Annotated in this window: 53 protein-coding genes and 2 pseudogenes (1 of these 55 running past the window's edge); 29 read left to right on the top strand and 26 right to left on the bottom strand. The window is 51.4% G+C overall.

Features of this window, described 5'->3' with window-relative positions; all coding sequences use genetic code 11:
- Positions 1 to 21: 21 nt before the first annotated feature.
- A complete protein-coding gene (locus ACLBVC_RS21860; RefSeq protein WP_410151372.1) occupies positions 22 to 843 on the bottom strand; it encodes a lipid II-degrading bacteriocin in 822 nt (273 codons plus the stop codon).
- A 222-nt stretch (positions 844 to 1,065) separates the two neighbouring features.
- Positions 1,066 to 1,531: pseudogene (locus ACLBVC_RS21865) on the bottom strand (NlpC/P60 family protein); the annotation flags it as partial.
- On the opposite strand from ACLBVC_RS21865, the pseudogene ACLBVC_RS21870 reads away from it, so the two are divergent.
- The 5 genes and pseudogenes from ACLBVC_RS21870 to ACLBVC_RS21890 all read left to right on the top strand — a co-directional run.
- Positions 1,530 to 1,814 (top strand): annotated as a pseudogene (locus tag ACLBVC_RS21870) (HD family hydrolase); the annotation flags it as partial. The pseudogenes ACLBVC_RS21865 and ACLBVC_RS21870 overlap by 2 nt on opposite strands.
- A 19-nt stretch (positions 1,815 to 1,833) precedes the next feature.
- Complete coding sequence (locus tag ACLBVC_RS21875) at positions 1,834 to 2,229, top strand: hypothetical protein (RefSeq protein WP_410151373.1); 396 nt, start codon at positions 1,834 to 1,836, stop codon at positions 2,227 to 2,229.
- Between the two features lie 196 nt (positions 2,230 to 2,425).
- A complete protein-coding gene (locus ACLBVC_RS21880) occupies positions 2,426 to 2,689 on the top strand; it encodes an excisionase (RefSeq protein WP_410151374.1) in 264 nt (87 codons plus the stop codon).
- Positions 2,664 to 3,803: a phage integrase Arm DNA-binding domain-containing protein gene (locus tag ACLBVC_RS21885; RefSeq protein ID WP_410151375.1), complete on the top strand. Its 1,140-nt coding sequence runs from the start codon at positions 2,664 to 2,666 to the stop codon at positions 3,801 to 3,803. Before ACLBVC_RS21880 ends, ACLBVC_RS21885 begins: the two co-directional genes overlap by 26 nt.
- A 383-nt stretch (positions 3,804 to 4,186) precedes the next feature.
- Complete coding sequence (locus ACLBVC_RS21890; protein WP_410151376.1) at positions 4,187 to 4,378, top strand: hypothetical protein; 192 nt, start codon at positions 4,187 to 4,189, stop codon at positions 4,376 to 4,378.
- 112 nt (positions 4,379 to 4,490) lie between these two features.
- Here the strand turns inward: ACLBVC_RS21890 and ACLBVC_RS21895 are convergent, their stop codons facing one another.
- Entirely contained in the window at positions 4,491 to 5,255 is a 765-nt protein-coding gene (locus tag ACLBVC_RS21895; protein ID WP_410151377.1) for a DUF481 domain-containing protein, read from the bottom strand.
- Positions 5,256 to 5,722: 467 nt separating this feature from the next.
- Between ACLBVC_RS21895 and nadE the strand changes: the two genes are divergently transcribed.
- Both nadE and ACLBVC_RS21905 read left to right on the top strand, forming a co-directional pair.
- Positions 5,723 to 6,553, top strand: coding sequence for an ammonia-dependent NAD(+) synthetase (gene nadE / locus ACLBVC_RS21900; protein WP_410151378.1), 831 nt, complete (start codon positions 5,723 to 5,725; stop codon positions 6,551 to 6,553).
- 153 nt (positions 6,554 to 6,706) lie between these two features.
- Complete coding sequence (locus ACLBVC_RS21905; RefSeq protein WP_410151379.1) at positions 6,707 to 7,903, top strand: multidrug effflux MFS transporter; 1,197 nt, start codon at positions 6,707 to 6,709, stop codon at positions 7,901 to 7,903.
- Positions 7,904 to 7,910: 7 nt separating this feature from the next.
- Here ACLBVC_RS21905 and dadX read toward each other — a convergent pair whose 3' ends face one another.
- Positions 7,911 to 8,984, bottom strand: coding sequence for a catabolic alanine racemase DadX (gene dadX, locus ACLBVC_RS21910; protein ID WP_410151380.1), 1,074 nt, complete (start codon positions 8,982 to 8,984; stop codon positions 7,911 to 7,913).
- A gap of 72 nt (positions 8,985 to 9,056) precedes the next feature.
- Positions 9,057 to 10,358, bottom strand: coding sequence for a D-amino acid dehydrogenase (locus tag ACLBVC_RS21915; protein WP_410151381.1), 1,302 nt, complete (start codon positions 10,356 to 10,358; stop codon positions 9,057 to 9,059).
- Between the two features lie 570 nt (positions 10,359 to 10,928).
- Between ACLBVC_RS21915 and ACLBVC_RS21920 the strand changes: the two genes are divergently transcribed.
- Together ACLBVC_RS21920 and ACLBVC_RS21925 are read left to right on the top strand one after the other, a co-directional pair.
- Complete coding sequence (locus ACLBVC_RS21920; RefSeq protein ID WP_410151382.1) at positions 10,929 to 11,759, top strand: alpha/beta fold hydrolase; 831 nt, start codon at positions 10,929 to 10,931, stop codon at positions 11,757 to 11,759.
- A 252-nt stretch (positions 11,760 to 12,011) separates the two neighbouring features.
- Entirely contained in the window at positions 12,012 to 13,547 is a 1,536-nt protein-coding gene (locus ACLBVC_RS21925; RefSeq protein WP_410151383.1) for a SpoVR family protein, read from the top strand.
- Positions 13,548 to 13,632: 85 nt separating this feature from the next.
- Here the strand turns inward: ACLBVC_RS21925 and fadR are convergent, their stop codons facing one another.
- Complete coding sequence (gene fadR / locus ACLBVC_RS21930; protein WP_410151384.1) at positions 13,633 to 14,352, bottom strand: fatty acid metabolism transcriptional regulator FadR; 720 nt, start codon at positions 14,350 to 14,352, stop codon at positions 13,633 to 13,635.
- Positions 14,353 to 14,596: 244 nt separating this feature from the next.
- On the opposite strand from fadR, the gene nhaB reads away from it, so the two are divergent.
- The 4 genes from nhaB (at position 14,597) to iraP (ending at position 18,592) form a co-directional block, all read left to right on the top strand.
- Positions 14,597 to 16,120 (top strand): sodium/proton antiporter NhaB, encoded by a 1,524-nt coding sequence (nhaB, locus tag ACLBVC_RS21935; RefSeq protein WP_410151385.1) that lies wholly within the window; start codon positions 14,597 to 14,599, stop codon positions 16,118 to 16,120.
- Positions 16,121 to 16,302: 182 nt separating this feature from the next.
- Positions 16,303 to 16,833 (top strand): disulfide bond formation protein DsbB, encoded by a 531-nt coding sequence (gene dsbB / locus ACLBVC_RS21940; RefSeq protein WP_410151386.1) that lies wholly within the window; start codon positions 16,303 to 16,305, stop codon positions 16,831 to 16,833.
- 159 nt (positions 16,834 to 16,992) lie between these two features.
- Positions 16,993 to 18,117, top strand: a complete 1,125-nt coding sequence (locus ACLBVC_RS21945) for an AI-2E family transporter (protein ID WP_410151387.1) — start codon at positions 16,993 to 16,995, stop codon at positions 18,115 to 18,117.
- Between the two features lie 133 nt (positions 18,118 to 18,250).
- A complete protein-coding gene (gene iraP / locus ACLBVC_RS21950; protein ID WP_152327073.1) occupies positions 18,251 to 18,592 on the top strand; it encodes an anti-adapter protein IraP in 342 nt (113 codons plus the stop codon).
- 323 nt (positions 18,593 to 18,915) lie between these two features.
- Here iraP and ACLBVC_RS21955 read toward each other — a convergent pair whose 3' ends face one another.
- The 4 genes from ACLBVC_RS21955 to ACLBVC_RS21970 form a co-directional block, all read right to left on the bottom strand.
- Entirely contained in the window at positions 18,916 to 19,365 is a 450-nt protein-coding gene (locus ACLBVC_RS21955) for a YcgN family cysteine cluster protein (RefSeq protein WP_101080018.1), read from the bottom strand.
- Between the two features lie 106 nt (positions 19,366 to 19,471).
- Positions 19,472 to 20,128: a fumarylacetoacetate hydrolase family protein gene (locus ACLBVC_RS21960; RefSeq protein WP_410151388.1), complete on the bottom strand. Its 657-nt coding sequence runs from the start codon at positions 20,126 to 20,128 to the stop codon at positions 19,472 to 19,474.
- A 22-nt stretch (positions 20,129 to 20,150) separates the two neighbouring features.
- Positions 20,151 to 21,326, bottom strand: coding sequence for a lytic murein transglycosylase (locus ACLBVC_RS21965; protein ID WP_410151389.1), 1,176 nt, complete (start codon positions 21,324 to 21,326; stop codon positions 20,151 to 20,153).
- 122 nt (positions 21,327 to 21,448) lie between these two features.
- Positions 21,449 to 21,721: a YcgL domain-containing protein gene (locus tag ACLBVC_RS21970; protein WP_410151390.1), complete on the bottom strand. Its 273-nt coding sequence runs from the start codon at positions 21,719 to 21,721 to the stop codon at positions 21,449 to 21,451.
- A 136-nt stretch (positions 21,722 to 21,857) separates the two neighbouring features.
- Here ACLBVC_RS21970 and minC point away from each other — a divergent pair, with 136 nt between their 5' ends.
- Genes minC through minE form a run of 3 tightly spaced genes read left to right on the top strand, consistent with a single transcriptional unit; the run spans position 21,858 to position 23,663 of the window.
- On the top strand, positions 21,858 to 22,547 hold the full coding sequence (gene minC / locus ACLBVC_RS21975) for a septum site-determining protein MinC (protein WP_410151391.1): 690 nt from the start codon (positions 21,858 to 21,860) through the stop codon (positions 22,545 to 22,547).
- Positions 22,548 to 22,571: 24 nt separating this feature from the next.
- On the top strand, positions 22,572 to 23,384 hold the full coding sequence (minD, locus tag ACLBVC_RS21980; RefSeq protein WP_410151392.1) for a septum site-determining protein MinD: 813 nt from the start codon (positions 22,572 to 22,574) through the stop codon (positions 23,382 to 23,384).
- A gap of 3 nt (positions 23,385 to 23,387) precedes the next feature.
- Positions 23,388 to 23,663 (top strand): cell division topological specificity factor MinE, encoded by a 276-nt coding sequence (minE, locus tag ACLBVC_RS21985; protein WP_104921763.1) that lies wholly within the window; start codon positions 23,388 to 23,390, stop codon positions 23,661 to 23,663.
- Positions 23,664 to 24,014: 351 nt separating this feature from the next.
- Here the strand turns inward: minE and rnd are convergent, their stop codons facing one another.
- The 5 genes from rnd to ACLBVC_RS22010 all read right to left on the bottom strand — a co-directional run bounded on the left by rnd (position 24,015) and on the right by ACLBVC_RS22010 (position 30,644).
- Positions 24,015 to 25,136, bottom strand: coding sequence for a ribonuclease D (gene rnd / locus ACLBVC_RS21990; RefSeq protein WP_410151393.1), 1,122 nt, complete (start codon positions 25,134 to 25,136; stop codon positions 24,015 to 24,017).
- A gap of 92 nt (positions 25,137 to 25,228) precedes the next feature.
- Positions 25,229 to 26,926 carry a long-chain-fatty-acid--CoA ligase FadD gene (gene fadD / locus ACLBVC_RS21995; protein ID WP_410151394.1) on the bottom strand — a complete coding sequence of 566 codons (1,698 nt, stop codon included), beginning with the start codon at positions 26,924 to 26,926 and terminating at the stop codon, positions 25,229 to 25,231.
- 335 nt (positions 26,927 to 27,261) lie between these two features.
- Positions 27,262 to 27,894: a Slp family lipoprotein gene (locus tag ACLBVC_RS22000; protein ID WP_410151395.1), complete on the bottom strand. Its 633-nt coding sequence runs from the start codon at positions 27,892 to 27,894 to the stop codon at positions 27,262 to 27,264.
- 62 nt (positions 27,895 to 27,956) lie between these two features.
- Positions 27,957 to 28,658 (bottom strand): tRNA (adenosine(37)-N6)-threonylcarbamoyltransferase complex dimerization subunit type 1 TsaB, encoded by a 702-nt coding sequence (gene tsaB / locus ACLBVC_RS22005; RefSeq protein ID WP_410151396.1) that lies wholly within the window; start codon positions 28,656 to 28,658, stop codon positions 27,957 to 27,959.
- Positions 28,659 to 28,730: 72 nt separating this feature from the next.
- Complete coding sequence (locus ACLBVC_RS22010) at positions 28,731 to 30,644, bottom strand: ATP-dependent DNA helicase (protein WP_195815242.1); 1,914 nt, start codon at positions 30,642 to 30,644, stop codon at positions 28,731 to 28,733.
- A gap of 144 nt (positions 30,645 to 30,788) precedes the next feature.
- On the opposite strand from ACLBVC_RS22010, the gene ACLBVC_RS22015 reads away from it, so the two are divergent.
- Entirely contained in the window at positions 30,789 to 31,133 is a 345-nt protein-coding gene (locus ACLBVC_RS22015; protein ID WP_410151397.1) for a RidA family protein, read from the top strand.
- A 179-nt stretch (positions 31,134 to 31,312) separates the two neighbouring features.
- Here ACLBVC_RS22015 and ACLBVC_RS22020 read toward each other — a convergent pair whose 3' ends face one another.
- Together ACLBVC_RS22020 and zwf are read right to left on the bottom strand one after the other, a co-directional pair.
- The gene (locus ACLBVC_RS22020) at positions 31,313 to 31,954 is read right to left on the bottom strand and encodes a bifunctional 4-hydroxy-2-oxoglutarate aldolase/2-dehydro-3-deoxy-phosphogluconate aldolase (RefSeq protein WP_410151398.1); all 642 of its coding nucleotides are present in this window, start codon (positions 31,952 to 31,954) and stop codon (positions 31,313 to 31,315) included.
- Between the two features lie 204 nt (positions 31,955 to 32,158).
- On the bottom strand, positions 32,159 to 33,634 hold the full coding sequence (gene zwf, locus ACLBVC_RS22025) for a glucose-6-phosphate dehydrogenase (RefSeq protein ID WP_152327060.1): 1,476 nt from the start codon (positions 33,632 to 33,634) through the stop codon (positions 32,159 to 32,161).
- Between the two features lie 410 nt (positions 33,635 to 34,044).
- Here zwf and ACLBVC_RS22030 point away from each other — a divergent pair, with 410 nt between their 5' ends.
- The 6 genes from ACLBVC_RS22030 to ACLBVC_RS22055 all read left to right on the top strand — a co-directional run bounded on the left by ACLBVC_RS22030 (position 34,045) and on the right by ACLBVC_RS22055 (position 43,832).
- Entirely contained in the window at positions 34,045 to 34,914 is an 870-nt protein-coding gene (locus ACLBVC_RS22030) for a MurR/RpiR family transcriptional regulator (protein ID WP_104924695.1), read from the top strand.
- Between the two features lie 234 nt (positions 34,915 to 35,148).
- Complete coding sequence (gene pyk / locus ACLBVC_RS22035; RefSeq protein WP_410151399.1) at positions 35,149 to 36,591, top strand: pyruvate kinase; 1,443 nt, start codon at positions 35,149 to 35,151, stop codon at positions 36,589 to 36,591.
- 633 nt (positions 36,592 to 37,224) lie between these two features.
- Entirely contained in the window at positions 37,225 to 38,793 is a 1,569-nt protein-coding gene (locus tag ACLBVC_RS22040) for a pyridoxal phosphate-dependent decarboxylase family protein (RefSeq protein ID WP_410151400.1), read from the top strand.
- 13 nt (positions 38,794 to 38,806) lie between these two features.
- The gene (locus ACLBVC_RS22045) at positions 38,807 to 40,132 is read left to right on the top strand and encodes a lysine N(6)-hydroxylase/L-ornithine N(5)-oxygenase family protein (RefSeq protein WP_410151401.1); all 1,326 of its coding nucleotides are present in this window, start codon (positions 38,807 to 38,809) and stop codon (positions 40,130 to 40,132) included.
- Between the two features lie 14 nt (positions 40,133 to 40,146).
- On the top strand, positions 40,147 to 42,531 hold the full coding sequence (locus tag ACLBVC_RS22050; RefSeq protein ID WP_410151402.1) for a GNAT family N-acetyltransferase: 2,385 nt from the start codon (positions 40,147 to 40,149) through the stop codon (positions 42,529 to 42,531).
- Between the two features lie 80 nt (positions 42,532 to 42,611).
- On the top strand, positions 42,612 to 43,832 hold the full coding sequence (locus ACLBVC_RS22055; RefSeq protein ID WP_410151403.1) for an MFS transporter: 1,221 nt from the start codon (positions 42,612 to 42,614) through the stop codon (positions 43,830 to 43,832).
- Between the two features lie 60 nt (positions 43,833 to 43,892).
- Here the strand turns inward: ACLBVC_RS22055 and lpxM are convergent, their stop codons facing one another.
- From lpxM to znuA, 3 genes are all read right to left on the bottom strand, one after another.
- Positions 43,893 to 44,873 carry a lauroyl-Kdo(2)-lipid IV(A) myristoyltransferase gene (lpxM, locus tag ACLBVC_RS22060; protein WP_410151404.1) on the bottom strand — a complete coding sequence of 327 codons (981 nt, stop codon included), beginning with the start codon at positions 44,871 to 44,873 and terminating at the stop codon, positions 43,893 to 43,895.
- 92 nt (positions 44,874 to 44,965) lie between these two features.
- On the bottom strand, positions 44,966 to 46,300 hold the full coding sequence (mepM, locus tag ACLBVC_RS22065) for a murein DD-endopeptidase MepM (protein WP_165057806.1): 1,335 nt from the start codon (positions 46,298 to 46,300) through the stop codon (positions 44,966 to 44,968).
- 20 nt (positions 46,301 to 46,320) lie between these two features.
- Entirely contained in the window at positions 46,321 to 47,241 is a 921-nt protein-coding gene (gene znuA / locus ACLBVC_RS22070; RefSeq protein WP_410151405.1) for a zinc ABC transporter substrate-binding protein ZnuA, read from the bottom strand.
- A gap of 95 nt (positions 47,242 to 47,336) precedes the next feature.
- Between znuA and znuC the strand changes: the two genes are divergently transcribed.
- Both znuC and znuB read left to right on the top strand, forming a co-directional pair.
- Positions 47,337 to 48,095, top strand: a complete 759-nt coding sequence (gene znuC / locus ACLBVC_RS22075) for a zinc ABC transporter ATP-binding protein ZnuC (protein WP_410151406.1) — start codon at positions 47,337 to 47,339, stop codon at positions 48,093 to 48,095.
- Complete coding sequence (gene znuB / locus ACLBVC_RS22080) at positions 48,092 to 48,877, top strand: zinc ABC transporter permease subunit ZnuB (RefSeq protein ID WP_218522360.1); 786 nt, start codon at positions 48,092 to 48,094, stop codon at positions 48,875 to 48,877. Before znuC ends, znuB begins: the two co-directional genes overlap by 4 nt.
- Positions 48,878 to 48,949: 72 nt before the next feature.
- Here znuB and ACLBVC_RS22085 read toward each other — a convergent pair whose 3' ends face one another.
- The gene (locus ACLBVC_RS22085) at positions 48,950 to 50,296 is read right to left on the bottom strand and encodes a cation:proton antiporter (protein WP_410151407.1); all 1,347 of its coding nucleotides are present in this window, start codon (positions 50,294 to 50,296) and stop codon (positions 48,950 to 48,952) included.
- 174 nt (positions 50,297 to 50,470) lie between these two features.
- Between ACLBVC_RS22085 and ACLBVC_RS22090 the strand changes: the two genes are divergently transcribed.
- Positions 50,471 to 50,776 carry an EthD family reductase gene (locus tag ACLBVC_RS22090; RefSeq protein WP_410151408.1) on the top strand — a complete coding sequence of 102 codons (306 nt, stop codon included), beginning with the start codon at positions 50,471 to 50,473 and terminating at the stop codon, positions 50,774 to 50,776.
- 112 nt (positions 50,777 to 50,888) lie between these two features.
- Here the strand turns inward: ACLBVC_RS22090 and ACLBVC_RS22095 are convergent, their stop codons facing one another.
- Positions 50,889 to 51,215, bottom strand: a complete 327-nt coding sequence (locus tag ACLBVC_RS22095) for a hypothetical protein (protein ID WP_410151409.1) — start codon at positions 51,213 to 51,215, stop codon at positions 50,889 to 50,891.
- A gap of 328 nt (positions 51,216 to 51,543) precedes the next feature.
- Here ACLBVC_RS22095 and ACLBVC_RS22100 point away from each other — a divergent pair, with 328 nt between their 5' ends.
- The 3 genes from ACLBVC_RS22100 (at position 51,544) to ACLBVC_RS22110 (ending at position 53,522) form a co-directional block, all read left to right on the top strand.
- Entirely contained in the window at positions 51,544 to 52,815 is a 1,272-nt protein-coding gene (locus ACLBVC_RS22100; RefSeq protein WP_410151410.1) for a YadA C-terminal domain-containing protein, read from the top strand.
- 69 nt (positions 52,816 to 52,884) lie between these two features.
- On the top strand, positions 52,885 to 53,301 hold the full coding sequence (locus tag ACLBVC_RS22105; protein ID WP_410151411.1) for a hypothetical protein: 417 nt from the start codon (positions 52,885 to 52,887) through the stop codon (positions 53,299 to 53,301).
- Positions 53,298 to 53,522, top strand: a complete 225-nt coding sequence (locus ACLBVC_RS22110) for a hypothetical protein (protein ID WP_410151412.1) — start codon at positions 53,298 to 53,300, stop codon at positions 53,520 to 53,522. The genes ACLBVC_RS22105 and ACLBVC_RS22110 overlap by 4 nt, the downstream gene beginning before the upstream one ends.
- A gap of 338 nt (positions 53,523 to 53,860) precedes the next feature.
- On the opposite strand, the gene ACLBVC_RS22115 is transcribed toward ACLBVC_RS22110, so the two are convergent.
- From ACLBVC_RS22115 to ACLBVC_RS22130, 4 genes are all read right to left on the bottom strand, one after another.
- Positions 53,861 to 54,085: a hypothetical protein gene (locus ACLBVC_RS22115; protein ID WP_410151413.1), complete on the bottom strand. Its 225-nt coding sequence runs from the start codon at positions 54,083 to 54,085 to the stop codon at positions 53,861 to 53,863.
- 525 nt (positions 54,086 to 54,610) lie between these two features.
- Complete coding sequence (locus ACLBVC_RS22120; protein ID WP_410151414.1) at positions 54,611 to 56,293, bottom strand: PglL family O-oligosaccharyltransferase; 1,683 nt, start codon at positions 56,291 to 56,293, stop codon at positions 54,611 to 54,613.
- Positions 56,294 to 56,339: 46 nt separating this feature from the next.
- Positions 56,340 to 57,005 carry a fimbrial protein gene (locus tag ACLBVC_RS22125; RefSeq protein ID WP_410151415.1) on the bottom strand — a complete coding sequence of 222 codons (666 nt, stop codon included), beginning with the start codon at positions 57,003 to 57,005 and terminating at the stop codon, positions 56,340 to 56,342.
- Positions 57,006 to 57,299: 294 nt separating this feature from the next.
- Positions 57,300 to 57,671, bottom strand: partial view of a fimbrial protein gene (locus tag ACLBVC_RS22130; protein ID WP_410151416.1) — the 3' portion only. Its footprint extends 162 nt past the window's final position; the window shows 372 of its 534 coding nt (coding positions 163-534); its start codon lies off the right edge, out of view; it ends in the stop codon at positions 57,300 to 57,302.

The following is a 57,671-nucleotide window of genomic DNA, read 5'->3' on the forward strand; positions in this document are numbered from 1 at the left end:
ACCTTACGGTGGCTCTATTTTTTAACGGAAACCAGTACCTTTAACCGCAATTTGACCGGGCATAGAAATCTGGTAAGGCTTTCCTTTCGTGTAATCAAGCACTTTTGTTGAAAACTCACCGATTGGCCCCCGGAAGGTACTAGGGTTTGCATCATAGATATCATTATACCCGCGGACAACACCGTTATAGGTCCATGCACCACTTGATTGAATCGTCAGTTTACCTTCCGTTTTCAAAGTAACATTTCCCAGATAGGAGGCAGGTATAATGCCATCTAACATGGTATTGCGACTGAAGTTTTCTGCAATCTGGAAAGTACCTACACGTCCGCTATTTACGATGTTCATCACAGGCGCGATCTGATTAGGTTGAATGCGGAGACCGATGTTTTCAAGTTTTACAAAACGTTCCTTACCATCACCCCACATATAATGCGCCCATGCCGCAATAGAAGACATCGCAGTGCCGCTCAATTCATTTACGCTCTGAGTATTGTAGTTGAAATTACCAGCACCAGGGCCTGTATGAATAGCATCATAATTACTCATTTTTGGCTGTTTCACTAAACGAGTATCTGCATAACAAAACGTCGCAACGTTTGATGCAACGACTTGCATTGTTTTGGGATCCTTCAAATCATGAGTATCCATATACTTAGATATCCATACTGCGCAACCCTGAGCCACTTTAGGTGATTGATAATAGGGAAGTGTTACTTGTAAGAATAATTGCCCTTCATTAGGACCTTGAGCCGCGAACCCCGAAGATAGAGCCGAATAACCACCACCTAAAAATGTACTTGGTGTTGGTGGAGTGCCAGTGCTGGTAATAGTATCAGTCATAATAAATTTTCTCGTTGAAATAGTGAGTCATATTTATAACCAACGAAATATTTTTGATGTAGTCAATTATGTTGTGCAGTACCTGGAACATACAATATGTCATAAAAAATATGGTAGAAACTTCTGTAAGACAAGGTAAAAATCTATTTTTAAGCTCTTACAAAAAGAGATAAAAATTTATTAAGTACATTCAATCTCAATTATATCCATTTTAAGCATGCTTCAAGAAATAGATTGATATCGAACTATTTTCACAGTCCTGTCTCTCCAATATCCGCCGTATGGAACACGTTTACTGAGCATGCCGTACATATGGTGCATTAGCATATTGCCTTCGAGCAGGATCCCTGCGTGATTCCACTTTTTGGACTGAACCTGCATGATCACCATGTCGCCTGGCATAGCTGGTCCGCTGAATTCACGGAACCCGCATTCATACCAGCAGTCCTGATAAAAATTATCTGGGTGCTCGTCTTCCCACCACGGATAGTCAACCCGGTAATCAGTCAGCTCAATTCCGTGCATCTGCCGGTAATAGCTCATCACCAGCCCCCAGCAATCGGTGTGCCCGAGAACGAAAGGTCGCTCGAGTAACGGCAATTCGCCCCGCGGCTGGATGGTTCCCAAAGTCCCCCTCCGGCCAGCTCACAATGTGCCAGGGTAATTCTGTTGCGTCGCACTGCGCCTTACCCGCCCCACTGAAACGCATACTGCCGGACTATGCCCGCATCGAGCGCCAGATTGATGGCCTGATCCGCGAGAAGTACGAGCTGCCTCGAGAGATGAGCGCCTTAGTCAAAACGGCTGACCTGATCATGCTGGCTACCGAGCGTCGGGATCTGGAAGTCGATGCCGATAACTTTTGGCCGATTCTGGAAGGCATCAAACCGACCGACATTCTTATCACACCTCTCAACCCAGTTCAGGCCAGAGCTTTGTTTATGCGCCGCTGGGAAGAGCTGATGTTCTGAACTGGGACGGAGGTAAATCATGACACTGAGCACCGAAGAACTTAAACGGGAAAGTAAATTTTTACGTGAATGCAGGCAACCGGTCGCAGCTTGTGCAATAGATGAGTTGATCTTAATCCGAGAGCAGAAATGCAACCCGGTGCCTTGGATTGTTAGGCCGAATATGGTTTCTGATTTTTCTTATGTCGAGACTGATGCTCGGTGTATTGACGTAGTAGGTAAAACTAACGTCGAGTTAACACCGTTGTTCACCGTCCCGCAGCCACCGGTATTGCCGGAATCGCTAGTTGATGAGGTTTGCCACACCGCAGCAGGCATTTACCAGGCGAGTGATGAAGACGCAGCGCAGGTCATTATTGACGATATCCGCGTTAGATTATCCGCCGTACCAAAGCTAGGCACCGACAATGTCTGAATACTCTCACTTAGTCAGACAATTTCCTGTGAAAAGAATGCTGAATCTGTGGTTTGTTCCAGTTGAGTTTGCACCAGCAATGCCACCAGGTGAAAAAATACCATGGTGGCGAGTTGGGAAATATTACGGGCGATTTCGGATCAGCCAGTAAGCCGGTGTGCAGCCGGCTATAACTAAACGTGTGGAGAAAAACCGTATGGGCCAACTCGTACCTTTGATGGAATGGGCATCCAGTCCGAAAGGGTTTAAATATCCACCAGCACCAGCAACACTTCACCGGTATGCGAAAACCGGACAGATCATCCCTGCCCCGATCAAACAAGGCAGTAAATGGATAGTCGATGAAGACGCGAAGTATGTTGGTGTCATTGCAAAAGCGGAGATCCCGAGTCACCTTCCCGCTTCTGTCAGAGCTTTATTGGAGAAAACGATTAATGGCAGCCAGACCCCGCACACATAAAGTCAACATCCCAAACCTGTACTGCAAGTTAGACCGTAGGACGAGCAAGGTTTACTGGCAATACCGGCATCCAATTACCGGTAAATTTATTGGCTTCGGCACTGATGGGGATACTGCGCGAGAAGCGGCAATCGCTGCAAATAATATGATTGCGGAACAGCAGTCGAAACAGATCAACTATCTGATTGATATGACATTTAAAAACACCACGTCTAAAAATGCAGGCATGAGAGTGTCAGAATGGGCTGATAAATATTTATCAATTCAAGAGGAAAGGGTTTTACACGGGGAAATTAAACCAACAACACTGAAAAATAGAAAATCATGTGTTTTAGTCCTTGCACGAAGATTACCCAATGTTCACCTAAATAATTTGGATACAAAATCACTGGCCGCGATCATGGATGAATATAAGGCTTCAGGTAAACCTCGAATGGCCCAAATACTTAGGGCTGTATGGGGTGATATGTTTAAAGAGGCGCAGCATGCCGGGGAAGTGGAGCCAGGTTTCAACCCAGCAATGGCGACCAGAATACCTCGAGCTAAAGTTGTTCGTGCACGACTCAGCTTTGATGAATGGAAGGCTGCATTTGAAGCAGCAGAAAAACTACAGCCATATGTTCAAAACTCAATGCTGCTCGCCCTGGTCAGTGGCCAGCGTAAGACAGACATTTCGAACATGAAATTTTCTGACGTCTGGGACGGTCACCTGCACATCACTCAATCAAAAACAGGTACCAGACTCGCGCTGCCGATCAGCCTATATTTACCCGAACTAAACATGACTCTTGGGGATGTTATCAAACGATGTAGGGACCGGGTCGTCAGCAAATACATTATTCATCACACACGGTCGCATGGTTCTGCTGCACCTGGTGATCCTGTTGGCGGTAACGGATTGAGCCGCGTTTTTATGGAAGCTCGAAATATGTCCGGACTGAAATTCCCCCGAGGAACAACGCCTCCGTCATTCCATGAACAAAGGTCTATTGCTGAGCGGCTATACAGCGCGCACGGAATCGACACACAAACGTTACTTGGTCACAAATCAGCATCGATGACTGAAAAATACCACGATGACCGGGGTGCTAATTGGATCACTTTGGCTATATGACCGCATATCACGCTCGTTGAAAACTGGGCAAGATTCCCCCCGCCGGAGGGAATTTTTTAAAATTCATTTTGGAGAAGAGTTTTGGAGGGATTTTGGGGTGGATTTTTTACTTCATAAAATCAGTTGGTTGCAGCTTCGCAAGCTGCTCCATAAGCAAACTGAGAACAGTTAATGTTCGACGTTAATTTAAAAGCCGGCGGATATTGCCGGCTTTTTTGTCGATATTATCCCAACAATAATTTGCAACTTATAACATTATTCGCCCCGGATCACAGTTTGCGTCCCCGCACAGCGGCACACTATCTTCCATAAATTTAAGACCCAATCACCTGTGATGTTGCCTTCTTTTTCGGTTGTTTAAACAAAGGGTTGGGGAATGCATTATGGAAAAAATTCACATTGAAGATAAGCCCGTTGAGATCGGGTTCGAAGACGGACTTTATGTCTCGTATTCAGAGAGTTACCATGAGGGAAAGTTAGAGCATATTGACCGCGATGCATTTATTGCCTTATTAGCAAAAGAATTCAAAACAACAGCGGCAAGGATCGAGACTCAGGTGAGTAACTATATTTAGAGCCAGAACAGAACCGGCCGGGATATTTTGAGACAAACCACGCCGCATAACTGCGCATAAAAAAAGCCAGAGGATCTCTCCCCTGGCTTTTTCGACAATTCCGCGAAGGAAATTACATGCCGTAAACCAGATTCACAGAAGTGACGGTGTCGGTTTTATCCGGCGCACTCGCTGGTGGTTTGGTGTTGTAAGTCACGTCATACGCAACTTTCAGCGAGAAGTGGCTATTGATAGCAACAGTCAGCGCCGTTTCTGAGTTCAGCGTGGTTTCATCGTTGGCCAATACTGAGAAGCCCTGAGTGAAACGTGCGGTATCGCTGATCTGATAACCGTAAGTCCCTGAACCGTAGGCCAGAGCACGGGTCTGGTGGCCGCCCTGCTCGAATTCATCGTGACGAACACCAGGACCGGCTTCCAGATTCAAGGTATGAACCGGGCCGCTCCAGATCTGACGACCGTAACCGAGGGTGGCGACATCGCGCGCGCGATAGCCGTTATAGCGGTCGCTCAGCCAGCTCGCCTGACCAAAGACGTAGTTCGCGTTATCCAGATTATAACGGGTACGACCGCCTGCCTGATACTTCTCGGATGAACGGACACCGGAAGAAGAAGTGTTACGCGCAGAACCCCACAGGCTGTAAGCCGTGTTGGTATCAAACCAGGTCATGGTGGTATCAGCATTCAGCGTGGAGTTGCTGGTGTTACCGGTTTGTGCACTGTAACCCGCCTGCACATTGCCTACGAAAGGCTTCTTCGCCTGAGCAGGGTCATCGAGCGCAGTGAAAATTGTGGTGTCTGCAAGGCTTGAAATACTAAACAGCGCTGCACCGCAAATTACGGCACAAGCTGGTAAACGACGTACAACCCGAAAAAACATTTTGTTTCCCCAATAAGACTTAAGGCAAATAACGAGAGTAAACCACACGATTTATGCCATTAATTAGGATCCGTTAATCAAGCCTGACAACTCCGTTTCGATGGCACATACATACAAATATTCTTACCGCAACAAATATAACGCACTCAGCACGGGATATCTTAATAAAGCGGCTTTTTTAGATAGTTCCGAATGACATATATTTCCGGCAATAGAAACATACAAAATCATTACGTTCTCTTGCATTGAATTTTTATTTCAATGCAGTTCTGTAATCATTCCTGGTACGCCAAACTGACTTCTTGCCCTGCCGCTCCCGTCAGAGAGCTTGCGAACCGGCGACGTACAGATTTCCGCCGAACTCTTCGCTGAATCTTGTCCTTTTGAGCGATGCGGGGTAGTTTTATCCCAATAACATCTTATTTTTGCCTCGGGTTCCTCGAAGGCAGCCTTCAGGAGGAGTGGTCATGGCTTTACAAAAAGAGATTATTCAGGCTCTGCACGTTAAACCGCATATCGATACCACACAGGAAATCCGTGTCAGCGTCGATTTTCTCAAAAGTTATCTGCTGGCCCATCCGTTCATCAGGACACTGGTTCTGGGTATCAGCGGCGGGCAGGATTCTACTCTTACCGGCAAACTTTGCCAAACAGCAATTAGCGAATTACGCACGGAAACGAAAGAAGATGACTATCAGTTCATCGCCGTGCGTTTGCCGTACGGCGTGCAGGCTGACGAGTCCGATTGTCAGGACGCCATCACTTTTATTCAGCCCGATCAGGTTCTGACCGTAAATATTAAAAATGCCGTGCTGGCCAGCGAGGCGACATTACGTGAAATTGGCATTGAGCTGAGTGACTTCATTAAGGGTAATGAGAAAGCCCGTGAACGTATGAAAGCCCAGTACAGCATCGCCGGGATGAAAAAAGGCGTTGTCGTCGGGACGGATCATGCAGCCGAAGCCGTTACCGGTTTCTTCACAAAATACGGCGACGGCGGCACGGATATCAACCCGATTTTCCGCCTGAACAAACGTCAGGGTAAAGCACTGCTCAAAACGCTGGGCTGCCCGGAGCATCTGTACACCAAAGCGCCGACCGCGGATCTGGAAGAAAACCGCCCTTCTCTGCCGGATGAAGTCGCGCTGGGCGTGACCTACGAGCTGATCGACGATTATCTTGAGGGCAAAAAAGTGGACGATAGCGTCGCAGCGATTATCGAAGGCTGGTATCTGCGCACTGAACATAAACGTCAGCCGCCGGTCACAGTGTTCGATGATTTCTGGAAGAAAAAGTAAATCCTGATGTTCATCTCTGACGGACACGTATTGCGTGTCCGTTTTTTCTCCCGGCTTCTCCCTTTCGCCTTTGATATCACAAGTTACTTTCCATTCATTAACGAAATCATTACCCTTACCCCCCTTCCGGACTGAATGACAGTGATGTTTCCAATGCAAAAATTCCTTTTTCTGCTGCTGAGCCTGGTGTTGCTCGGCCCTCTGGGTATCGATTTGTACCTGCCCGCCATCCCGGCGATTGCCCTCGGTTTACAAAGTTCCGAAGCGGTAATTCAGTCTTCGATTTCGCTATTCATTCTGGTGATGGGATTAGGGCAACTGGTCGCTGGTCCGCTGGTGGATAAATTTGGACGTCGCCCGATCGCGATTATTGGCATCGTGGTTTATCTGGCGGGCGCAATTATCGCGGCAACGTCGGTTGCGCCGTGGATGTTCCTGATATCCCGCGTGGTTCAGGGGCTGGCCGTGTGCTGTACGTCGGTGGTGATTTTCAGCGGTGTGCGTGACCGCATGAGCGGCAACGACGCCGCCCGCGCCTACGGTTTCCTCAACGGAACGCTCAATATTATCCCCGCGCTTGCGCCGCTTATTGGCGGCCTGATTGCGCAATATTATGGCTGGCGTGCGCCCTTCTGGGCGCTGGCCGGTTACACCGTGGCGGTCATGCTGCTGGTCATTTTCAAACTCCCGGAAACCCGCCCGGCAGATACCCAAACCAACTCCGGCCTGCCGTTCCGCCAGTACACACGGATCCTGTCGGATTCACGCTTCATCACTTTTGCCGCAGTTAACGCCGGTGCGATGGGCATGGCGCTGACCTATGTCTCGCTGGCGCCGACCGTGCTGATGAACGTCGCAGGCCTCAATCCGCTGGAGTTTTCTATTGTATTCGGCGCAAATGGCTTCTGGATTATGGCGGTAAGTTTTATTGCCAACCGTATTATCCGTAAAGTGGGTCGCCCGGCGTGCCTGAAAACCGGCGGTATTCTGATGTTTACCGGTTGTCTGGGGCTGATCGCCGGGATCACACTGGTTCCTGCCGCTGAACAAACAGCGACCTGGCTGTATATGCTGCCGGTCGCCAGTGCCTGCGCAGGCCTGGCGTTCCTGATGGGGCCAGCCACCAGCTACGCGCTGGAGCCGTTCTCAAGTGAAGCCGGTGTGGCGTCTGCGCTGGTCGGTTCGGTACAGATGGCGGGAGGTGCACTGCTGGGCTTTATTGCGATGGCGTTGCCGTTACAACCTAAGCTAAGCCTTGCGCTGGTAATGCTGGCGGGAGGCTGTCTGGCGATGCTGGCGCGTCGTGCCAGTAAGAAATCGACGGGCCAGCTGACCCGTCTGGAAAACTAAAAAAACCTTACCCGATGGCGTTTACCGGTACGCGTGGCGCGAGCGCACTCAGCAGCTCGTAGCCCAGCGTACCGGCAGCCGTAGCCACATCATCTACCGGCAGATTACTGCCCCACAGTTCGACCGGCGCACCGATTTGTGCCTGCGGACACGGCGTTAAATCCACCGCCAGCATATCCATCGAAACCGTTCCTACCGTTTTTGTTCTCACGCCATCCACCCAAACCGGCGTGCCTGAAGGCGCATGCCGCGGATAGCCATCAGCATAACCACAGGCCACCACGCCCACGCGCTGCGATTGTCCGGCACGATAACGCCCGCCATACCCGACACGGTCACCGGCATTTAGCAACTGTACGGCAATCAACTCACTTTTCAGTGTCATCACCGGTTGCAACCCGGTTTGGGCGATGTCCTGCCACTGCCCGCTCGGCGAGGCGCCATAAAGAATAATCCCCGGACGGATCCAGTCATAATGCGTTGACGGATGCCACAGCGTCGCCGCCGAATTGGCAAGACAGCGCGGGCCGGAAATATTTTGCCCGGCCAGATTTACGGCCGCCATCTGCGTATCTACTCCTTCGACGCTGTCCGCCGTGGCGAAGTGACTCATCAGCGTGATTTCCCCGACTTGCTTCAGTTCACGTAACTCATGCCAGACATCGCTGACGCGCGCCGGTGCAAATCCCAGACGGTTCATACCGCTGTTCACTTTCAGATATACATTCACCGGCTGGCTGAGATTTGCCTGCGCCAGCGCCTGAATTTGCCAGTCACTGTGTACTGACGTCGTCAGGCGATAGTGATCAATCATGATTAAATCAGCGGGAGAAAAGAAGCCTTCCAGCAGCAGGATAGACCCCTGCCAGCCGGATTCACGCAGTAATATCGCTTCGTTGAAATCGAGTAATGCAAAACCCTCCGTGGCTGACAGGCTTTTCCAGATACGGGAGATTCCGTGGCCGTATCCGTTGGCTTTCACCACCGACCAGACTTTGCTGTTGGGGGCGAAACCGCGGATAACATTGAGATTTTGGGATAACGCAGACAGAGATAAAGTGGCTGAAATCGGGCGAGGCATACCAGCTCCGGCAAAGTGCAAAGTAACGCCCGTGCGGCGTCAGTCACCGCGCGGGGGGAGGAAAATCGGGGTTTAAGCCACCGGATGCATTTTATGCGGGCCAGCCGGACGCGCGATAAAACCGGGGCTGTAACGTTCAGCAGATAAATCATCAGACGGAATAGCCGGTGTCACGCCGGACATAATATCCGATAACAGCTGACCGGAACCGCAGGCCATTGTCCAGCCGAGCGTGCCGTGGCCGGTATTCAGATACAGATTTTTGATGCGCGTACGGCCCACAATCGGCGTGCCGTCTGGCGTCATCGGGCGCAAGCCTGTCCAGAAAGTCGCCGCCTCCACGTTGCCGCCGTTCGGATAGAGATCTTTAACCACCATCTCCAGCGTTTCGCGACGCGCCTGCGCCAGCTTCAGGTTGAATCCGACAATTTCCGCCATCCCGCCGACACGGATGCGCTTATCAAAACGCGTAATCGCAATTTTATAGGTCTCATCCAGCACGGTAGAAACCGGTGCAGAAGCCGGGTCAGTGATCGGAATCGTTAGCGAATAGCCTTTCAGCGGATACACCGGAATGGAAACGAGATCTGCCAGCAGCGCGGTGGAATAAGAACCGAATGCCACCACATAAGCCTCCGCTTTCACCAGCTCGTCACCACACTGCACGCCGGTAATCTCGCCGTTTTCAACATGCAGCTTATCGACGGTCCGGTTGAATTCGAATTTCACGCCAGCTTGCCGCGCCATGTCCGCCAGCGTACGGGTGAACAACTGGCAGTCGCCGGTTTCATCATTAGGCAAACGCAGGCCGCCGGTCAGCTTGTGCGCGACCTGCGCCAGAGCCGGTTCTGCCGTCGCCAGTTGGCTAGACTCCAGCAACTGATACGGAACACCGGCGTCTTCGAGCACCGCGATATCTTTCGCAGCGCTCTCAAACTGTTGCGCTGTACGGAATAGCTGCAACGTCCCGCCCTGACGGCCTTCGTACTGAATACCGGTTTCTTCACGCAACGCCTTCATGCAATCGCGGCTGTATTCCGCCAGACGGACCATACGGCTTTTGTTGGTCTGATAGTGGTTCATGTCGCAGTTACGCAGCATTTGCCACATCCATTTAAGCTGGAACTGGGTTCCGTCCAGACGAATTGCCAGCGGCGCATGCTTCTGGAACATCCATTTAATCGCTTTAACAGGAACACCCGGAGCCGCCCATGGCGCGGCATAGCCCGGTGAGATCTGCCCCGCATTTCCCGCGCTGGTTTCTTCCGCTGGCCCGGACTGACGGTCAATAACCGTCACATCATGTCCCGCCTTAGCCAGATACCATGCACTGGCGACACCGACCACACCACTGCCTAAAATCACCACACGCATATCGACTCCACTCCACGACAAAACAAAGCATAATATTCTGATGACAGGAAATTAACCTGACTGCGAAAAATCGCCAACACAGGCGTTCATAACCGTGAGTTGTTTCACATTTATTTATCGTTCATGACAGCATTATTTTCAATAGCTGCAAATAAATAACGATATCTCGCAACATTTCTGCTTTGCAGAGAGAAAGTTATGGTTTTTTGACAGCAATGACTGCATTGATGTCATTAACCTTCTCCACTTTCCCGCCGGGTATTACCCTGGTCTTTTATTCTTTTATAAAAGCATAATTTCAGCATAAATCACTGCCATTAATGCAGAGTTTGACATTACCTGATATCTCGCACATCAAACGGGGTTGATGCTTGCAGGGAGTTTATAAAACAGGTTTTTCAGCTAAACGCGACTACGTAAGAAGTTGGCTCTCCGAAAGCTGTCCATCTGAATGGCCAGCCCAAAATGTGAGCAACATCGCAATCGTTCAATTAGTGACCTACACTTCGAGGGTTTCATAACCCGCACCGTTCATTTCAGCGACTTTCATTCAGTGATAAGGAGTCACCCGTGAATAACTCAAACTTTCTGAAGCTCAAAGATGGCACGCAACTGTTCTATAAAGATTGGGGAAACGGTCAGCCGGTGGTTTTCAGTCATGGCTGGCCGTTGTCCGGCGATGCATTCGAAGATCAGATGCTGTTTCTGGCGGAGAAAGGTTACCGTGTGATCGCGCACGACCGCCGCGGACACGGGCGCTCCTCGCAGCCGTGGGATGGCCACAATATGGAACAATACGGTGATGATCTGGCTGAACTCACCGCTCACTTAGACCTCAAAGATGCAGTGCATATCGGGCATTCAACCGGCGGCGGCGAAGTCGCGCGTTATATTGGCCGCCACGGTACGGCGCGCGTTGCCAAAGCCGTGCTGATTGGTGCAGTGCCGCCGATAATGGTCAAAACAGATTTCAACCCGGCCGGTCTGCCACTTTCCGTATTTGACGGGATCCGTGGCGGCGTACAAAAAGACCGCTCGCAGTTTTTCCTGGATTTGCCAGACGCCTTTTTCGGCTTTAACCGCGCAGGGGCAAAAGTTTCAGAAGGTTTGCGTCAGAGTTTCTGGCGTCAGGGCATGCAGGCTTCAGTCAAAGCACTTTATGATTGTGTGCAAGCTTTCTCTGAAACAGACCAGCGTGAAGACCTGAAAAAAATGACGATCCCGACGCTGGTCATTTACGGTGACGATGACCAGATTGTGCCCCCGGCCTCTTCCAGCGAAGCCGCGCTGAAGCTTCTTCCACACGGAAAAGGCAAAGTCTATCCGGGCGCATCGCACGGTTTATGCAACACACATAAAGATCAGATTAATGAAGATTTATTAGAATTTATCCGCAGTTAATACCGCGTCCCCCCCGCTTTCAACTGTCTGAAACTGACCCAAAACCCGATTTTTTGCGGCTTTGGGTCTTCATCGCGCAACGATTGACAGCCCTTTCCATCAGGATATAGTTTTGATGAGGAATGGAATCATGGTGTTTATCCTGCAGCACACTCAGATTGAGCTACGATTATCAAAGGACGTGCGAAATCTTAAGAAAAGGTTGTGAATCAAACACTCTGTAGCGTCCATAACTAAATGAGGGTGCGGCTTATGACGACAGTGACCCAAAAGAAAAAAACTGAGGACAAACGTCTTAGCGATGGACCGGACTGGACGTTTGAGTTATTGCAAACCTATCTCGAAGAAATTGACCGGGTCGCCAAATCGTACCGGCTGGAGACCTATCCGCATCAAATCGAGATCATCACTTCTGAACAAATGATGGATGCCTATTCCAGTATTGGCATGCCCATCAATTACACACACTGGTCGTTTGGCAAAAAATTTATTGAAACCGAGCAACTGTATAAACACGGCCAGCAAGGCCTGGCGTACGAAATCGTCATCAACTCTAACCCGTGTATCGCCTATCTGATGGAAGAAAATACCATCACGATGCAGGCGCTGGTCATCGCGCATGCCTGCTACGGCCACAATTCATTCTTCAAAAATAACTATCTGTTTAAAAGCTGGACCGACGCCAGTTCGATTGTCGATTACCTGCTGTTTGCCAAACGTTATATCAGTGAATGCGAAGAGCGCTACGGCGTCGATGAAGTGGAACGGTTGCTCGATTCCTGCCATGCGCTGATGAATTATGGTGTTGACCGCTATAAACGCCCGCAGAAGATTTCATTGCAGGAAGAACTGGCGCGGCAGAAAAGTCGTGAAGAGTATCTGCAAAGTCAGGTGAATTCGCTATGGAAAACGCTGCCGCGCAAAGACAGCGTGGATGCCCCGGAACAGGCGCGCCGCTTCCCTTCTGAGCCGCAGGAAAATCTGCTGTATTTCATGGAGAAAAACGCCCCCCTGCTGGAATCCTGGCAACGGGAGATTTTGCGCATTGTGCGTAAAATCAGCCAGTATTTTTATCCTCAGAAACAGACTCAGGTCATGAACGAAGGCTGGGCGACATTCTGGCACTACACTATTTTGAATCATCTGTATGACGAAGGAAAAGTCTCGGATCGCTTCATTCTGGAGTTCCTGCACAGCCATACCAATGTGGTGTATCAGCCGCCGTATAACAGCCCGTATTACAGCGGGATCAACCCGTATGCGCTGGGGTTCGCGATGTTTCAGGATATCAAACGTATCTGTCAGGAACCGACCGAAGAAGATCGCTACTGGTTCCCGGATATCGCCGGTTCAGACTGGCTGACGACGCTGCATTTCGCGATGCGGGACTTCAAAGATGAAAGCTTTATCAGCCAGTTCCTGTCGCCAAAAGTGATGCGTGATTTCCGCCTGTTTACGGTGCTCGATGACGATCACAATAATTATCTGGAAATCGCGGCGATTCATAACGAGGAAGGTTATCGCGCGATACGACAGGAATTGTCGGCGCAATATAATCTGAGTAACCACGAACCGAATATTCAGGTCTGGAATGTCGACTTGCGCGGTGACCGTTCGCTGACACTGCGTTATATCCCGCAAGACCGCGCGCCGCTGGACAAGAGCCGTCGTGAAGTGATGAAACACGTTCACCGTTTGTGGGGCTTCGATGTATTTATCGAGCAGCTCAACGAAGACGGCAGCGTGGAACTGCTGGAACGTTGCCCGCCAAGGCCAACCCCGCTCTGACCGGCACACACTTCGGACTTTAAAAGTTGATGCATTAAAAAAGGGCGCTAAGCGCCCTTTCTCATTTCCGCAGAATCCGCGAAACTCAGCGTTTCTGTTCGGTCAGATCACCCGGCATGGTGCCCTGCATGCTGTGCCAGATTTCACCACTCTGACGACCATAATTACGCACGCAATCCACAATCTGCTCGTAGCTTTTTTCGTGGCAAATGTCGGACAGCTTTTTGTAGAAGTTGATCGCCAGTTTGCGCGCTTCCGGATTGGAGAAGTAATAACGGCCAACGCGCGTATACAGACCGCGTAACCCGTTAATGATCAGACCATAAATCGGGTTGCCGGATGCAAACGCCAGACCGCGGAAAATACCGTAATCCAGCGCAGTAAAGGCTTCAGCCTGATCTTCCACTTCGGCGGCTTTCGCCAGTACCTGCTGCGTTTCTTCCGGATTCGTCCGCATTGCCTTACGGATGAAAATGGTCGCGATATTGGTACGCACGGACAGAAGATTATCGATGAGCTGCGGAACGCTGTCGTGATCAAGACGCGCCAGCGTTTCCAGAATATTCAGACCCGAAGTTTCCCAGAAGTTGTTCACCTTCGTCGGTTTACCGTGCTGAATGGTCAGCCAGCCATCACGGGCAAGACGTTGTAAAACCTCACGTAATGTGGTTCGGGTTACGCCAATGAGTTCTGAAAGTTCGCGCTCCGCAGGTAAGATTGAGCCCGGCGGAAACCGGCTGTTCCAAATACTTTCAATGATGTACTCTTCGGCAAAACCGGCAGGACTTTGTGCCTTAATAACCATGTGTTTGTCGTTCCGTGTGAGGCATTTATCAGGGATATAGTTGAGCTCATCATACCAGATGAAAATCAGCGGTTATAGCGCTCAGGCAGAACTAATGTTGAAACTGTGCAGGGGTTGGCAGAATTTCCCTTTTTTTAAGGACTTATTATTTCCCCACCGCAGGAGAAAATCTTTCCCCGGAGGATTACACTAGTCTATCTTTTTGATACCGCGATAAAATAACCATACAGGACCTTTGGGGAATATGGACACAACTTTCCGCCACGCATTTATTAAAAACTTTCTCGGGCAATCCCCTGGCTGGTACAAAATAGCCATTCTGGCCTTTCTGATTATTAACCCGCTGGTGTTCTTTCTGATCAGCCCTTTCTTAGCGGGCTGGTTACTGATGATCGAATTTATTTTTACGCTCGGTATGGCGCTCAAATGCTATCCGCTGCAACCGGGCGGCTTGCTGGCCATTGAAGCCGTGATGATAGGTATGACCAGTGCTGAAAGGGTTCGCGAAGAAGTGGCGGGCAATCTGGAAGTGATTTTGCTGCTGATTTTCATGGTCGCCGGTATCTACTTTATGAAACAGCTGCTTTTGACGGTTTTCACCAAACTTCTGCTAAACCTGCGCAATAAAATCGCCCTCTCGCTGGCGTTTTGTTTCGCCGCCGCTTTCCTTTCCGCCTTCCTGGATGCGCTGACGGTCATTGCCGTGGTCATCAGCGTTTCCGTAGGGTTTTATTCGATTTATCACAACGTCGCGTCCGCTCAGGGCGGAAATGCAGAAACCAGCGGCGTACTGGAACAGTTTCGCGCATTTTTACGCAGCCTGATGATGCACGCCGGTGTCGGCACCGCGCTGGGTGGTGTTATGACGATGGTCGGCGAACCACAGAACCTGATCATCGCAAAAGCCGCCGGATGGCAATTCACCGACTTTTTGATCCGCATGTCTCCCGTCAGCGTGCCGGTGTTTATCTGCGGTTTTATTGTCTGTGCGCTGCTCGAACGTTTCCGCCTGTTTGGTTATGGCGCACGGTTGCCACAACCGGTCTTCGAGGTTCTCAAAAAGTACGACCAGAAAAACACTGAAAACAGCACCCGCCAGGAACGTATCAAACTGACCGTTCAGGCGCTGATTGGCGTCTGGCTGATTTTCGCGCTGGCGTTTCATCTGGCCGAAGTCGGGCTGATCGGGCTGTCCGTAATTATCTTCGCAACGGCATTTTGCGGCGTGACGGACGAACATGCGATCGGCAAAGCGTTTCAGGATTCCCTGCCGTTTACCGCGCTGCTGGTGGTATTTTTTGCGGTAGTCGCCGTGATTGTCGATCAGCACTTATTCAGCCCGATTGTGAATTTCGTGCTGCAATCTGCGCCAGCCAATCAGCTTTCGCTATTCTATCTGTTCAACGGACTGCTTTCTTCCGTTTCCGATAATGTGTTTGTCGGCACTGTTTATATCAATGAAGCGAAATCCGCGCTCGAAAACGGTGCCATTAATCTGAAACAGTTTGAGATGCTGGCGGTCGCCATTAATACCGGCACAAACCTGCCTTCCGTCGCGACACCGAATGGTCAGGCGGCATTTCTGTTCCTGCTGACGTCAGCCCTTGCCCCGCTGATCCGCCTTTCGTATGGCCGGATGGTGTGGATGGCTCTGCCTTACACGATTGTGATGACGCTCGCAGGTCTGCTTTGTGTGCAATTCCTGCTGCCGGAAATAACGCAGTGGTACACCGACATGGGATGGCTGGCACTTTCCCCGTTACATTGACCGGCACGAGGATCAGGTCGGTAATTCTGTGCCTAAGCTTCGACTCAGAAAATAGCCGAATTTAAAGTCGAATTGTCCGATTTATATTAATTATTTACCGAATATTTATGGAGACAGGCTGGCAGCGGGGTCCAATTGGTTTACACTGCGTGTCAGTAGCTAACTGCAGGGAAAAAATTTCTATGTTGCAATATCTTAACCGTTGCTCGCAAGGCCGCGGTGCATGGCTTCTGATGGCTCTGACCGCTCTGGCGCTTGAGCTGGTTGCGTTGTATTTCCAACACGTGATGTTACTTAAACCGTGCGTCATGTGTATCTACGAACGGTGTGCGCTGATGGGCATACTGGCTGCGGGTGTTGTGGGCGCAATTGCTCCGGCGACCTGGTTGCGTTACGCCGGTATCCTTATCTGGCTTTACAGCGCATATGAAGGAATTCGCCTGTCATGGGAACATACTATGATTCAGCTGCACCCTTCTCCGTTCGCCACCTGCGATTTTGCAGCCCGCTTCCCGACCTGGTTGCCACTGGACAAATGGTTCCCGTGGATGTTCATTGCCAGCGGTGATTGTGCTGAGAAACAGTGGGAATTCCTGTCTCTGGGGATGCCTCAGTGGCTGGTCGTTGTCTTCAGCGTCTTTATGATCATCGGGATCCTGGTGTTACTGGCCCAGTTCGTAAAACCAAAACGTCGTGATTTGTTCGGCCGTTAATTACAGACATGTCGACGATAAAAGCGCCTCAGGGCGCTTTTTTTATGGCGTTTTTCAGAGGAAATGAAAAACACTACCGCACGAAAAAAGATCGATAGTTGTAAAAACGGCAATGAGTTCTATGCTACGAGAGCTAAAACGCTCAACAGAGGAAGAGATATGGTGGTTAAAGGGTTTTCAAAGGGTTTCTTTATTACGATCCTTTTCATTGTGACGTTGGCCTTCCTGGATGTATTAAGGCCTTACTATTCTTCCGTACTATGGGCGATTATTCTGGCGGTAATTTTTAATCCGATGAAAAAACGGCTGAAGCAATTTGTCGGTGACCGCAACGGCGTGATCTCACTGCTGACCGTGCTGATTATTTGCCTGATTGTCTTCACGCCACTGGCGATTATCACCTCTTCGCTGGCCATTGAGTTCAATACGGTTTACACCAAACTTCAGGGAAATGAATCGCAGCTGCCAACGCTGGTGTCGGACACTATCCATCATTTACCAAGGTGGGCGCGTCACTTCCTTGCGGACCACAATTTAGACAGCACGGCTGAGATTCAGAAAAAACTTTCAGACGTCGCGTTACAGGGCAGTCAGTATCTGGCAGGCAGCGTTTTCGTAATTGGTAAGAGCACATTCGGCTTTGTCGTCGGTTTCGGTATCATGCTGTATATTCTGTTCTTTCTGATTAAAGATGGCGCGTATCTGGTGAATCTGACGCTGGAAGCCCTGCCACTTTCACGCCATGTGAAACATCATTTGTTCATGAAGTTTGCCGCCGTTTCGCGTGCAACGGTGAAGGGCACAGTGGTTGTGGCAATCGTTCAGGGTGCGCTCGGCGGGCTGGCGTTCTACATTGCGGGACTCGATGGCAGCCTGCTGTGGGGCGCGCTGATGGCGTTTCTGTCGATCATCCCTGCGGTCGGTTCAGCGATCATTTGGGTTCCGGCAACGATCTACTTCTTCGCCTCCGGCATGTTGTGGCAGGGGATTTTCCTCATCGTCTTCTTCGTCGTGGTTATCGGTCTTGTCGATAATATTTTGCGACCACTGCTGGTTGGCAAAGACACCAAAATGCCGGATTACCTCATTCTGATCACCACGCTGGGCGGGATGGAAGTTTATGGTATCAACGGCTTTGTTATCGGTCCGCTGATTGCAGCCCTGTTCATCGCCTGCTGGAATATTCTTTCCGGGCGCGAGCATCAGAATAATACCGATATGATTGACGAAGACTTTATAGAAGAAGGGAAAAACCACCCGGACGCGGATAAAACCGCGCCGTAAACTGTTGCCGGTTTACTCCCATCAATGAGCGGCCTGTGCAGCCGCTCATTTTTTTCAAATTTTATTATGAAGATTTTCGAACCTGGCGTAGAAATGTGGAGGCGATTCAACATTTGTCTCTGAAGGGGTAGCAATGAAAAATATTATATTAAGCATGGTCGCAAAAATTTCCCGGATGGAGGTGGATGCAAAACAGCTGACCGCGCAGGTTGAAGCTCAGTCGCTTTTGCTGAGTGCTGTTTTCCTTACCGTGGGCAAAAATGGCGGTCCGCAGGAAGCCATCGAAAGCGTGAACAAAGCGATCAATTCCGTGCTGGATTCCGCAGATGATGTTCTTAAATCGGATGCCACACTTTTGTTTGAACAATTCCAGGCACTGATTGAAATTACCCGACTGATCGATAAAGCCGATCCGGAACTGGATGCGGAAGCGCTGAATGCATTAAATGGCGTCAGACCCGATTCAGAAATATAAAAATGAATGTATGATAAGTATTACGCCCTGGCGCTTGCCGGGGCTTTTTTATGTCTAAAATCAGAGGTGATAGCAAATATGGGGTTAGAACGTTTAAACAAACTCCCCGTTTGGGCCGTTTGGGTAATCTGCGTGACAGCCTGTGTCGCGTTCTGGGTTATTGCGGGAACGGTAGTCTACGGAATTTTTAAGTAAATCATTGCATCCCGATAACACGGGAGAGGCAGGGAATCAGAAGGATTTTGAACTCCACGTAGCGGGCCTGCCCCGTCTCTGCCCCACACTCTCACGCCTGAAATTCTTTCTTATTTCCTTTCAGTGAGTTATCTCGCCCAGCTTGGCTTATTCATAATGTGATCCTGCCAATCTTCCACGTCATCTTCGCGAACCGCAATATAACGCACGGAGATTTGCGCCGTATGCATCGCTGATTTAGAGGCTTTATTCAGCAGCGGGTGCCACGGAAGCAACGGACGACCTTCGCCAATCAGGCGATAAGCACACGTCGGCGGCAGCCAGTCAAAGGTGGTCAGGTTTTCGCGGGTCAGCTTGATGCAGTCCTCTTCAAGCGTAAAACGGCGCTCGTAGTTACGACACTGACAGGATTTGATATTGAGCTGGTTACAGGCAACGTTGGTGAAGTAAATTTCTTCGGTATCTTCATCAATCAGCTTATGTAAGCAGCATTGCCCGCAACCGTCGCACAATGCTTCCCATTCTTCGTCAGTCATTTCAGACAACGTTTTTTGCTGCCAAAAAGCGGGTTCAGTCATAATGTGCATCCGGTATAAATAAAATGAGGGTGCTTATATAGACGCTTTAGCCTGCAGATGCAAGTAAAGCCGCCGGAAAGCTGCTCCGGCGGAGAGAGGGTATGTTTCAGATCACGCGGGTTGAAACAGACTTACCGTTAAGTGTAGCCACAATTTCGTCACCCGCTTTCAGCGGCCCGACGCCTTGCGGGGTACCGGTCAGAATGATGTCGCCTGCACGCAGCGTGAAATAACGGCTCATGTAGGCAATGAGCGGCAATAGTGGCGTTAACATGTTGCGGGTATTCCCCTCCTGCCGCATTTCGCCATTTACCAGCAGATGCAAATCAGCCTGCTGCGCATCACCAAATTCACTCACCGGAATAAATCCGCTGATCGGGCAGGAACCGTCGAAGCCTTTGGCTTTTTCCCACGGCTGCCCCGCCGCTTTGAATTTTGTCTGCAAATCGCGCAGCGTTAAATCCAGCGCCAGCGCATAACCGGCGATGGCATTGGCAACGCGATCTTCCGTGGCTTGTTTGAGCGGTGTGCCGATTAGCACGGCCAGCTCAACTTCGTGATGTACCGCACCCAGATCTTTCGGGATCGCGAGCGGCTGACGGATATCGCACAGCGCCGTTTCCGGTTTGATAAATACCACCGGTTCGGCGGAAATCTGACTGCCCATTTCTTTGATGTGATCGGCATAGTTGTTGCCCACACACACGACTTTGTTCACCGGGAAATCCAGTAACGCGCCATGCCAGTCTCTGTGTTGATACATACAGCCACTCCTTTTAGAAAAATCAGCCGCTGAACGGATTGCGCGGAGCTGGCGCTAACGGTGCGGAAGGCGCAGACGCGCCAGTCGGAGCGGCTTCACCTGAAACAACCGACGCCTGCGAGCCCATGATGCCATCCGCCATCATGCCGATGCTCAGTGCGAAATAGGTTGAACGGTTCCAATGCATGATAGTACGGAAGTTATCGTAAACCAGGAATGCGCGCCCTTGCGTATCATCCGGTGTGATAATCCATGCGCGGGTTGCCGTGGATGCCAGCGGGCTGCCATCTGTCTGTGTGACGCCCCTTTGCTGCCAGTAACTGGCGGGATGCATCTGGTTGTTTTTCAGGCCTGCCAGACTACCGTCAAAGCCTGCTGGCAATTTCACTTCCTGTCCCCAGCCATGATCGCGTTTCCAGCCTTCTTTCGACAGGTAATTCGCGGTAGACGCAAAGACATCATCGGTATTTTTCCAGATATCGATTTTGCCGTCGCCGTTGCCGTCGGCGCCGTAATTCAGGTAGGACGTCGGCATAAACTGCGACTGCCCCATCGCACCGGCCCAGGAGCCTTTCATCATGTCAGCTGTTGCATGACCTGAATCGACGATTTTGAGCGCTGCCATAAATTCTTTGGTAAAGAACGCTTCACGACGCCCCTCAAAGGCCAGCGTCGCCAGCGCGGAGAAGACATCTTCCTTGCCCTGAATTTTGCCGAAGCTGCTTTCCATCGCCCACAGTGCCACGATGTATTGCGGCTGAACGCCATAACGGTCGCTGACCTGCTGAAGTGCAGGTAAATTATTCTGGTATTGCGTCTGGCCCTGTTTGATTTTCCACTCCGGCAAGACGCGGGTCAGATAATCATCAAGCGTGATTTTCTTTTCCAGCTGGTTGCGATCGGAGTTAATCACACGGTCAACAAAATGAATGTTCGCGAAAGTAGCGTCGATGGTTTGCTGGCTGATGCCCTGCGCCAGAGCCTGCGCTTTCAGTTTTTCTACATACGCGGGGAACTCTGCGGGGTCTCTTCCCTGTTCTGCCAGCGATGTTTTGCCGGGCGTAGCAGCCGGAGCGGCGGCTGAAGGTTGTGTCGTTGCCGCAGCCTGCGGCGTAGTTTGTCCTGAGGTTGCCTTCTGCGCTGCACAACCGCTAAGAATAATCAGCGGGGTTAACACGGCCAGTGCCGACAATTTCATCAAATTCTTCCTTATCACATCTGCAAATGGATCATCGCTGTAAGCTTTGAGTACTCCAGCGATGATTGCAAGTCATGACGTCCGAAAGTGCGTGAAATGCCGAAACAAATGTCAGGAATGCGTTATTTACTCGCGTCAGTCAGATGAATATTCAATAAACTTTCTACCGGCGGTGGAACCTGCAGATAATATCCCTGTTCTTCGAGAGCCTGACGCACTTTTGAAATATCCGCTGACGCTAATTTTTCGCGTCCGGCCAGATTGAGCATCATTGAGAACTGTGGCACACCAAAACCTTTGAGTAATTCTTCAGGCACACGAGAGAAATCGTCTTTTTTTTCGACATACAGATAAGTTTGGTCGCGTTTAGTACTTCTATAGATCACACAAAGCATTTTTTTAACTCTATTTTATTGAAACGGTGGCTTGCCTAGATATAACTGTAACTATAACATGCTTAACGTACATCGGAATATCGCCCCCCGAGTGGTATTCCGGGGATTTAGAGTTGCTGAGACTGAGTCAGGATAGATGTCACAATCGCCAATAGAACTAAAAGGCAGCAGTTTTACCTTATCGGTTGTTCATTTACATAGTTCACAACCGGAGGTTATTTATCAGGCATTACAGGAAAAAGTGGAGCAAGCTCCGGCCTTTTTGAAGAATGCCCCTGTTGTTATCAACGTTGCCTCGCTGAGCGGCGAAGCAAACTGGAAAGACATTCAACAGGCTGTCGCTTCTGCAGGTTTTCGCGTTGTGGGCATCAGTGGTTGTAAAGACGAAGGGCAAAAACGCGCACTTTCCCGCACCGGTTTGCCGCTGCTCAGTGAAGGCCGCGCCCAGCGCATCGCCGCAGAACCACCGGTTCCTGTCGTGCCCGACAATGCTCCGGCGAAAACCCGCATTGTCAGTACTCCGGTCAGATCCGGCCAACAAATTTACGCCCGTAACAGCGATCTTATCGTGACCAGTAGTGTCAGCGCAGGTGCGGAACTGATTGCCGATGGCAATATCCACATCTACGGTATGATGCGTGGAAGAGCGCTGGCTGGTGCAGCAGGTGATGCAAATTGTCAGATTTTTTGCACCCATTTAGGCGCTGAACTAGTCTCTATCGCAGGGCAATACTGGCTGAGTGATCAAATCCCGACCGATTACCTCGGTCAGGCCGCGCGCCTCAGCCTGATAAATAATGTGTTAACCATACAACCTTTAAACTAAGCCCTTTCGACAAGGAATCCATTCATGGCACGCATCATAGTTGTTACATCGGGTAAAGGGGGCGTTGGCAAGACCACTTCAAGCGCGGCCATTGCTACCGGTTTAGCTCAAAAAGGTAAAAAGACCGTTGTTATCGATTTCGATATCGGTCTGCGTAATCTCGATCTGATTATGGGCTGTGAGCGCCGCGTGGTTTATGATTTCGTCAACGTGATCCAGGGTGATGCCACGCTGAATCAGGCGCTTATCAAAGATAAACGCACTGAAAACCTGTTTATTCTTCCGGCTTCGCAAACCCGTGATAAAGACGCACTGACCCGCGAAGGCGTAGAAAAGATCCTTAATGATCTTGCCGAAATGGAATTTGACTTCGTGGTTTGCGATTCCCCTGCGGGTATCGAAACTGGCGCATTAATGGCGCTGTATTTTGCCGACGAAGCGGTCATTACGACCAACCCGGAAGTTTCTTCCGTCCGTGACTCCGACCGCATTTTGGGCATTTTGTCTTCAAAATCCCGTCGTGCGGAACAGGGCTTAGACCCTATCAAAGAACATCTGCTTCTCACCCGTTACAACCCGGGCCGTGTCAGCCGTGGCGACATGCTGAGCATGGAAGATGTGCTGGAAATCCTGCGTATTCCTCTGATCGGTGTTATTCCTGAAGACCAGTCCGTACTGCGTGCGTCCAACCAGGGCGAACCGGTCATTCTGGATCAGGAATCTGATGCAGGGAAAGCGTACGACGATACCGTTAGCCGTCTGCTTGGTGAAGAACGTGCGTTCCGTTTTATTGAGGAAGAGAAGAAGAGTTTCCTGAAACGCCTTTTTGGGGGATAAACCATGGCATTGTTAGATTTCTTTCTGTCCCGCAAAAAATCGACAGCCAATATAGCCAAGGAACGGCTACAGATCATCGTAGCCGAACGGCGTCGAGGGGATAGTGAACCATCGTATCTACCTGATTTGAAACGCGATATTTTGGCGGTCATCTGTAAGTACATCAAGATTGACCCCGAAATGTTGCAGGTTCAGTTCGAGCAAAAAGGTGACGATATTTCCGTACTGGAACTTAACGTCACCTTGCCAGAGTCAGAATCGGAAGAAGCGCCTAAATGACATCAGTCTGCTTACAGGTGTTTTTTTCAGCATAGCGCCCCCTGTTTCATCAGGGGGCTACTAAATCACTGCCCTGTTCCCTGCCATAAGAAATATTTCTTCCGCCCTCACTACTGTATATATTGCCACTAAATAGATTGTCCCGTGCCCTGTTCTCTTTATTATCCAAAATTATGATTAAGACTCATCCCATTCAGAGTGGCTAATAATATCCTTAGTGTGATTACATAAGCCGATCTCAATCCTTCACTATTATTTGGATATGCACATATATGCAAAAATAAAAGGCGGAGAAAATCTCCGCCTTTTATTTTGTTTTTCTGTCCCGCTATTTTAAGCGCAGCAGGCCAATCAATATTGACTGAGAATTTCGTTAAGCCCTTCCGCCAGAAGTTTTCCTCTCCAGCCGCTGATTAATTCCGGTTGTGATTCTTTCTCTTTTAACTTCCAGTGGCGGCTCAATAACTGATTAATCTGCCGGCGCGAGGCCAGCAGCTCGACGCTTAATCCGCTCTCTTCACTCACGGTCTGGATCAGCGCTTTGATGTCTTTGAAGACTTTGCGGTAACCCGGCTGATCAATCAGATTTGCAATCGGGGCAGGTAAATCGTCTTCTGGCAATGCCTCAGACTCTTCCACCAGCGCCAGCAACGTGCGGCCATGGTAACGGATTTCCGGGCCGCTCAGGCCAAGCGCTTCCAGCTCACCCAGCGATTTAGGCTGATAGCGGGCTACCTGCCAGAGGTTTTCTTCACGCACCACAAAGTTGACGGCCAGGTCACGCTGACGCGCCTGATTGAGGCGCCAGGCGGCCAGCAACTTCAGACAACCCAGCTGACGTGGACGCAACTGGAACGCATTGCCAATTTCCAGATAGGCCAGTTCAGGTTGCAGAACTTCTTTACGACGGCGGCACAACGCCAGACATTCGTCCTGTGCCGCATCCATCCAGCCCGCTTCTTCGGTTTCACGCATCAGCTGATCGGCAAGTGGCAGAAGATACCAGACATCGGCAGCGGCATAGACACACTGCTTTTCGCTTAGAGGACGGGCAATCCAGTCGGTGCGCGATTCGCTTTTATCCAGTTCAACACCGGTCGTTTCTGCCACCAGACGGGCAAACCCGCAAGACAGCGGACGTCCGCTAAAGGCGGCAAGAATTTGCGTATCTATCAGCGGAGAAGGCATCACGCCAAAAGCGTTGAGGAACACTTCCAGATCTTCACTACCGGCATGGAGGAATTTCACGACATCAGGATTGACCAGCAAATCGATAAAAGGCTGCCAGGCGGTAATCGGCAGCGGATCAATCAGCGTCAGACGTTCACCGTCATACAACTGGATGAGCCCGAGTTGCGGGTAATAAGTGCGAGTACGAACGAATTCGGTATCCAGCGCGATTTTACTGTGCGCTTTGGCCTGAAGACAAACCTGCTCCAGCGCGTCATTGGTCGTGATCAACTGATAATTCAAATCTTAATTCTCTTAATATTAATGCGTTATAACGTGACAACGCCGGACAGATCCGGCGTTGAGAGTGACCATCACAGCGCAGCGGGCAAACGTTACGCCGCATCCTGCTTCGGATCGTCCTTCGGTTTTGCCTGCTCATCGCGAAGCTCGCGTCTGAGGATCTTACCGACATTTGACTTCGGTAACTCATCGCGAAATTCAACAATCTTCGGTACTTTGTAACCGGTTAATAACCGGCGGCAATGCGCCAGAAGTTCTTCGCTGGTCAGTGACGGGTCTTTCTTCACCACGCAAATTTTGACGATTTCACCCGATGACTCGTTTGGCACACCAATGGCGGCAACTTCGAGCACCTTGTCATGTTGTGAAACCACCTCTTCAATCTCGTTGGGATAGACGTTGAAACCGGACACCAGAATCATGTCTTTTTTACGATCAACAATCCGCAAAAAGCCCTGCTCGTCCACTGTAACGATATCGCCCGTCGATAACCAGCCATCTTTTAGCACCTCATCGGTCGCCGAAGGCCGTTGCCAGTAGCCCAGCATCACCTGCGGCCCGCGCACCCACAGCTCTCCGGGTTGACCCGGCGCAACATCCTGGCCGTTATCGTCCACCAGACGCACTTCCGTAGACGGCACTGGTAAACCGATGCTACCGCTGTAATGTTTCAGGTCGTACGGATTGCCCGCGACCAGCGGCGAGCACTCCGTCAGGCCATAACCCTCCAGCAAATGCTTGCCGGTCAGCTTTTCCCATTTATCGGCAACCGATTTCTGCACCGACATTCCGCCGCCGACCGAAAGGCGCAGTGTCGAGAAATCCAGTTCACGGAAATCTTCATTATTGAGCAGCGCGTTGAAGAGCGTATTCACCCCGCTGATGGCGGTGAACGGATATTTCGACAGCTCTTTCACCATGCCCGGCACGTCACGCGGATTGGTAATCAGCAGGCTTTTGCCCCCCAGTTCGAGGAACAACAGGCAGTTCACCGTCAGCGCAAAGATGTGATAGAGCGGGAGTGCCGTCACCACCAGTTCATGGCCCGGTTGCAGCAACGGTGAGTACGCTGCTTTTGCCTGCTCCAGATTGGCCTGCATGTTCCGGTGCGTCAGCATCGCGCCTTTCGCCACACCGGTTGTTCCGCCGGTATATTGCAAAAATGCCAGATCATCATTGATGATATCGGGTTTGATATATTGCAAACGACGCCCGTATTGCAGGGCACTGCGGAAGGAAATCGCGTTCGGGAGGTGATATTTAGGCACCAACCGTTTGACGTATTTGACAACAAAATTAACCAGCGTGCCTTTTGCCGCAGAAAGTTGATCGCCCATACGGGTCAGGATCACGTGCTTAACCTGCGTTTTGTAGACCACTTTTTCCAGCGTATGGGCAAAGTTGGACACAATCACGATGGCGCTGGCGCCGCTGTCATTAAGCTGATGTTCCAGCTCGCGCGGCGTATACAGCGGGTTGACGTTCACGACGACCATGCCTGCGCGCAATACGCCAAACAGCGCAATCGGATATTGCAGCAGATTAGGCATCATCAGGGCGACGCGATCGCCTTTTTTCAGCCCTAACTGGTTTTGCAGATAAGCCGCAAAAGCACGACTACGCTCCTCAAGTTTGCGGAACGTCATGACCTCGCCCATGTTGATAAACGCCGGGCTGTCAGCATAGCGCAGCGTGGCGTTCTCAAACATCTCGACCAGCGAGCTGTAGCGGTCTGGGTCGATGTTCTCGGGAACATCTGCCGGATAACGTTTTAGCCAAACCTTTTCCAAGGTATCACTCCTGAAATCATGTACTGTTGCCATCTCAATTTGACGAGTTTTATCACGTCTTTAACAATATTTTAACTCAGCTTACCAGTTGTGTTTTAAACAATGTCGAGGTTGAGAGGCGGGTCACTTTTTCTGTGCCCTTCGTTAGCCACACCGTCCATGGTTTAAAAAGAAAAAGGCGGCAATTAAGCCGCCTTAACAACGATCTTGTCTGACATTACTTTTTCGGCGGCGGTGGCACCGGATGAGCCGGAGGTGCCTTCATTACGGCCTGAGGTGGTGGCCCTTTCAGAGGGAATCCACCGTGTGGCGGTGACGCGCCGTGGTCATGCCGGTTATTCGGTGACGACGCTCTGGACCCGTGCGGGCCCCATGTCATACCAGCCGGGACCCCAACCGGGCCCAAACCCTCGCCCCCAGCTGTCGTACGGTCCCCCGTATCCCCAGCCCCACGGGCCTATCGGCTGAGGCGGCATCACCACCTGTTGCTCGATACGCCAGCGTTTATAACTGTTGACGTTGATTGTCACGAAATCATAGGACGTCTGCCCTACTGTGCCTTTTTCAACACCGGTGATCGGGCCAACCACGGTCACGAGCTGATTGCGGTAATCCACCGGATCGACGAAACCGTTGATGTAGGCCATGATGCGGCCACGAGACGCCGCGCCAAGAATAGGTCGTGCGCCGTCATCAAGCGGCATTGTGGCGATTTCGAGACGTGTTTTATTCTGCAAATTGGTGACAGTCACCACTTTGCCGCCAAAACGCGACTCCTGCCCGACATACAGGTTAGGTGCGCCCTGTACGGCCTGTAAATTCATTTGCGGTGTTGCCGTGGTTCCGCGGATTTCATCCGGAACGGTGACACATCCTGACAACACCAGAACGTTCAGCGCGACAGCGCTGAACGCCCATTTCTTACCTGTCTGAACCGAAAACTGCTGGACTGCTGACCACTTACGCATTGTGATGACTCCTGTGCATACTTTTATTTTTGACCACTTTTAAGTACACAAGTTGCGGTAACTTACCGGCCCGGCAGCTTTTTCCACGTAACTTCGTTACGCAGATAAGTGGGTTCAGCATCCTCAGGATTAACGCGAACACCGTTTTCCCAGAGCTGGAGCGCCAGCGGCAGCATATCTTCCGCGTGCGGCAGTAACATTTTGCCATCAAATAATTCTGCAACCGGAGATTCACCCAGCAAATGTGGATAGGCTTCCCAGCCGGTGCCGACGGTCGCAAAACGCCCCGTCAGAGAAGCGGCCTGCCCGATAAGTTGTTCAGGTTTGATCACTTTCTCGGTGTTTTCACCACTCCAGACGCCCTGAGCGTTCCGGGAAAACTCGCCCCAGTACACTTCGCCCATACGCGCATCGATGGCGGCCAGCACGTTTTCAGCGCCGGTCTGGCGGTAACCGCCCTGCGCCATGGTCTGTAAGGTGGAAACCGGCAGAAGAGGCAGTTCAGCGCCCAGCGACAATCCCTGCGCCATGCCGATACCGATACGCACGCCGGTAAAACTGCCCGGCCCGCGACCAAAGGCCAGCGCATCGAGCTGAGTGAGCGTCAGGCCCGCTTCGGCGAGGATCTGCTGCACCATCGGCAAAATACGCTGCGTATGTTCGCGGGCGCAGAGTTCAAAATGAGCGAGCGTTTCGCCCTCATTGTATAGCGCAACCGAACAGGCTTCTGTCGCCGTATCAATTGCTAAAATTCGCGTGGACATGCCAAACCTCAGGCGGGGAAATGAATAAGTTAGGGCCTTTTTTCGGGGCGCTATCCTAACATAACGTGAAGGCTATTTCTGCTCTTCCACGTTCTGTAAAAAGCGTATCGCTTGTGCAAGATCACGTGTACGCGGCGTCGGCGGCAAACTGTTGAGGAAAACTTCGCCATACGGGCGCATGACCAGACGGTTGTCGCAAATCACCATCACGCCGCGGTCATCGGTGTCGCGGATCAGACGCCCGACGCCTTGTTTGAGCGTAATGACCGCATCCGGTAATTGTACGTCATTAAACGGATCACCGCCGCGCAAACGACAATCTTCAATGCGCGCTTTCAGCAGCGGATCGTCCGGCGAGGTAAACGGTAATTTATCGATAATGACGCACGACAGCGCGTCGCCGCGAACGTCAACGCCTTCCCAGAAACTGCTGGTTGCTACCAGTAACGCATTGCCTGCTTCGACAAACTGCGCCAGTAACTGGCCTTTGCTGGTTTCGCCCTGCAACAACACCGGCAGCGTAAGGCTGGCGCGGAATTCTTCTGCCAGCTCACGCATCATTTTGTGCGACGTACATAGGAAGAAACAACGGCCTTTGTTGGCTTCGATCAGCGGTCGCAACATACGCGCCAGTTGCTTGGAACTGCCCTGACCGTTCGACTCAGGCAGGAAGCGTGGCACACACAGCAGCGCCTGTTTGGCATAATCAAACGGGCTGGGCAGCAGCAATGTTTCGGCCTCATCCAGCCCGAGACGTTCGGTGAAATGATGTAACTGATCGTTCACTGACAGCGTGGCTGAAGTGAAAATCCACGCGCCCGGTTTTTCTTTCATCATTTCGCTGAATTTATCGGTCACTGACAGCGGCGTCAGTGCCAGAACGAAATGGCGGGAGTTACATTCGTACCAGTAGCTGTAGCCGGGAATCGATACATCTTTAAGGCGCTTGAGACGGTTGCGGTACAGCGTGGCGCGTTCGAAGGCTGCGTCCAGCAAGGCTGAACGTCCGAGAGAGAGTTTGACCACGTCGTAGCAAAGCTCCAGCGCGTCATCGAGTAGTAAAAGCGCGCGCTGAATGGCAGGCTGGCTGAGCACATCGCGCAGATTGCCGCGAAAACCCGGCTCACCGAGCGCCAGACGGAAATCCATCGTGCTCTGGCTCAGGCGGTCGGCGCTTTTCTGTAACTGCACCGAATCACGCACTTCCGTGCGGTACGCGATGGTGATGTCTTTCGCCATATCCAGCAACTGACGGCTGGTCACCTGCTGACCAAAATACTGGCTGGCGATATCGGGGATCTGATGGGCTTCGTCGAAAATCATTACGTCGGCCTGCGGGATAAGCTCACCGAAGCCGCTCTCTTTGACCACCATATCGGCCATAAAAAGGTGATGGTTAACAACCACGACGTCAGCGTCCATCGCCTTACGGCGGGCCTTGACAACGAAACATTCTTTGTACAGCGGACAGTCACTCCCCAGACAGTTATCGTTAGTGCTGGTCACCAGCGGCCAGACAAAGCTGTCTTCCGGCACTACGGTACAGGTGCTGATATCGCCCTCTTCCGTACTGCTCGACCAGTGCCGCAGATGCGCCAGTTCGCTGAGCGCCTGACTGGCGAGATCGCCACCGGAAAGTGATTGTTGCTCCAGACGTTCCAGACACAAATAGTTAGAACGCCCTTTGAGCAATGCCAGACGGCCTTTAAATTGCAGCGCAGAAGCGACTTTCGGCAGGTCACGGGAATAGAGCTGATCTTGTAAATTTTTCGAGCCGGTAGAAATGATGACTTTTTTGCCCGAACGTAATGCCGGTGCGAGGTAGGCGTAGGTTTTCCCGGTTCCGGTTCCGGCCTCGACGACCAGCCCCTGTTTCCCGCTGATGGCTTTACTGACGGCCTGCGCCATCAGACGCTGCGGTTCACGGGGTTTGAAACCTTCAATTTTCTGCGCCAGGGCGCCGTCTGTTGCAAAATCGTCTGTCACTGAATCTCTCTACCTGTACGGATCAGCAGTGATTATGCCAACCGAATGCCCTCACCGCTACCGTCATCTGCCAATCCAACGCCGCGAACCTTTGTGATACCCTTACCGCCATCAATAAAAAGTGACTAACAGGAGCACAACAGTATGACTATCGAACGGATCCGACCTGAGCCACGCATGTCCGATGTGGTTATCCACAACGGGACCATTTACTACACGGCGGTGCCGGAAAATCTGGATGCGAATGCGAAAGATCAGACCGCTGAAACGCTGGCCATCATCGATGCCGTGCTGACAGAAGCCGGTTCCGACAAGAGCAAAATTCTCGATGCCACGCTGTTTCTGGTTCACAAGGAAGATTTTCCGGCAATGAACGAAGCCTGGGATGCGTGGGTGTCTCCGGGTAACGCGCCGGTTCGCTGCACCGTGCAGGCCAACCTGATGAACCCGAAATACAAAATCGAAATTAAGATCATCGCCGCACGCTAAGCGCCGGATCTCAGAGATAAAAAAAACCTCCCGCGGGAGGTTTTCACATTTTGAAATATCCTAAAACATTAGGATCGCATCAAGACGGCAACTGAGTGTATCCCCGGGAACATACATACAGTATGTGACCGGAATTGCGAGGAAAGCCAACGCAGAGGCGGTCCGAAAGATGAGGGGGATTACGCTTTTGCGCCCGCAACGGCTTCTTTTGCCAGCTGTGTGATGCGCGCGTAATCGCCGCTTTCCAGCGCGTCCGCAGGCACCAGCCATGAACCGCCAATGCACAGCACGCTTTTCAGTGCCAGATAATCACGGTAGTTCGCCGGTGAAATCCCACCAGTCGGGCAGAAACGCACTTGCGGGAACGGACCGGCAATCGCCTGCAACGCTTTCACGCCGCCGTTAGCTTCCGCCGGGAAGAATTTGAATTCACGCAGACCGGCATCCAGCCCCATCATCAGTTCTGATACGGTGCAAATCCCCGGAATCAGCGGGATAGAACCGGCGTTTGCCGCTTTCAGCAAAGCGTCTGTCAGGCCAGGGCTGATTGCAAACTGAGCGCCCGCTTCGGTGACTTCAGCCAGTTGCTCAGGATTGAGAACGGTGCCCGCACCAATAATGGCGTCCGGCACTTCTTTGGCAATCGCACGGATTGCGTCCATCGCACAGGCGGTACGCAGCGTCACTTCCAGCACCCGCACACCACCGGCAACCAGCGCTTTCGCCAGCGGAACGGCGTGTTCCAGTTTGTTGATAACAATCACAGGAACAACCGGCCCTGAGGTCAGAATTTGTTCCGCGCTTGTTTTCCAGTTTTTCATCTTGTTCTCCGTTCATGCCCGCAGGCACCGTTGTGATTGATGGCGCGCCCCTGCCACAGGGTCTGGCAACTTTTCAAAAAGAAAAAACGTTGTCAGAAACCGACCACACCCGATTCGACGAGATACTACTATTCCTAACTGCTAAAAGAATTGATGTGTCATAAAAAAACGCTGCACAGGCAGCGTTTTTTAAAGGATTACCGGTTACTCAAACTCGTTCCAGGAACGGCCGTCACGGGTAATCATGGCCACAGAAGCCACCGGCCCCCATGTGCCGGACTGATACGGTTTTGGTGCTTCGCTTTCCGCCGCCCAAGCATTCATGATGGAGTCGACCCATTTCCAGGCTTCTTCCACTTCGTCACGGCGTACGAACAGCGCCTGGATCCCACGCATGGTTTCCAGCAGCAGACGCTCGTAGGCATCAGCGATGTGTTGCTCGTTGAAGGTTTCGGTGAAGCTCAGGTCCAGTTTGGTTGTCTGCAAACGATGTTTGTGTTCCAGACCCGGAACCTTGTTCAGCACTTCGATTTCGATACCTTCGTCCGGTTGCAGACGAATGGTCAGTTTGTTCTGCGGCAACTGCTGATAAGAATCGCGGAACAGGTTCAGCGCCGGGCTCTTAAAGTACACCACAACTTCTGAACATTTGGTCGGCAGACGTTTACCGGTACGCAGGTAGAACGGCACGCCAGCCCACTGCCAGTTGTCGATATCCACACGGATAGACACAAAGGTTTCGGTGCTGCTGGTTTTTTTCGCACCTTCTTCTTCCAGATAGCCCGGCACTTTTTTGCCTTGAACGAAACCGGCGGTGTACTGGCCACGCACAGTGTTTTCGCGCACATTTGACTGGTCGATGCGGCGCAGCGAACGCAGAACTTTCACTTTTTCATCACGAATACGGTCGGTGCTCAGATCCGCCGGAGGCGACATGGCAATCATGGTCAAAATTTGCAGCAAGTGGTTCTGGATCATGTCGCGCATCTGGCCCGCGTCATCGAAATAACCCCAGCGGCCTTCGATACCCACTTCTTCAGCCACGGTGATCTGCACGTGATCGATAGTGCGGTTATCCCAGTTACTGGCAAACAGGTTGTTGGCAAAACGCAGCGCCAGCAGGTTCAGTACCGTTTCTTTACCCAGATAATGGTCGATACGGTAAACCTGAGATTCGGCGAAATATTCCGCTACCTGATCGTTGATGACCTGAGAAGACTCCAGAGAGTGGCCCAGCGGTTTTTCCATCACAACGCGCGCAGGTTCTTTGTTCAGCCCTGCTTCACCCAGACCACGACAAATCGCACCGAAGTGGCTTGGCGCAATCGCAAAGTAGTTAATGGTGGCGCGGTTTTGCTGATCAAGCATTTTGCCCAGCACTTTGAAATGCTTCAGATCGTTGACATCAAGGTTACAGAAATCAAGACGGGCACTGAGTTTATCCCACAGTTCCGGATCAATTTTTTCTTTCATGAAGGTGGTCAGTGCTTCTTTAACCACTTCGGTATAGGCCGCTTTGTCCCATTCCGCACGCCCAACACCAATGATGCGGGTGTCAGGGTGAATGTGACCTGCTTTCTCTAACTGATACAGGGAAGGCAACAGCTTACGACGCGCAAGATCGCCTTTTGCACCGAAAATTACCAGATCACAAGCCTGGGCTGTCTGAGTTACCGCCATGTTCTTCTCCTCAATGCAGGAATACCTAATCTATTTCTGGTTGCCTTTGCGTGAGCTGCAACTCGAATTATCTCGGGTACATATTGTAATTTTATTTCAGCAACAATGTACTCTGATTGCCAGTAAGCCGTAAACCTTGATCTGACAGCGTGATAACCTGCTGATAAAACCCTGTTTTTATCATACGTATTCCAGACGCACGAAAAACAAACCGCATCCTGTAATTTTATGACAAAACTGAACAGAATTTACCATACTGAAAGTTAGATCTCGGTCAAACTCTGACAAAAAAAGCCGTAAATTCGCCTGACTGACGCTGCCAACGGCCTGAGGCGCGTAGTATATTTTCATCAAATCAGAACGATTTCCTCTTTTCATAGAAATCGTTGAAACCTATGAGTGGCATGCTTATGAATACATTGGAAAAAATCCAGACCAGCCTTGACATTCTGAGCAAGTCAGAACGCAAAGTTGCAGAAGTTATCCTCGCATCGCCGCACATTGCTATTCATTCCAGTATTGCCACTCTCGCCCGTATGGCCGACGTCAGTGAACCTACTGTAAACCGTTTTTGCCGACGTCTCGACACAAAAGGGTTTCCAGATTTTAAACTGCATCTGGCACAAAGTCTGGCAAACGGTACGCCTTATGTGAACCGTAACGTGGATGAAAGCGACAGCGTCAGCGCTTACACTAGTAAAATATTTGAATCTGCGATGGCCAGCCTCGATCAGGTGAAAAACACCCTGGACATCGCCGCCATCAACCGCGCCGTCGATTTACTCACGCAGGCCAAGAAGATTTCTTTCTTCGGGCTGGGGGCCTCCGCCGCCGTCGCGCATGATGCCATGAATAAGTTTTTCCGCTTCAATATTCCCGTGGTCTACTTCGATGACATCGTCATGCAGCGCATGAGTTGCATGAATTCCAGCGAAGGCGATGTTGTTGTGCTGATTTCTCACACCGGACGCACCAAAAATCTGGTGGAACTCGCGCAGCTTGCCCGCGAAAACGATGCCACAGTCATTGCGATCACCTCTTTTAATACGCCGCTGGCGCACGAGGCCACCCTCGCACTGCTGCTCGATGTCCCCGAAGATACCGACGTTTATATGCCGATGGTCTCGCGGATTGCACAACTGACGCTGATCGACGTGCTGGCCACCGGTTTTACCTTGCGCCGTGGCGCAAAATTCAGAGATAACCTGAAGCGGGTCAAAGAAGCGTTGAAAGAATCGCGCTTTGATAAGGGTATTGTCGTTCCTAACCTGCTGGAATGACGTCATGCTGGGCGGCAGGCAGCAAATTATTCACCAAATATATTAATTGAGCACCAACGATTTAATAGGGAGTCTGGCGAAAAATCTACGCGCAAAGTGCGCAGGACAAATGTCAGACAAGAGGTCAGCGGGTCACACAGGTGAAACCCTTTTGTATTACAATTACACCTCGACCCAATGTGGACCCGCTGTTTTTTTGCACAATAATTGCTTCACCAGTTAACGGAGTAAGGCATGTCCAGAAGGCTCAGAAGAACCAAGATTGTTACCACCCTCGGTCCTGCAACAGACCGCGACAATAACCTCGAAAAAATTATTGCCGCCGGTGCAAACGTTGTACGTATGAATTTCTCCCACGGCACCCCTGAAGACCACATCCTGCGCGCCAACAAAGTGCGTGAAATCGCCGCCCGTCTTGGCCGCCATGTAGCTATTCTTGGCGATCTGCAAGGTCCAAAAATCCGCGTATCGACCTTTAAAGAAGGCAAAGTGTTCCTGAATATCGGCGACAAATTCCTGCTCGACGCCAACATGAGCAAGGGTGAAGGCGATAAAGAGAAAGTGGGTATCGACTATAAAGGTCTGCCTGCCGACGTGGTTCCGGGCGACATTCTGCTGCTTGATGATGGCCGCGTGCAGCTGAAAGTGCTCGAAGTTCAGGGCATGAAAGTGTTCACCGAAGTCACCGTTGGCGGGCCGCTGTCCAACAACAAAGGCATCAACAAGCTGGGCGGCGGTCTTTCCGCTGAAGCCCTGACTGAAAAAGATAAAGCAGACATTATTACTGCGGCCAAAATGGACGTAGATTATCTGGCAGTTTCATTCCCACGCACGGGTGAAGATCTTAACTACGCACGCCGTCTGGCACGCGATGCCGGCTGTAATGCGCAAATAGTTTCTAAAGTTGAACGTGCTGAAGCCGTCGCGACCGACGCGGCGATGGATGACATCATTCTCGCTTCCGATGTTGTGATGGTGGCCCGTGGTGACCTGGGCGTTGAAATTGGTGACCCGGAACTGGTGGGTATCCAGAAAAAACTGATCCGCCGTGCCCGCCAGCTTAACCGCGCTGTGATCACCGCGACGCAGATGATGGAATCAATGATTACCAATCCGATGCCAACCCGTGCGGAAGTCATGGACGTCGCAAACGCCGTACTCGACGGAACCGACGCCGTGATGCTATCTGCCGAAACGGCTGCTGGTCAGTATCCGTCGGAAACGGTGGCCGCGATGGCGCGTGTTTGTCTCGGTGCGGAAAAAATCCCAAGCATCAACGTTTCCAAACACCGTCTGGACGTTGAATTCGATAACACCGAAGAAGCCATCGCCATGTCGGCTATGTATGCGGCGAACCACCTGAAAGGGGTCACGGCGATTATCTCCATGACAGAATCTGGACGCACCGCACTGATGTTGTCACGCATCAGCTCCGGTCTGCCGATTTTCGCCATGTCCCGCCACGAGCACACGCTTAACCTGACCGCCATTTATCGTGGTGTCACACCCGTCTTTTTCGACAGCGTGAATGACGGTGTTGCAGCCGCTCAGGACGCGGTGAATTTGCTGCGTGATAAAGGTTATCTGCTTTCCGGAGACCTGGTGATCATCACGCAAGGTGATGTCATGAGCACCATCGGCACCACCAATACCAGCCGCGTACTGCGTGTGGATTAATCGCTAAATGTAATAAAATATAACTCAATGGTCGGTCATTATGATCGGCCATTTTAATTCCCTTCATTTACTCCCTTTATTCCCATGCTGAAACAAGGCATTTAACGTTCTTAATTTGATCATTATTTTGCCATCTGATGGAAATACTTTCCTGCATCACAATAATTCACCGTTGTTAAAACAAATTACACCTGCACTTATTATGGCTAAATATAACTTTTTGTATCATGCACGGCCATTTACAAAGCACCGAATTGAATAATAAAACCAGACTCCTCTCATAGGATTAAGCGTATTCACTAGCGGATTTACATTTTTATGTGACTGCGATCACATAAAAACATCAAAAACACAGGCATTTGCTAAATGTTCAATGTCGTTATTGAATGATAATGATTTGCATTTATAATGATTCCCAATCGTTAAAACCTTGTATAAATCCGCACAAAGGAAATCAGACAAGACAAATAACCTGCAATTTCTTATAAAGAAAAATATTCAACAACACACTTAACAGGCGTGGCCATGTGCCCTGCCCGCTAACGCTTACGTTCACTGAAATTTCCTTAATACATTCGGGAGGTCGCCCCGCGCCTGCTCCCGATGAAAAGGTCAGATTAAAAAGGGTCAAGAATGAGCCAGATAAATAATTGGGAATTAATGCAGGACAGCGCGAATAACCTCACGCCTGCTCAGGAAAAATTAAGCAAGAATCAGGGGTATATTTTCAATCAAAATAGCACACCGGACTGGCAGGCACAGATTGAGCAAGGGATTGAATTAATTAAGTCCCATATTAATCAGACTGAAAAGCCTTTTTCCGGTGTCTCTCCTGCCGAATTAGCCGAACAGTTTCGCCATATTGATTTAACTAAACCGCTGGCCGGAACACGGCTGGCACTGGAAGAGCTGGATGATTTATATCTTCAGCACGCTGTTTATTTCCATCACCCAAAATACCTCGCACATCTCAACTGCCCGACCGTCGTCCCGTCGCAACTGGCGGAGCTTTTTATCAGCGCGATCAACTCTTCCGTGGATACCTGGGATCAGAGCGCAGGCGGCACGCTAATTGAGCAAAAGGTCATCGACTGGACGCTGGCACGCATCGGATTTGGCGCGCAGTCGGACGGCATTTTCACCAGCGGCGGCACACAATCGAACCTGATGGCGATGTTGCTGGCGCGCGACAGTCACTGCAAGCGCACGCGTCCGCAGCACAGCATCAAATATCAGGGCTTACCGCCGGAAGCTAACCGCTGGCGCATCTTCAGTTCACAGGTCAGCCATTTCAGCATTCAGAAATCTGCCGCCCTGCTCGGCCTCGGCTATGACGCCGTTGTGCCTGTCGCCTGTGACGAGAAATTCCGTATGGATATCAGCGCGCTGAAACAGGAAATCGAACGCTGTCACGCAGAAGGTTTGATCCCGATTGCCATTGTGGCCACGGCGGGCACCACTGATTTCGGCAGTATCGATCCGCTCAATGAAATTGCGGATATCTGCCGCAAAGAGAAAATCTGGATGCACGCCGACGCCGCTTACGGCTGTGGTTTACTGGTTTCCCCGCAGCATCGCCAGCGCATTGAAGGGATTCATCTGGCCGATTCCGTGACCGTTGATTATCACAAATCCTTCTTCCAGCCGGTAAGTTGCAGTGCGTTTCTGGTCAACGACCACCGCCATCTGGAACACGTCACGCACCACGCGGAATACCTGAATCCGCTGAGTGCAAAACTGGAAGGTACGCCGAATCTGGTCAACAAAAGTATCCAGACTACCAAACGTTTCGACGCCCTGAAAATGTGGCTGACGCTGCGCATCATGGGCCAGCAAGCGCTGGGCGAATCCTTCGATGTGCTGCTGGAACGCGCCACCGAAACCCATCAGATGATGGAACAAAACCCGAACATTGAAGTGTTGCACAAACCCGAACTGAGCACGCTGGTGTTCCGCTTTGTCCCGCGCATGTCGATGAGTCAGGAGCAAATTGACGCCATTAACGCCGACATCCGTAAAGCCATTTTCCGCGACGGCAGCGCCGTGATTGCCGGAACGAAAGTGCATCAGCGCCAGTACCTGAAATTCACCCTGCTCAACCCGACCACCACCACGGAAGACGTCGCCGATGTGCTCAGCCTTATCACGCATTACGGCAAAGAACTGACCGCCGCCGCGCTGAGCGCCGCGAAGAACCGCTAACAGGAGTTGCACCATGAGCCATAATTCCCCTGAACTGAATGCAGATAAACAAACCTACGATTTTATTGCGATTGGCATCGGCCCGTTCAATCTCGGCCTGGCCTGTCTGACGGAGCCAGTAAAAGCGCTGAACGGACTGTTTTTAGATCAAAATGACGGCTTTGACTGGCACACCGGCATGATGCTGGAAAGCGCCCATTTGCAGACGCCGTTTATGGCCGATCTGGTGACGCTGGCTGACCCGACCAGCCCTTACAGTTTCCTCAACTATCTGAAGCAACGGGGAAAACTGTACTCTTTCTATATTCGTGAAAACTTCTTCATGATGCGCAAAGAGTTCAACCAGTATTGCCAGTGGGTTTGTGAACAGCTGACCAGCCTGCAATTTTCCACACGCGTGGAACTGGTGACCTGGGACGCACAAACCGAATGCTATCTGGTGCAGGCGCGTCCGACACAGGGCGGAGAGAAACAGATCTACCGCGCAAAACGGCTGATACTGGGCACCGGTCCGTCGCCGTGGATGCCTGCCTGCGCCCGTGAAGCAGGCAGCAATGTTCATCATTCCAGCGCCTACCTGCCGAACAAAGAGCGGATGCAGCGTTCGAAATCCATCACCGTAGTCGGCAGCGGCCAGAGTGCGGCGGAAATTTATTACGATCTGCTTTCCGAAATCGACAAGTACGATTATCACCTGACCTGGGTGACCCGCGCGCCGCGTTTCTATCCGCTGGAATACAGCAAACTGACGCTGGAAATGACCTCGCCGGAGTACATCGATTACTTCCATGCCCTGCCGATGACCAAGCGCGACCAACTGAACCGCGAGCAAAAAGGCTTGTACAAAGGCATCAACATCAGCCTGATCAACGACATCTACGATCTGATGTACACCAAACGCCTTGATGGCCCGCTGAATGTCGATCTCTACACGCACTCTGAACTGACCGCGCTGACGGGTAACCGCAAGGGCGAGCTGGAGATGACGCTGCTTCACCACGAACAGCAGCAGGAATATCACCATCAGACGGAATCCGTGGTGCTGGCCACCGGCTACGGTTATCAGCCGCCGCAGTTTATCGAAGGTATTTACAACCGCATTCAGTGGGATGACGCCGGGCGCTACGCCGTCAACCGCAACTACAGCATCGACGCTCACAACCAGATTTTTGTCCAGAACGCCGAACTGCATACCCACGGTTTCGTCACGCCGGATCTGGGCATGGCGTGTTACCGCAACAGTTCCATTATTCGCGAAATGCTCGGTGAGGAAGTCTATCCGGTGGAAAAATCCATCGCCTTCCAGACATTCTGCGCCCGCGGCCTTGCAGACAAATAACGGAGATTTAACCCATGTCTGAACTTATACCTGCTCCCCTGTTCACCTGCCATCGTGACGCCGGGCAGCTGACATTACGCCCGCTGCATCTGGCAAAAGACGCAGCCATCCTGCATGCGTGGATGACGCAGCCTTACGCGCATTTCTGGGGAATGCAGAATAGCAGCGTGGCCGACGTAGATGTTTTCTACCGCGACCTGACCGCCGGAAAACCACTGGCCGCGCTGATAGGCGAAATCGACGGGCAGCCGCGTTTTCTGATCGAATGCTATCCGGTGCAGGACGATCCGCTGCGCGATCACTACGATGTTCAGCCCGGCGATATGGGCATGCACATTTTGCTGTCTCCGGCGGATAAGCCCGTTTCCGGTTTCAGCTGGCAGGTCTTTTCAGCCGTGATGGAATATCTTTTCAGCCAGCCTGACGTAGAACGCGTGGTGGTTGAGCCGGACGTGCGTAACGAAAAGATCCACAAACTGAATAAGCGCGCAGGTTTCCGCTATCAGAAACAAATTCAATTGACGCATAAAACCGCATGGCTGGCTTTCTGCCAGCGCGAAGATTTTTTGCAGGCCCGCCAGAAGGAAAAAAACACCATGACTTCATCTCAGCTGCAATCCGGCCAGCATCTGCAACCGGAAATCTGGGCGAAAGCCAATGCTCTGCTGTTACGTAAATGCCTTTCTGAGCTGACGCACGAACGCCTGCTCGAGCCAGTCGCGCTGCAAAACAGCGGCACCTGGACCTATTATCAACTGACCGTTCCGGCCTCCGAAATTGAATACCGCTTCCGTGCGCGTCAGTTACCGCTGAACGACTGGATGATTGATCTCGACAGCATTCAGCGTCTGGATAACTTCACGCAGCAACCGCTGGATGCGCTGAAATTCATCATTGAATTTGCCGGTCAAATTGGCATTTCTCAGGCGATGTTGCCGACCTACATGGAAGAAATCAGCAGCACGCTTTACAGCAGCGCGTACAAACTGGCGAACAACCACACGACCGCAAAACAACTTTCTGAAGCTGATTTCCAGACCGTGGAAACCAGCATGACCGAAGGCCATCCGAGCTTTATCGCCAACAATGGCCGCATCGGCTTTGATGCCGGTGACTACGTGCGTTATGCGCCGGAAGCGGCAAATCCGCTGCAACTGGTCTGGGTCGCGGTGCATCACGACAAAGCCCATTTCGCCAGCGTGGAAGGTTTGCCGTACGAAAAGCTGATCGCCGAAGAACTGGGCGATGCGCAAATATGCGCGTTCACGCAGCGTCTGGTCGATAAAGGTGTGGATCCGAAAAACTACTACTTCATGCCGGTTCATCCGTGGCAGTGGCAGAATAAATTACTGACGGTATTTGCGCCGGACATCGCCCGCCAGTTCCTGATTTATCTCGGTGAGGGCGAGGATAACTATCTCGCGCAGCAGTCAATCCGCACCTTCTATAACGCCAGCCGTCCGAAAGCCCGCTACGTGAAAACCGCGCTGTCGATTCTGAATATGGGCTTCATGCGCGGACTTTCACCGTATTACATGGCGACCACGCCGGGCATCAACGAATGGCTGGCGGAACTGGTCGAAAACGATTCGTACCTGCAATCCACCGGTTTCAGCATTCTTCAGGAAGTGGCTTCACTGGGTTATCACAACCACTATTTCGAAGAGGCGATTAAGGGCGACAGCGCGTACAAGAAAATGTTTGCCGCATTGTGGCGGCAGAACCCGGTGGCACAACTGCAACCGAACCAACGTCTGATGACCATGGCCGCACTTTTACATACCGACAAACACGGTGATGCCCTGATTGTTGAGATGATCAAATCCTCGGGTCTGGCGACCGGCGACTGGCTCAAGCGTTACATGCACGCCTACCTCAGCCCGCTGCTGCACTGCTTCTATCAGTACGATCTGGTGTTCATGCCGCACGGTGAAAACCTGATCCTGCGTTTCGAAAATAACATTCCGGTTAACGCATTCATGAAGGATATCGCGGAAGAAATTGCCGTGATGAACCCGGATGCGCATCTGCCGGAAAAAGCCAAACGACTGGCGGTTGACGTGCCGGAAGATCTCAAAATCCTGTCGATCTTCACCGACGTGTTTGCCGGTGTGTTCCGCTTTATCGCCCGCATTCTGGAAGAAAGCGGCAATTATCCGGCGGGTCAGTTCTGGCAGGTGGTGGCGGAAGTCGTTCGCGATTATCAGATTAAGTATCCGGAATTAGCAGAGAAATTTGCCCGTTACGACATGTTTGGCGCGGAGTTCACGCATTCCTGCCTGAACCGTCTGCAACTGGCGAATAACCAGCAGATGATCAACCTGTCGGATCCGGCGCAAAACCTCAAGTTTGCAGGAATGCTGGAAAACCCGATTGCGGCCTACGCCAATAAATACTAAGTCCCGCACGTAAACATGTTTTTTAGCGCGGCCTGAGAGGGTCGCGCTTTTCTGATTTTGAGCAATGGAGAAGTCTTGTTATGTCGTCCGTTTCTGAACCCGCCTCTCACCTGAGCCGGCGTCAGTGGCTGTTTCCGCTGTCGCTGGTGATGTTCGAATTCGCCACCTATATCGCTCACGATATGATTCAGCCGGGCATGTTGCAGGTGATCAGTGATTTCAGCGCCAGCGCCGACTGGGTTTCCACCTCGCTGACCGCTTATCTCTGTGGCGGAATTCTTCTGCAATGGCTGCTCGGGCCGCTCTCTGACCGGCTGGGGCGCAGGCCTGTTTTGCTGACGGGCGTGGCCTTTTTTACCGTCACCAGCTTTCTGACGGTATTCACGCAAAGTATCGAACAATTTATTCTGATGCGATTTTTACAGGGTATGAGCCTGTGCTTTATCGGCGCGGTGGGTTACGCCGCCATTCAGGAAGCGTTCAGCGAAGCCCTGAGCGTAAAGCTGATGGCGCTGATGGCCAACATCACGCTGATCGCCCCGCTGCTCGGGCCGCTGGCGGGTGCGGCGTTCATTCACTACGCGCCGTGGAAAGCAATGTTTGCGCTGTTTGCGCTGATTTCGGCGCTGTCATTCTGGGGGCTGTGGCGCAGCATGCCGGAAACGGCGTCGGGTCGTGACGGCCGTTTCTCGATGCGCCGCTTACTGGCGGATTACCGCGAAGTCTTCAGCAATGTGGGCGTGGTGACCGGTTCGTTGTCTATCGGACTGATCACCTTGCCGTTGCTGGCCTGGGTTGCGCAGTCGCCGGTTCTGCTGATTCAGGATGCCGGAATGACGCCGTTACAATACGGCTGGCTGCAGGTTCCGGTATTCACCGGGCTTATCATCGGCAACGTTGCGTTGAGTAAACTCAGTGGCAAAGTGAATATCCGCACGCCGATCTGGCTGGGAATTTTGCCGATTGTTCTCGGGCTTTGCATCAGCGCTTATGCGGCGTTGTTTAAGGTGCAGGCATGGTACTGGATAACGGCGGGGCTGAGCCTGTATGCGCTGGGAACCGGGCTGGTGAATGCCGGGCTTTACCGGCTGACGCTGTTCTCCAGTCCGACGGGAAAAGGTACCGTGGCGGCAGCGCTCGGGCTGATCACCATCGTGGTTTTTGCGTCAGGGATTGAACTGGCGAAACAACTTTATTTCGCACAGGGATACGGCATTTTCATGTTGGCCGGTTTGCTGTTCGGTACGGCGGGAACACTGCTGATTGCGCTGTTTCTGAAACGCGCTATAAAAGCGGGATAGCAAATGCAAAAGAGGCTGAGTTTTACGCTCAGCCTCTTTGCTTCATACGATGTTTAATAATTACTTTTTCGGGAAAAGCTCTTTGCGGGAATACGGCTCTGGTTCACCCGGTTTGCGTGTTTTCAGCAATTTGAGGATCCAGGTGTATTGCTCAGGATTCGGCCCGACCAGTAATTCCACTTCTTCATTCATACGGCGCGCAATCTGATTGTCGTCAGCCGTCGCCAAATCGTCCATCGGTGGCCGTACAAAAATATCCAGACGCTGCTCTTTGCCGTTATACACCGGGAAAAGCGGCACAATCTGCGCGCGACAAACTTTCATCAGGCGCCCCACTGCAGGTAATGTCGCTTTGTAGGTGGCGAAGAAATCGACGAATTCGCTGTGTTCCGCACCGTGATCCTGATCCGGCAGATAATATCCCCAATATCCCTGACGCACGGAGCTGATGAACGGTTTGATCCCGTCATTTCGGGCATGCAAACGCCCGCCATAGCGGCGACGCACGCTGTTCCACAGATAATCCGTCAGCGGGTTTTTCTGGTTATGAAACATGGCTGCCATAGGCTGCCCGCTGGCCGCCATCAGCATCGCCGGGATATCCACAGCCCAGCCGTGTGGCACCAAAAAAATCACATTTTTGCCGTCGCGCTGCATCTGGTCGACAATCTCCTTGCCGTGCCAGTGGATGCGCTGCGTGATTTTTTTGGGGTCACGGAGTGCCAGTTCCGCCATCATCACCATCGACTGCGGCGCGGTGGCAAACATCTCATCAATAATGTGTTCGCGCTCTGCTTCTGACGTTTCGGGCAGGCAATACAACAGATTGATTTGCGCGCGACGACGTGCGCCTTTGGCAAACTTTCCGGCCAGACGGCCCAGACTGCCTAAAATCGGATCACGGACTTTCGCAGGCAGATAAGCCATACCGGCCATCGCCCCGACGCCTAGCCAGACACCCCAGTAGCGTGGATGGTAAAAGGCTTTCTGAAATTGCGGAATGAATTCTACGGATGATCGTTTTTCTTTTTCTGGCTGCATGCTCAGGCTCTTATGACAAATTCTGGCTTAATGATAAGTGCCGTGAGTTATTTTGCAATAAATCACGGCAGCGAATCAGTAAAACCTGAGGTTTAATCCAGCTTCAGTTGAGGGACGACTTCGCGGACGGTTGCCAGATAAGTACTGCGATCTTTACCTGTCAGCCCTTCGGTACGAGGCAGTTTGGCGGTCAGAGGATTGACGGCCAGCTGGTTAATCCACATTTCGAAATGCAGATGCGGGCCGGTTGAACGGCCGGTGTTACCGGAAAGCGCAATGCGGTCGCCACGTTTCACTTTCTGACCCGGTTTCACCAGCAGTTTACGCAGGTGCATATAACGGGTCATGTACTGACGACCATGACGGATGGCAACATAGTTACCGGCCGCACCGCCGTTTTTCGCGACCACGACTTCGCCGTCGCCCACCGCAAGCACCGGCGTACCGACCGGCACCGCGAAATCAACACCACGGTGTGGCGCGACGCGGCCCGTGACCGGATTCAGACGACGCGGGTTGAAGTTTGAGGAAACGCGATACTGTTTTCCGGTCGGGAAACGCAGAAAACCTTTCGCCAGCCCGCTGCCGGTGCGGTCGTAGAATTTACCGTCTTCCGCACGCACGGCGTAATAATCTTTGCCACCGGAGCGCATATGCACAGCCTGCAATTCGCTCTGCTCGTTTTTCCCTTCCAGCACTTCGTGGGACATCAGCACCGCGAAATCATCGCCTTTCTGTAATTTACGGAAATCGAGCTGCCACTGGAGCGCTTTGATAACCGCACTGACTTCACCGCTGGTGAGTCCCGCCGCTTTGGCGCTGGTCACGAAACTGCCATTCAGCGTCCCTTTAATAACCGAGTCTTTCCACTCGCCTTTCAGGGTTTCCAGTGAAGATTTGAAGGTATTGCCGGAACGGTCAAACGTGTACGTTTCGCGGCGGGATTTCTCCCACGTCAGTCGCTGTAAATCGCCCGCATCGTTTAACGTCCATGACAATTGCTGGCCGATTTTCAGGTTACGCAAATCACGGTTAGCGTCCGAAAGCGCAGCAATTTCTGACATATCAATGCCGTACTGATTCAGAATGCTGCTGAGGGTATCGCCGGTAGAAACCACGTATTCATGAACGCCCGCTTCGTTTGCGGTTTTATCGTCCAGATCGTCCTGAGGAATATCATCGTCAGCCGGAGGCGACTGATCAATGGGTTCGCTGGCTTCGGGAAGAAGTGAACGCAATTGCTGGTTGTCTAACGTAATGTTTTTAACCAGCGGTTTGGTATCGGAAAGGTCATTGTCCGGGTGATAGGCTAACGGCTTCCAGACGGCGACGGCCAGTGTGACGACGGTCAGCGACCCCAGCATAATGCGGTGGGGCCGTGGAAGGTTGCTATACGCCAGAGCGATAGATCGGGCTATCAGCTGCACTTAAATTCTGTCCTTTTAGCTTACTTCAGGCAGCTCAGATACTGGTTCGTCAGCTGTGACAGGAAGTTCACGTAGCTGTCCGCGCCCAGTTCAATGCCGCTCCCCAGCGGATCCAATGTGCCCATACGCACTTTTGTTCCCTGGGCAACAGCCGTTATGACGGCCGGCCTGAATTGTGGCTCAGCAAAAACGCAGGTCGCTTTTTGCTCAACCAACTGTGTTCGAATGAGATGTAAACGCTGTGCGCCAGGTTGTATTTCGGGATTGATCGTGAAGTGACCAAGTGGCGAAAGGCCGAAGTGTTTTTCAAAGTAGCCGTAGGCATCGTGAAAAACAAAATATCCCTTACCCTGAACAGGTTGCAGAATATTACCAAGGTTTTTGTCAGCTTTTGTCAAGGTCTCTTCAAAATGCGACAAATTTTCATCTAATTGTTGCTTTTTCTGCGGCACGAGCTGCACGAGCTTGTTATGGATAACAATCGCGGTCTCACGGGCGATTTCCGGCGACAGCCAGACGTGCATATTATATTCGCCGTGATGATGATCGCCGTCGTCGTGATCGTGGTCATGTTCATCATCATCGCTGCCTTTGATCAGCATCGGTTTCACCGCCGGAAGTGCGGCGATTTCCACCTGACGGTTCGGCGGCAACTGGGCAGCCGATTTGGTCATAAAGGCTTCCATTTCAGGCCCCACCCACACCACCAGATCCGCAGTTCGCATACGCTGGATATCCGAAGGTCGCAGCGCAAAATCATGCGGCGACGCGCCATCCGGCAATAATACTTCGGTCGGCATTACGCCGTCGGCAATAGCAGCGGCAATAAAGCCCAGCGGACGAACGGAGGCCAGAACGGCAGCCTGAATGCTGAAAACCGCACCGGAACTGAGGATTGCGGCTGCCAGTAACATCCGTTTAACGCTTTTTTTCTGTATCATGCGGGGTGAACTCATCTTCGTGTTGGGTGAAAACTGGTTATTTTTCGCGAAACGCAATATTATAACATCCGATTTGTTCTGCAAGACCCAATGACATGCCCACATTAGCTACGCTTCAAAATATCTCGGTAACTTTCGGTTCTCGCCGCGTGCTGTCCAACATCTCGCTGAACCTGCAACCGGGCAAAATACTGACCCTGCTTGGCCCGAACGGCGCAGGGAAATCAACGTTAGTGCGCGTTGTGCTTGGCCTGATTGCGCCAACCGAAGGCAAGATGACCTGCGAGCCGGGTTTACGCATCGGCTACGTTCCGCAAAAAATTCACCTTGATCCGACAATGCCGCTGACCGTCAGCAGGTTTATGCGCCTGAAACCCGGCGTAAAAAAAAGCGACATTTTGCCTGCGCTGAAACGTGTTCAGGCGGCGCATCTTCTCGACCAGCCGATGCAAAAACTGTCCGGCGGTGAAAACCAGCGCGTTTTGCTGGCGCGTGCGCTACTGAACAGCCCGCAACTTCTGGTGCTTGATGAACCGACGCAAGGTGTGGACGTCAACGGTCAGGTCGCGCTGTACAACCTCATCGACAACCTGCGCTGCGAACTGGGCTGCGCCGTCCTGATGGTGTCGCACGATCTGCATCTGGTGATGGCGAAAACCGACGAAGTTCTGTGTCTGAATCAGCATATTTGCTGTTCCGGCTCGCCAGAAGTGGTGTCCACGCACCCTGAATTTATTGCCATGTTTGGCAACCGGGGCGCGGAGCAACTGGCAATTTACCGTCACAATCATAATCATCGCCACGACTTAAAAGGGAAGATTATTTTGCGCAATACCGGAGGTCGTGACGCATGATCGCGCTGTTATTACCCGGCTGGATCGCCGGGGTTTTGCTGGCGATTGCCGCCGGTCCGCTCGGCTCTTTTGTCGTCTGGCGCCGTATGTCCTATTTCGGCGATACGCTGGCTCACGCCTCCCTGCTCGGCGTCGCGTTTGGCCTGTTGCTTAACGTCAATCCGTTTTACACCGTCATCGCCGTGACTTTGCTGCTGGCGGTTTTACTGGTGGCGCTGGAACGCAAACCGCATCTGGCCGTCGATACCCTGCTGGGGATTATGGCGCACAGCGCATTATCACTCGGCCTGGTGGTGGTCAGCCTGATGTCCGGCGTTCGCGTCGATCTGATGGCGTATCTGTTCGGTGATTTACTCTCGGTGACGTACAGCGATATCTGGATGATTGCCGTCGGCGTTACCATCGTGATTGCGGTGCTGTGCTGGCAGTGGCGGGCGTTACTTTCCATGACCATCAGCCCGGAACTGGCGCATGTTGATGGCGTAAACCTGCAACGTTCGCGGATCATTCTGATGCTGGTCACGGCGCTGACTATCGGTCTGGCGATGAAATTTGTCGGTGCGCTGATCATCACGTCGTTGCTGATTATTCCTGCCGCCACGGCACGCCGTTTTGCAAAAACGCCGGAACAGATGGCGTCAGTCGCCATTGTGATTGGCATTATCGCCGTCACTGCGGGTCTGACGTTTTCGGCTTTCTACGACACACCGGCAGGCCCTTCCGTGGTGCTTTCCGCCGCCGTGCTGTTTATGCTCAGTCTCGGCAAAAAGCAGATTGCCTAACGGCAATATCATTGCAGAAACACCTGTAAAAACGGACGCCCTGAGCGTCCGTTTTCATTTATACCTCTTCTGTTATTCTTTTTGCACCCTCGCCGCCTGCCTCGCCTGACGCCAGTGCAGCACCGGCGACACCGTCAGTCCGTGAATAACCACGCTGGCAACAATCACCGTAAAGGCAATGTTAGTCATGTAATTGGCATCCGCGCCGTGCAGTCCGTGCGTCCACGCATAAGCGATGTAATTCATACTGCCAATCCCGCGGATGCCAAACCAGCCAATCATCAGCCGTCGTCCGTGTGGCACGCGGATGCCCAGCGTTGTGATATAGACAACCAGCGGGCGGATAACGATAAACAGTATGGCGGCGATCAGCAGGCCCATCGGCTCCCAGTGTTCCGCCAGCGTAATCCCCAGCACCATCACAATTCCGGCAGCAAACAACCGCTCGATGGTGTCCCCGAATGACAGCGCATCGCCTACCATCAGCCCGATAGAATTTCGCGGCTTTTCTGCCTGCATACTGTGACGCTGATGCGGGTTCACCATACCTTCGGCTGGCGGTGGCCGCCGCCCTTCCTCCAGATCTTCCGGCGGATGCAGCGATACCACGCGCACCTCAGCGCTGCGCAAACCGACGCCCGCCGCGAACGCCGCCAGAAAACCGGATGCATCCAGACTTTGCGCAGCGGCATAACTCAGCGCAATCAGTGCCAGCGCCAGAAAATCGCTCGGTGCAACCGTACGCTGTCGGCTGTGAAAACGTGTGGCGCTCAGTCCGACCAGTTTCCCCATCGCGAAACCGATACCCAGCCCGCCAAGCAGCGCCCAGACGACATCGCGCCACGCCCAGTGCCAGATAGCTTCAGACGACAACCCTTCGTGCGCGGTAAACAACATCAACGCCAGCATCAGAACGGGCAGCGCCGAGCCGTCGTTCATCCCTGCTTCGCTCGACAACGCGACGCGCAGGCCATCGTCATCGTTCGCATCGTTGACCGCAATCATGCTCGCCAGAACCGGATCCGTCGGGGCGATTATCGCCCCCAGCGCCAGCGCCAGCGGCCAGGACATTCCGGTGATGTAATGTGTGATTACCGTTACGCACAACACCGTCAGCAACATCGCCGGGAACGCCAGTACCGCGCCGACGCGCCAGCTTTGCGAGCGGAAAGGCAACCGGAGCTTGAGGCCGGTAATAAAGAGTGAAGCCGCCATCGCGATTTCGGTAAACCGCGCGGTCAGCGTTGAATACGCCACCAGATCCACGTGCAGTAAATCCAGAACCCACGGGCCGCAGACCACGCCCGCCGCCAGATACAGTCCAAAAGTCGTCACTGGTCCGCGGGAAATCCAGCCCGATGCCAGAGACATAATTAACAATAATCCGCCGACTGCGGCGGTCCATCCCAAAAAACCCATGTTTCGTCCTTTTAAAATGCCATCGTCTAAGCGTAGTACATCGCGAAATTCAGACGTTATCGGGCACAAAAGGCGCGGCACAGGCGCAGACCGTGCGCTAGACTCCTTTTCTGTTTTGACGATTGTTTTGACGATTACTGTGAAGAGTTATATTAAAACCGAAGGTGACAAAAATTGATTAAATACAGTGTGCTATACCCAAACATCAAAAACGGAACCTTTGATCATGCCTATTACCGCGACGTGCATTTGCCGCTGATTAAAAGCCGCATGGGGGCGTTTTGCCATTCTTATGCCATCGACAAAATCCCTGAAAATGCCCCGGCAGACGCTCCGTTTATCGCGGCATGCCACATTTACTGCAACTCGATGGAAGATTTCGAACAGGGCATGAAAGACAACGCCGCTGACTTTGTGGCAGACGTGGCGAACTTCACCAATATCGAACCCGTTAAGATGATTTTCGACGTGGTTGTCTGATCGAAAAGTTTATTGACCTGAGAAACAAATGATAAAAAAGGCGATAAACCTCAGCAGGTTTATCGCCTTTTTTAACGGATTTTTAGCGCCCTTTTACACCCACGCGTAAGAACTATTTGCTCAGCAATCTTTTGATCGGCACGCTCGGCTCACGCTTAATGGTATGCAGAAACACCTGGGCTTTATCGTTCACCGCATACTCCGCTGTCACTCCAAAATCCTGCACCATCGCCCACTTTTCGAACAGCGCTTGATCACTTTCTCGCATGAACCACAACATTCTCACCGCCGTCACGGCAACCTGAGGAATTTGCGTCACTGTCCCGTTGATCCACTTATTTAACGTACTGCGCGGCAACCCAAGCAGGATACACAATGCAGGCTGATCGATATTCAACCGCTGAACGTAGTCCAAAAACTCATTTGCGTTATCTGCCATAGCCTTATCTCCAATTTCTAAAACCTCACGCATTGTACAGGAATCCCGTAGGGATTTCATAACGTCGCTATTCGCTACGAAAAATCCTAATTCCTACCCCTTTAGAGGCACAAAATAGTGTCTGATAGCTACAAATAAGCGCGCTAAGTGAAACAATTTCATGTAGCGGTTTAACTTTACGTTTCTTGACATAAGTCAAACGACCGTGAATGTGTGAAACAAGTCACATTCATCGTATGTATGCTTTTCGTAAGGAGACAAAAATAGCGTTCTGTTAACGCAATTATTTGTCGCTATTAGAAACTTATTTCAATGTCGGAAAAAACTCATGAAAGCTCAGGCAACAGACCGCAACACTCAGATCGTTAATGCTTACGTCGCAGGAAATCATAACAAATCGGAATTGGCGCGTTACTTCGGGGTGTCGGCTTCGACCATTCGCCGTGCTTTGACGGCGGTCGCTGTTGTGGCTGCGGCTGTCACTGCGGCTCCTGTTTCAGCTTCAAATGTTGACGTCCTTGCTGCACCTACAAACGTCCCTTCTCAGGCAGAATTGAAAGCGCATTTCGCCGCATTGAAAGCAGCACAAACTCACGAAGCATCGCAGGATAATTCACTGTCTTCCCTTCAGCATGATGTTAACTGGTCTAACAACAAGATTGATGCTAACCACCATGCCCTCATGGTTGCGCAAGTGGATATTGATAACAATGCAGCCAAAAACGCTGAACAGGATGCTGCAACTAAAGCGGCTCAAGCGACTGCAACGCATGCCAGCATTAATGCCACCGCTGCGCTAAAAGGAAACTTTATACAATCCGGGTTAATTAAGGCCAATCAAGATGCCATTGCAGATGGCAAAGTAAAACAGCAGGCGACTGATGAGCGTCAGGACAAAGCCACAGAAACGGCTCAAAATGATATCGACGGCGCAAATGCCCGCGAAAACATCCGTCAGTCGAATCGCATTCAGGGGATGGTTGCAGCACACGATGCTGCTCAAACTGCTTCAACAATGCAGGCATCGATCCCGATTGTTCAGCAAGACACTGCTCGTCTAGCCAAAATGAATGCCGCCGCAACAAATGCAGAGGTTCACGCGCTGATCACTCAGCAGGCGGCTGATCATCAGACCATTGCGAAGCTCACCGCGACCCCTGCTCAGCAGCCGGTCGTTCAGCAACAAGTTCGCTCCGCCTATTACGATGCGCAAATCACGACGCTGAATGCAGAAGCCGAACAGAACCATGCCGAAGTGTTGTCAGAGTCCCGAGCACGTTATCAGGCCGATAAAAAAGTTCTGTCTGATTCGGAGTCCTACACCAACCAGAAATTCAGCACCTTAAAATCTGAAGTTGATGACAACAAAAAAGAAGCCGCCGCAGGTTCTGCCTCCGCAATGGCTCAGGCCAATATTCCGCAGGTTCAGGAATCCCAGCAATTTGCTGTCGGCGCGGGTGTCGGTGGCTACGACTCTGAAAATGCCCTTTCCGTCGGCGCTTCGTTCCATGCCGGGCAGGCGACGATCGTCAAGGTGTCGGTTTCCGATGACACACAGGACAATGTCGGTTACGGCGCGGGCGTAAGCGTGGGCTGGTAAGCCCTTAATTATCCGTGGCTGGCAAACGTCAGCCACGGCATTCAACCAACACAAATTAACGGTCATTTTATGAAAAGAATTTTCGTATTCACCACACTGATTTTCATCGCCGGATGTTCAACTCAGGCCTCCCGGATGGCCGATTGCCAGGCGCAGGGGGTTTCCAAAGACGCGTGTTATATCGTGGAACAGAACCGTCAGACGGCGATCCAGAATACCGCCATGAAACAGGCGATGGAAAATGCGGCGAAACAATATGCGCAGACCGCCAAACGCGTCGTGCATGTTCGAATCAAAGGCATTGATATCAAAATCTTTCCCGGAGATAAACAGGGATACATCGAAAGTACTGCGGCAGCACTGGATGAAGATAACGCGGATGCTCAGGTTTACCGCAAAGGCATTTTTACGGCGATCTACTATAAGCGCACGCACAAAGTGGTGCTAATGCGTAACGGGCAGATTTACGGCAGGACAACAGTATGAAGAAACATCACACCGATCAGTTCAGACATTTACCCCCTGAGCAGCAATATACCTGCCTGAAAATGTTGCAACGGGTCGAGGAAACCCCTCTGACGCACGGCGTCACTGGCGTTGCCGTCTCCGTGATGATGCGTGACGGGCACACCGCAACACTCAGTAAATTCATTGGTAAACCCGATGAAGTCGCCGTTCTGGTCAGCTGGGAGCCGGTGACGCCGTAGAAACCGGTTCATTCAATTACTCGGAAACGGCAGAAGAGGTCAGCAGTGAAAACGTCCTTATCCTGCGCGGAATGCCAGACATTACGAAACAGTTTCAGCAACATTTTGCCAGCCGGTGGGCGTTGTCGGACCTTTTGACGGGAAACAACAGATGGAGAGTAAAGATGCACAACGTCTGGCATTGTGCATTTCACTACCAGGCTGATTCGCTCACCGAACGAATCTATTTTCAGACTCAGCGAACTGAGATCACACTGCCGGTCAACATGACTCTTTCGGTAAACGCCATCAATTTAGACGATATTCATCTGCCACCCTTAGAAATTGGGCTTTTAATTTTACAAAGTCTGATAAGCATAAGGCGTGGCGTACGGTTTTTTAACCTCGTTTTTTTGACCCTTCACGATGGTGAAGTTTTCCAGATAAAGCTCGGACAGATGCACCATTTTCCAATGGTTCACCAGGCTTAATAAAGAGATCAAGCCCTTCTCTTCCATCGCATTTGCCTTGTATGCATATAACGTTTTGGAATTCATTCTTTCCAATTCTGAAATTTTAGTCATAGAAATCCCTTCCAGATATAACGATATAATCCTTTTGGCTTTACCACTCATTTTACAGGCATCCTCCAATGGATTCGGATATTTCAACACCCCCGAATAAATTCCATTAAAGAAATTTTTAAGCCCCATACGCAGGGTGTAAAGACCTGCTTTACTGGATAAAAGGCAAAGATTTTTAATCAGAATATTTTTTCAATAAATGATAGTACGACATCCGAACCGATAACCAACACCCTGTCCGACTGGCACATTAATAAGGAATGGAACTCATCCCTGGCTAGCCATTTTTTTTCAAAAAAGAATACAGATATAGTCTGTCCCCTGTTTGATAAAAAAACGGATTCATTAATAATGCTCTTTATGGCTTCCTTCACAAAATGATTATCACTTTCGATACTGATGTTATTCATACTTGGCGCTCTGATAATGGACGCCCAATTATCGACAAAAATACCCCGTACTCAATAAATCCTCTGTCCAATAATAGACTGCAAAATATTTTACAGCCTGGGGGATGCCACAGTGTTATTTTTCGCAAATAAAACGCGGGTCTGAGGCCCAGCGCGCTTTCGCTTCCTGGCAAATACGTTCCGCTGACGGAAAGCCCTGTGCTCGCGCAATCATCAATAAGCTGGCATAAACAGCGGGGTCGTTATGCACCTGTAGATACACTTCGGCCCAGCGACTGAATGATTCCAGCAAGGCGGGATCCTTCGTCTGGTTAAATCTCACTAACAGGGCAATATGTTGGTCGAAATCAACCCGATCATGCTGGCTGTAGGGGTTCAGTAACGAATCCATCACGCTTTGCTCGCTGAAAACGAAAGGCAATAATCCCTGTTGTTCAATGAGGGTTAATTGCTGCTGGGTCTGGAGGCCGGTGAGCATAAAGATCAATACCCCAACCGGGATTAGCATCAACGTACTGCGCCATAAAGTGGACAGTTTTTGCCTTTCGTCTTTAAGACTTTCGGCTGAACTACCGCACACTACCAGCAACATTATGATCGTCAGCCCGTGCGTCGCAGACTGGTACAACGGGTATTCAAGATTCATGTGTACGGCGATGGGCAACAACAGCGCCACGCCAACAAGACGTGTGCCACCCTGTGCCCATAAGCGTTTAAAGACACCAGCAACCATGAGCAGGATCCCGAATACCGCTGGTAATCCGCCCTCGGCCCAGGCATATAAAAACTCGTTGTGCGGATACTGAATGGTGTCGTTATCCAGTCCGGTTCCTGTCACTTTTGCCAGCGCGCCATACACCGATTCGAAGCCGCCGTATCCGTTACCCGCCAACGGATGCAAGAGGATCATCTGCCCTGTCAGTTTCAGCATATTCCAGCGGGAAAGCGTGGAGCTTTCTTTTATTGCTGGCGTGAAAAAAGGAAAAAAAAGGTGTCCGTTGTAAAGCCAGAAAAGCCCCGTTCCTGCCCCCGCCGCCATGATCAAAACGGCCAGCAAAGACTGCTTTTTCTTTTGTGCGAATGTCAGCGAAAGCAAAAGAACCGTAGCGAGAATAGCCCCGATATTCCCTGCCCGACTTTGTAAAAATACCATGACTGCGGGGAGAGCAAAAAGCGCGGTGCCGCACATGACGCGCGTCAGCCGCTTGCCCTGCTGTAAGAAAAGCCATAACGCACAGGCCAGTCCGGTCGCTAAAAATGAGGCGAGCACATTGGTTTGTTGAAAACTGCCGTAAGGCCGTCCACGCGGTAATTCGGCAAAGTCTTTAAGCTGCCACAGCGCATCAAAAGCCTGTATCAGCGCCGCGATGACCAGAAGGGTTAACCAGCGTGAACGCAATCGCCGGCATGACGTGGTGCCCAGTAAGAGCACATAAAATGCAGCCATTCCCCATAGCGCAAGAACTTTCGGCAGAGCATTTAATTGCCAGTCAGCGCGGGGTGACCACAGCAACGGTATTGACCAGAGCACGACGCCGCCCATGACCAGGCAGGTGCCCGGCGGAAGCGTTATTTTGCCTGCGGCGGTACACCGTTTCGTCAGGTGATAAATGCACCACAGCGCAATGATTGCCATTACGGCCCAGGCCAGTAAATTTTGCGGCAGCGAAAGCCCTGCCCCGCCGTGATTGGGTAATACACAATTCAGGCCGCCACAAAACCAGATAAATAGCAGTAATGAAACGCCGGCATTAATACGAGTATTGGCCCGTGACGAAAATAAAAACAACGCTGACATATTTCCCCGGGGAATTAACAGTAATGATTACAAATTAAATTCATCGCTATTGCTGCGTCATTACCAGCACCGCACTTGCAGTGAATGCGCCGGTTGGAATATCTTTTATTTCAACGGTGGCATCGCGCACCGCTTTAAAGCCGAGGTCAAGAGAGTTGCTCCCACTCAAGAAAGTTACAGGCGTGACATCGCTATTTGACAGCGTTTTACCCTCGTATATAACCGCAATGCCGAGCCCGTTAGAGGTTGACTTAATAACTTGTGCCGCATCCATTGTAACAGGCGTATAGGAAAGCTGAAGATTTACATCGACGTCAACGCCACCCGTGCAATCCACACTGACAGGAATATGTCGTATCGAGCCAGAACCCGCAACCGTAGGCAATTGGGCGCGGTCAACTTGCCCCAGATTTACGTTAAGGGCATTACCGTTATTAATTGAGCAGGCAGTTTCCGGTGCAGGCGGCGTTGGCGGTAAAGGAGGAGCTACGCTATTACAGGTTGCCCCCGCGGTATCAGCCAGTGGAATAAGGAATTTATTGCCTGACTCATCAACAAGAAAGTAGCAGGACTGAATACGTCCTGGATAATAAGGAACTACAACATCACTGCCATGAACTGTCACATTTTGTTCATTTATTGGATTCGATTCATCAAAATAGGCGGCGGAGCTTAATGCATATACATCAGCCTCATCCAGATATAATTCCACTTTGTAATTTCCAGAGTGTGGAACATATGCTGTGGAATCAGTGGTCAAGGTACACAAATTTGCTTTTAAAACCCCACTCGTCGCGGTGCTAGGCATAGGAGTTGACTGTCCACACATAAAGTTCCCGTTACTTGTATTGTATAAAAAACCATGAGCCCCTGAAATTACAGCCCCGCACGGACCGCTAAAACTGCCGCACATAAGAACCAGAAGTAACAAGACAAAACATCTGAATATGTCAGTTGATTTCGCCAGCCTTATCATTTTATCTCTCATATATTTTCAACCGTATAACTATGGGTATGCCATTTCAAAGGTGGCCGTGGCGCTGAAATCACCCGTCGTGATCGACTGCGCCTGAATGGCATCAGGTTCCCCTGCCACATACGCCTGGAGCGTGAAACTGTTGGTGCCGCTTGCCAGCGTGTAAACAGGCGTCGGTTGGTTAAATGCCTGCGGCGCGCCGTTGGTGTTCTCAAGGCCTATCGCAATACCCTCCGTACCGGTTACCGCCAGCGCACCCGGTAGCGCGGTGCTTTCCGTACCACTGAACGTAATGGTGACTTCGTTGCCCTGCGCGGTGTCGCACTCAATCAGGTTGATCGTGAAGGGTTTCGCGTTTGTGCGCTGATGCAGGTACAACCCTTTTTTTATCACCGTGCCAAA

The organism is Rahnella selenatireducens (assembly GCF_046449555.1).
Classification (GTDB): Bacteria; Pseudomonadota; Gammaproteobacteria; order Enterobacterales; family Enterobacteriaceae; genus Rahnella; species Rahnella selenatireducens.

Bases quoted from the DNA above. Each gene is read 5' to 3' on its own strand.
- ACLBVC_RS22100 (WP_410151410.1), top strand. From the start codon at position 51,544: ATGAAAGCTCAGGCAACAGACCGCAACACTCAGATCGTTAATGCTTAC.
- fadR (WP_410151384.1), bottom strand. From the start codon at position 14,352: ATGGTTATTAAGGCACAAAGTCCTGCCGGTTTTGCCGAAGAGTACATC.
- ACLBVC_RS22085 (WP_410151407.1), bottom strand. From the start codon at position 50,296: ATGGGTTTTTTGGGATGGACCGCCGCAGTCGGCGGATTATTGTTAATT.
- nhaB (WP_410151385.1), top strand. From the start codon at position 14,597: ATGGACACAACTTTCCGCCACGCATTTATTAAAAACTTTCTCGGGCAA.
- ACLBVC_RS22050 (WP_410151402.1), top strand. From the start codon at position 40,147: ATGTCTGAACTTATACCTGCTCCCCTGTTCACCTGCCATCGTGACGCC.
- dsbB (WP_410151386.1), top strand. From the start codon at position 16,303: ATGTTGCAATATCTTAACCGTTGCTCGCAAGGCCGCGGTGCATGGCTT.
- ACLBVC_RS21925 (WP_410151383.1), top strand. From the start codon at position 12,012: ATGACGACAGTGACCCAAAAGAAAAAAACTGAGGACAAACGTCTTAGC.
- ACLBVC_RS21970 (WP_410151390.1), bottom strand. From the start codon at position 21,721: ATGCTTTGTGTGATCTATAGAAGTACTAAACGCGACCAAACTTATCTG.
- ACLBVC_RS22115 (WP_410151413.1), bottom strand. From the start codon at position 54,085: ATGACTAAAATTTCAGAATTGGAAAGAATGAATTCCAAAACGTTATAT.
- pyk (WP_410151399.1), top strand. From the start codon at position 35,149: ATGTCCAGAAGGCTCAGAAGAACCAAGATTGTTACCACCCTCGGTCCT.
- ACLBVC_RS21955 (WP_101080018.1), bottom strand. From the start codon at position 19,365: ATGACTGAACCCGCTTTTTGGCAGCAAAAAACGTTGTCTGAAATGACT.
- znuC (WP_410151406.1), top strand. From the start codon at position 47,337: ATGCCCACATTAGCTACGCTTCAAAATATCTCGGTAACTTTCGGTTCT.
- nadE (WP_410151378.1), top strand. From the start codon at position 5,723: ATGGCTTTACAAAAAGAGATTATTCAGGCTCTGCACGTTAAACCGCAT.
- ACLBVC_RS21960 (WP_410151388.1), bottom strand. From the start codon at position 20,128: ATGTATCAACACAGAGACTGGCATGGCGCGTTACTGGATTTCCCGGTG.
- iraP (WP_152327073.1), top strand. From the start codon at position 18,251: ATGAAAAATATTATATTAAGCATGGTCGCAAAAATTTCCCGGATGGAG.
- ACLBVC_RS21965 (WP_410151389.1), bottom strand. From the start codon at position 21,326: ATGAAATTGTCGGCACTGGCCGTGTTAACCCCGCTGATTATTCTTAGC.
- ACLBVC_RS21860 (WP_410151372.1), bottom strand. From the start codon at position 843: ATGACTGATACTATTACCAGCACTGGCACTCCACCAACACCAAGTACA.
- zwf (WP_152327060.1), bottom strand. From the start codon at position 33,634: ATGGCGGTAACTCAGACAGCCCAGGCTTGTGATCTGGTAATTTTCGGT.
- ACLBVC_RS22095 (WP_410151409.1), bottom strand. From the start codon at position 51,215: ATGGCAGATAACGCAAATGAGTTTTTGGACTACGTTCAGCGGTTGAAT.
- ACLBVC_RS21915 (WP_410151381.1), bottom strand. From the start codon at position 10,358: ATGCGTGTGGTGATTTTAGGCAGTGGTGTGGTCGGTGTCGCCAGTGCA.
- minC (WP_410151391.1), top strand. From the start codon at position 21,858: ATGTCACAATCGCCAATAGAACTAAAAGGCAGCAGTTTTACCTTATCG.
- ACLBVC_RS22045 (WP_410151401.1), top strand. From the start codon at position 38,807: ATGAGCCATAATTCCCCTGAACTGAATGCAGATAAACAAACCTACGAT.
- ACLBVC_RS22105 (WP_410151411.1), top strand. From the start codon at position 52,885: ATGAAAAGAATTTTCGTATTCACCACACTGATTTTCATCGCCGGATGT.
- ACLBVC_RS21895 (WP_410151377.1), bottom strand. From the start codon at position 5,255: ATGTTTTTTCGGGTTGTACGTCGTTTACCAGCTTGTGCCGTAATTTGC.
- ACLBVC_RS22055 (WP_410151403.1), top strand. From the start codon at position 42,612: ATGTCGTCCGTTTCTGAACCCGCCTCTCACCTGAGCCGGCGTCAGTGG.
- ACLBVC_RS22040 (WP_410151400.1), top strand. From the start codon at position 37,225: ATGAGCCAGATAAATAATTGGGAATTAATGCAGGACAGCGCGAATAAC.
- ACLBVC_RS21945 (WP_410151387.1), top strand. From the start codon at position 16,993: ATGGTGGTTAAAGGGTTTTCAAAGGGTTTCTTTATTACGATCCTTTTC.
- tsaB (WP_410151396.1), bottom strand. From the start codon at position 28,658: ATGTCCACGCGAATTTTAGCAATTGATACGGCGACAGAAGCCTGTTCG.
- ACLBVC_RS21880 (WP_410151374.1), top strand. From the start codon at position 2,426: ATGGGCCAACTCGTACCTTTGATGGAATGGGCATCCAGTCCGAAAGGG.
- dadX (WP_410151380.1), bottom strand. From the start codon at position 8,984: ATGCCTCGCCCGATTTCAGCCACTTTATCTCTGTCTGCGTTATCCCAA.
- ACLBVC_RS22120 (WP_410151414.1), bottom strand. From the start codon at position 56,293: ATGTCAGCGTTGTTTTTATTTTCGTCACGGGCCAATACTCGTATTAAT.
- ACLBVC_RS22020 (WP_410151398.1), bottom strand. From the start codon at position 31,954: ATGAAAAACTGGAAAACAAGCGCGGAACAAATTCTGACCTCAGGGCCG.
- lpxM (WP_410151404.1), bottom strand. From the start codon at position 44,873: ATGCAGCCAGAAAAAGAAAAACGATCATCCGTAGAATTCATTCCGCAA.
- ACLBVC_RS22110 (WP_410151412.1), top strand. From the start codon at position 53,298: ATGAAGAAACATCACACCGATCAGTTCAGACATTTACCCCCTGAGCAG.
- ACLBVC_RS21875 (WP_410151373.1), top strand. From the start codon at position 1,834: ATGACACTGAGCACCGAAGAACTTAAACGGGAAAGTAAATTTTTACGT.
- ACLBVC_RS22030 (WP_104924695.1), top strand. From the start codon at position 34,045: ATGAATACATTGGAAAAAATCCAGACCAGCCTTGACATTCTGAGCAAG.
- minD (WP_410151392.1), top strand. From the start codon at position 22,572: ATGGCACGCATCATAGTTGTTACATCGGGTAAAGGGGGCGTTGGCAAG.
- ACLBVC_RS21885 (WP_410151375.1), top strand. From the start codon at position 2,664: ATGGCAGCCAGACCCCGCACACATAAAGTCAACATCCCAAACCTGTAC.
- ACLBVC_RS21905 (WP_410151379.1), top strand. From the start codon at position 6,707: ATGCAAAAATTCCTTTTTCTGCTGCTGAGCCTGGTGTTGCTCGGCCCT.
- ACLBVC_RS22015 (WP_410151397.1), top strand. From the start codon at position 30,789: ATGACTATCGAACGGATCCGACCTGAGCCACGCATGTCCGATGTGGTT.
- znuA (WP_410151405.1), bottom strand. From the start codon at position 47,241: ATGATACAGAAAAAAAGCGTTAAACGGATGTTACTGGCAGCCGCAATC.
- ACLBVC_RS22000 (WP_410151395.1), bottom strand. From the start codon at position 27,894: ATGCGTAAGTGGTCAGCAGTCCAGCAGTTTTCGGTTCAGACAGGTAAG.
- znuB (WP_218522360.1), top strand. From the start codon at position 48,092: ATGATCGCGCTGTTATTACCCGGCTGGATCGCCGGGGTTTTGCTGGCG.
- ACLBVC_RS21890 (WP_410151376.1), top strand. From the start codon at position 4,187: ATGGAAAAAATTCACATTGAAGATAAGCCCGTTGAGATCGGGTTCGAA.
- minE (WP_104921763.1), top strand. From the start codon at position 23,388: ATGGCATTGTTAGATTTCTTTCTGTCCCGCAAAAAATCGACAGCCAAT.